This is a genomic window from Burkholderia cepacia (assembly GCF_029962485.1).
In the GTDB taxonomy this organism is placed as follows: Bacteria; Pseudomonadota; Gammaproteobacteria; order Burkholderiales; family Burkholderiaceae; genus Burkholderia.
Window position 1 is genome coordinate 2,838,768 of the sequence record NZ_CP073637.1, and the last position, 56,537, is coordinate 2,895,304.

Here is a 56,537-nt window from a genome sequence, read left to right on the forward strand (position 1 = left end):
TACGGTCACGTGATCGACTTCCTCGATTTCCATCTCGGCGCCTGGCACTTCCCGGCGTTCAACCTCGCCGATTCCGCAATCACGGTCGGCGCGGTGCTACTGATCTACGACGAGCTGCGTCGCGTGCGCGGCTCGCGCTAAGCGCGCATACTCGGCGTCGACGGCCGGCTTCGCGCCGGCCGTTCCGTTTGACCCTTGGAGGCCTGAGTTGGCACACGCAGAACTCGCAGGAAAACACCTCGTTCTCGGCCTGACGGGCGGCATCGCCTGCTACAAGATCGCCGAGCTCACGCGGTTGCTCGTGAAGGCCGGCGCGACCGTGCAGGTCGCGATGACCGAAGCGGCCACCCAGTTCATCACGCCCGTGACGATGCAGGCGCTGTCGGGCCGGCCCGTCTATACGAGCCAGTGGGACGCGCGCATCGACAACAACATGGCGCACATCGACCTGTCGCGCGAAGCCGACGCGATCGTGATCGCGCCCGCGTCGACGGACTTCCTCGCGAAGCTCGCGCACGGGTTCGCGGACGATCTGCTGTCGACGCTGTGCGTCGCACGCGACTGTCCGCTGCTCGTCGTCCCCGCAATGAACCGCCAGATGTGGCAGAACCCGGCCACGCAGCGCAACGCCGCGCAACTGCGCGCGGACGGCGTGTCGGTGCTCGGCCCGGATTCGGGCGCGCAGGCATGCGGCGAAGTCGGCGACGGCCGCATGCTCGAGCCCGAGGCGATCTATGAAGCGATCGTCGCGCACTTCGCGCCGAAGGTGCTCGCGCACCGGCGCGTGCTGATCACGGCCGGGCCGACGTTCGAACCGCTCGACCCCGTGCGTGGCCTCACGAACCGCTCGAGCGGCAAAATGGGCTTCGCGCTCGCGCGCGCCGCGCAACAGGCCGGCGCCGACGTGCATCTCGTCGCGGGGCCGGTCGCGCTCGATACGCCGTGGGGTGTCTATCGCCAGGACGTGCAGACCGCGCAGCAAATGTACGACGCGGTGATGCATGCGGTCGCCGATGCCGACATCTTCATCGCGGTGGCCGCGGTGGCAGACTGGCGCGTCGATCAGCCGGCCGAGCACAAGATGAAGAAGACGGCCGACCGCAAGGTGCCGACGCTCGCGTTCGTCGAGAACCCGGACATCCTCGCGTCGGTCGCGGCGCTGCCCGATCCGCCGTTCTGCGTCGGCTTCGCGGCCGAAAGCGGCGACCTCGACGTGCACGGCGACGAGAAGCGCAAGCGCAAGAACGTGCCGCTGCTGGTCGGCAACCTCGGCCCGCTGACGTTCGGCCGCGACGACAATGAAGTCGTGCTGTTCGAAGCGGCCGGCCTCACGCGCCTGCCGCGCGCACCGAAGGACGAACTCGCGCATGCGCTCGTCGCGGAAATCGCGAAGCGCCTGCCCGACAATCGCCTGATCTGATCACCCGCGCGGCGGCGCGTGTCGCCGCGCCCTTCCCGACCGATTCCACGACCGCATGAAACTCGACCTGAAGATTCTCGACGCGCGCATGCGCGACTACCTGCCCGCCTACGCGACCACCGGCAGCGCGGGCCTCGACTTGCGCGCGTGCCTCGACGCGCCGGTCACGCTGCAACCGGGCGAAACGACGCTCGTGCCGACCGGCCTCGCGATCCACCTCGCCGATCCCGGCTATGCGGCGCTGATCCTGCCGCGCTCGGGCCTCGGCCACAAGCACGGCATCGTGCTCGGCAATCTCGTCGGCCTGATCGACTCCGACTACCAGGGCCAGCTGATGGTCTCGACGTGGAACCGCGGCCAGACCGAGTTCGTGCTGAACCCGTTCGAACGGCTCGCTCAGCTCGTGATCGTGCCGGTCGTGCAGGCGCAGTTCAACATCGTCGACGATTTCGCCGAGAGCGATCGCGGCGAAGGCGGCTTCGGCAGCACCGGCCGCCACTGAGCGGCACTGCATGAAAAAGGGGCCTCGCGGCCCCTTTTTCTTTTTCCGTCTGACGTCATTCGCCAACCGGCTGCGCGATCCGCGCGGGCACCGGTTCGCGTCGCCGCGCCTGCGCGACGCTCGCGTAGATCACCAGCGCGACCAGCACACCGAGCAGTACGGCCGACGACCCGACCGTGCCGAGCGCGAGGCCGCCCTTCGCGACCGGCTTCGTCAGCAGGTCGCCGACCGTCGCGCCGAACGGACGCGTGAGCACGAACGCGGCCCAGAACAACAGCACGCCGGAGATCCGCGTGAAGTAGTGCGCGAGCACGATCACCGCCAGCAGCCCGCCGATCAGCAGCGCGCCGCCGCCGAAGCCGAGCCCCGAGCTGTCCGCGAGGAAGTCGCCGAGTGCGGTGCCGAGCGTGTTCGAGAACAGGATCGCGATCCAGTACAGCAGCTCGACCTTGCGCGTGCGGATCAGGTCGACCGACAGCGATTCGCCGCTCAGGCGCCAGACCGCGAAGATCGCCAGCAGGATCGCGACGAGGATCGACGAGCCGGCTGCGTAGCCGAGGCCGAGCGTGCGGTCCATGAAGTCGGACATCGTCGTGCCGGCCGTACTCGTCGCGACGATCACGGCCCAGTAAATCGCCGGGCGGTAGCGTGTCGTCCTGAGCTGTGCGCCCAGCGTCACGAGAAAGAAACCGAACAGCAGGATCGAGCTCACCGCGTAGCCGACGTTCAGCGTCATCGACAGCAGGTCGCCGCCGGTTTCGCCGAGCGTCGTCGCGCAGATCTTCATGATCCAGAACGCGAGCGTAATTTCGGGAAGTTTGTTCATTCGAACCCCATTTGCAGGAAGCGGCGAGCCGGCGCGTGCCGACCCGCCTTGCGGACAGGATCGAATGTAGTCGCCGCCGGCTTAACGGAACCTTAGCGAGCGTGAAGAACGGTGCGGGGGACTCCGGCGCGGTCAGCGTGCGTGTTCGTGCCGGTAATGCAGTGCGTATGCAAGCGTCAGCAAGACGACGAACACGACGCCGACCACCATCGTCATCCGGAATTCGCGCGTGAACGCGGTCGTGAACAGGATCGCCGCGACGAGCGCTGCGCCGAGCAGGCTGCCGAACGGGTGCCCCCACATCCGGAACGCGAGCGCCGGGCCGCGGTACCGAGACCGGAAGCGCAGATGCGTGACGAAGATCATCAACCACGTGAACAGCGCGCCGAACATCGCGATCGCCATCATCACGGTGAACGCGGTGTCGGGCGCCAGCGCGACCAGCACCGCCGCGACCGCGACGCCGCTGGTCGAAATCCACAGCGCCGCGCGCGGCACGCCGTTCGTGCCGAGCCGGCCGAACACCGCGGGCGCGAGCCGTGCACGCGACAGGCTGAACATCATCCGCGTCGTCACGTAGAGCTGGCTGTTCATCGCCGACAGCGCCGCGATCAGCAACACGAAATTGATCACGCCCGCCGCGTACGGCACGTGCGTCGCGGCCATCACCTTCACGAACGGGCTTTCGTCGGTGCCGGCCGCGGTCCACGGCACGATCGCGAGCATCAGCGACAGTGTCAGCAGGTAGAACAGCACGAGCCGGAACACGGTCGAGCGGAACGCCCGCGTGACCGCGTGCTGCGGATCGCGCGCCTCGCCGGCCGCGATCGCGACGGCTTCGATGCTCATGTAGCTGAAGATCGCGACGATCACCGCGACCCAGGTGCCCCACGGCCCCTTGGGCATGAAGCCGCCGTGCGCGGTGTAGTTCGCAAAGCCGATGCCCGACGCGGCTGGCGCGGACCAGACCAGATACGCGCCGAGCACGATGAACACGACGATCGCCGCGATCTTCAGCAGCGAAAACGCATATTCGACCGTGCCGTACAGCGTGACGCTGGCCAGGTTCACGGCGATCAGCAGCGCGGAGAAGCCGATCACCCAGTACCAACCGGGCACGGCCGGGAACCAGTACTTCATGAACACGGCGATCGCGCTGATCTCGGTACCGATCGCGAACACGACCGCGAACCAGTACGCATAGCGCACCAGGAAGCCCGCGAGCGGGCCGACGTAGTGCTCGGCATACGCGCCGAACGAGCCGGCCGTCGGATGCGCGACGGTCATTTCCGCGAGCGCGCCCATCAACAGCAGCGCGATCAGCGCGCCGATCGCATAGGAAACGAGCACGCTCGGGCCCGCGAGCCCGATCGCGAACCCGCTGCCGAGGAACAGCCCCGTGCCGATCGCGCCGCCGATCGCGATCATCGCCATCTGCCCCGACGTCAGCGCATGGCGCAACCCTTGTTCGCGCGCGACGATATCGTCGAACGACCGTTGTTGTTGTGTCACTGCGTTACCACTCCCCTGCACCACCATTGCGCCGCCGGCGCCGGATAAAACGAAACGGCGCGGAAAACTTCCCGCGCCGTTCGCATGAACAACGAATTATCGCTTACTCGACTTCGACCGTCTCTTCGTTCGGCTTGTGCGGCGGATTCGCCAGTTTGTCGAACGACAACAGCACCTTGTCGTTTTCGTCGACGTCGACCGTCACGTGACCGCCATTGACGAGCTTGCCGAACAACAGTTCGTCGGCCAGCGCGCGCCGGATCGTGTCCTGGATCAGCCGCTGCATCGGCCGCGCGCCCATCAGCGGGTCGAAGCCGTGCTTCGCGAGATGCTTGCGCAACGCGTCGGTGAAGAGCGCGTCGACCTTCTTCTCGTGCAGCTGTTCCTCGAGCTGGATCAGGAACTTGTCGACCACGCGCATGATGATTTCCTCATCGAGCGAGCGGAAGCTGATGATCGAATCCAGGCGGTTGCGGAACTCCGGCGTGAACAGGCGCTTGATGTCGGTCATCTCGTCGCCCGTCTCGCGGCGCGTCGTGAAGCCGATCGTCGCCTTCTGCATCGACTCGGCCCCCGCGTTCGTCGTCATGATGATGATGACGTTGCGGAAATCCGCCTTGCGGCCGTTGTTGTCCGTCAGCGTGCCGTGGTCCATCACCTGCAGCAGCACGTTGTAGATGTCCGGATGCGCCTTCTCGATTTCGTCGAGCAGCAGCACGCAATGCGGCTTCTTCGTGACGGCTTCGGTCAGCAGCCCGCCCTGGTCGAACCCGACGTAGCCCGGCGGCGCGCCGATCAGCCTGCTCACCGCATGACGCTCCATGTATTCCGACATGTCGAAGCGGATCAGCTCGATGCCGAGCGTGAACGCGAGCTGGCGCGCCACTTCGGTCTTGCCGACGCCCGTCGGGCCGGAGAACAGGAACGCGCCGATCGGCTTGTCCATCTTGCCGAGGCCCGCGCGCGCCATCTTGATCGAGGCCGCCAGTGCGTCGATCGCCGGATCCTGGCCGAACACGACGCTCTTCAGGTCGCGGTCGAGCGTCTGCAGCTTGCTGCGATCGTCCTGCGACACGCTCTGCGGCGGCACGCGCGCGATCTTCGAGATGATTTCCTCGATCTCGCTCTTGCCGATCGTCTTCTTCTGCTTCGACTTCGGCAGGATGCGCTGGGCGGCACCCGCCTCGTCGATCACGTCGATCGCCTTGTCCGGCAGGTGACGGTCGGTGATGAAGCGCGCCGACAGTTCGGCCGCGGCCGACAGCGCGCCCGACGAATACTTGACGCCGTGATGCTCCTCGAAGCGCGACTTCAGCCCGCGCAGGATCGCGACCGTCTGCTCGACGGTCGGCTCGCTCACGTCGACCTTCTGGAAGCGCCGCGACAGCGCCGCATCCTTCTCGAAGATGCCGCGGTACTCGGTGAACGTGGTCGCGCCGATGCACTTGAGCGTGCCCGACGACAGCGCCGGCTTCAACAGGTTCGACGCATCGAGCGTGCCGCCCGACGCGGCGCCCGCGCCGATCAGCGTGTGGATTTCGTCGATGAACAGGATCGCGTGCGGGCGCTCCTTGAGTTCCTTCAGCACCGTCTTCAGACGCTGCTCGAAATCGCCGCGATACTTGGTGCCCGCGAGCAGCGCGCCCATGTCGAGCGAATAGACCTGCGCGTTCGCGAGGATGTCCGGCACTTCGCCGCGCGTGATGCGATACGCGAGCCCTTCCGCGATCGCGGTCTTGCCCACGCCAGCCTCGCCGACGAGCAGCGGGTTGTTCTTGCGGCGACGGCACAGCACCTGCACGACGCGCTCGACCTCGGGCTCGCGCCCGATCAGCGGATCGATGCGGCCGTCCTTCGCCATCTGGTTCAGGTTCTGCGTGAACTGCGCGAGCGGCGTTTCCTTCTGCGCGTTCGCGTCTTCGCTTTCCGCATTCGCGTCGGTCGACTTCGCGGCTTCGCCGTTGTTCGTCTTCGCGATGCCGTGCGAAATGAAGTTCACCACGTCGAGGCGCGTGACGCCCTGCTGCTGCAGGTAGTACACGGCATGCGAATCCTTCTCGCCGAAGATCGCGACCAGCACGTTCGCGCCGGTCACTTCCTTCTTGCCGTTCGACGTCGACTGGACGTGCATGATCGCGCGCTGGATCACGCGCTGGAAACCGAGCGTCGGCTGGGTATCGACATCGTCGGTACCCGGAACGGTAGGTGTGTTGTCGTGGATGAAATTGCGCAGGTTCTGACGCAAGTCCTCGATGTTTGCCGCGCACGCGCGCAACACCTCGGCTGCCGTCGGATTATCCAGCAGGGCCAGCAGCAGATGCTCGACCGTAATGAACTCATGGCGCGCCTGGCGTGCTTCCATGAACGCCATGTGCAGGCTGACTTCCAATTCCTGGGCAATCATGCTTCCTCCATCACGCACTGCAGCGGATGCCCGGCCTGCCGCGCATGGGTAACGACTTGCTCAACCTTGGTCGACGCGATGTCCCGCGTATAGACCCCACAAACTCCTCGCCCTTCGCGATGGACCTTCAGCATGATCTGAGTGGCCGTCTCGCGATCCTTCTTGAAATACTCCTGGACCACCATCACGACGAATTCCATCGGCGTGAAGTCGTCGTTCAGCAGCACCACCTTGTACATCGAAGGCGGCTTGAGCTTCTGCTGCTTGCGTTCCAGGACGGTACTGTCCTGCTTGTCCGGGATAATCGCCATACACCCATTCTAAACAACTCGGACAGGCCCGCAATCCTGCCATAACCCGACCGACCGGCCGGCGCCCTCCCCGGTATCCCGGAACACGCGATCGTCCTCGTGCCATACGAAAGCCGGCTGCGGTGCCGGCTTTCACGCGTGGCGCGGAACACGAACCGTCAGGGGGCAACTGCACCGGAACGTCGTGTCCGCATCCAGTATCCCACAAGCCGGGACGACTCGAACGCGTGTCACTCGAGCCTGGTATATGAGCCGATTATGCGGCTTTTCAAGACCCCGCGCTTGGCGGCATGCTGCAAAGCAAAGCCGGAGAAACCCTGAAAATGGGTTCTTTACAACGACCCTCTAAACGTCTAAAAATTCCACTTGACACTCCAATAAAGAGCGCCAACAATCAAGCTGGCACTTTTTTCAATTCGCCAGTTGGCGAAATGAAAGAGGCCGAGGTGAGCTTGTGAGGGGGGAACGACTGCATTTTGCAGTCGTTTAGCTTTTCGAGCGTGCTCGTGGTAAGTAGCAGCGACTGTGTGACAGGGGAAGTAGGAAAATGGCAACTGGTATCGTTAAGTGGTTCAACGACGCGAAGGGCTTCGGTTTCATCACTCCCGACGAGGGCGGTGAGGATCTGTTTGCGCACTTCTCGGCTATCACCATGAATGGCTTCAAGACGCTGAAGGAAGGCCAGAAGGTGAGCTTTGACGTCGTTCAAGGACCGAAGGGCAAGCAAGCGTCGAACATCCAGGCCGCATAAAGGCATCGGATATCGGACGAAGAAACCCGGCGCATTGCGCCGGGTTTCTTTTTTTTGAGGCCGGCCAATCGATAATCGATTGGCCGGCCTTTTCGTTCAATCCCGATAATTGAACACACATTGTCTTGTCACACATGCAGATCGGATATCGGCTCTGCGCGTGAAACATATTCACCACGTCGTTACACGACCTTCAGCGTGCCCATCATGCCGAGATCCTCGTGTTCGAGAATGTGGCAATGAAACATGCGCTCTCCGGGCATGTCTTGCGTGACGAGAATCGACACCGTTTCACCGCTGCGCACGTTCACGGTATCGCGCCATGCGCGGAACGGTTCGGTCGTGCGCGAGCCGCCCGACGCGCGCTCGATCACCTGGAACTGCGTGCCGTGCAGGTGAAACGGGTGATCCATGTCGGTGGTATTGCGAATCTCCCAGCGTTCGACGTCGCCGCGGCGGCTCGTCAACGTCGCGCGGTGCGCCGCGTAGGTTTCGCCGTTGATCATGAAACGCATGCCGGCCGGACGGCCGTGCGCCGCGCCCTTCATCATCGCGTCCATGTCCATTTCCTCGCCGAACGCGACCGTCTTGTGCGCGACCGGCTCGCCCAGCGGCGGCACCGAGCGCAACGTGGCCGGCAACGCACGCGCGGCGGCGGGCGCAAACGCGACATCGGCCAGCGCCAGCGCCGGATCGGGCGGCAGGCTGCCGTGACCGTCGTCGTGCGACATCGCCATCTTGCGGCGGTCGTACTCGGCCGCCTGCAGCACCGCGCGCGACGCACGGTCGCCGGCGCGCACCAGCAGTTCCGCGCGCTCGCCCGGCGCGATCAGCAGCGACGTCACGCGGCGCGGCGCATCGAACAGCCCGCCATCGGTGCCCGCATGCTCGAACGCACGGCCGTCGTCGAACGCGACGCGCAGGTAGCGCGCGCTGCACGCGTTCCACACGCGCCAGCGCTCGTCGCCCGTGACGTCGATGCGTGGCCGGCGCGCGCCGTTGACCAGCACGAACTGGCCTTCGCGGCCATTCATCCAGTCCATCATGTCGTTCGGCGCAATCGTGCCGTCGCGCGCAAGCTTCAGGTCCGACACGAACAGGTTGCGCTCGGGCCAGCCGGCGAGCGGATCGTCCGCGGCACGCACGATGAACGGGCCGGCCAGCCCGCGAAACACCTGCTCGGCCGTCATCATGTGCGGATGCGGGTGGTACCAGTAGGTGCCGGCGCTGCCCTTCGGCAGCGTAAACCGATACACGCGCGTTGCGCCGGGCGCGACGGGATCGGACGGATTGCCGTCCTGGTCGGGCGGCACGGGCAGGCCGTGCCAGTGGATCGTCGACGGCTGCGGCAGCTTGTTCACGAACTTGATCTCGACCGTGTCGCCCTCGCGCACGTCGATCAGCGGGCCGACGACGGGGCCTTGCGCGCCCGCGCCGAACTGCCAGAACGTGGTCGGCCGCGCCCCGCGCAGCATCGGGCGCGCAACGGGCTGCGCGACCAGCGTGGCCCGGAACGTACCGGGTTCGCGGCTTTCGTTCGCGAGTGTGCGCAACGCCGCGAGCGGCGCGCCGGCCGGCAGCGCGTCGGCGGCCGCGAGCGGGGCCGATGCGGGCTTGCCGTGCTGCGCGTGCCCCGACATGCCGGACATTCCTGACATACCCGACATGCCGGGCATGTCGTCCATCGAATCCATGCCGGCCATACCCGCATGACCGGCCTGTTGCGCCCACGCGGTGCGCGCAAACAGCGACGCGGCCGCGACCCCGATGGCGTGCGACAGGAAGGTTCTCCGTATCATCAATCGATCCTCGTTATCCATGCAGCGTCGCGCGACTGCCGCGACGCGTGCGCCGGCCGGCCGGACCGCCGGTGCGCGACGCGAAACCTGATGCCCGCGTCATCATAACCGCAGGCCCCTATCGAAAAGCGCCGCCACCGATCGGGCGGCGATACGCCGCAGCCCGCCTTTGCACCGCCGTTCTTCGGCCATCTCGCCCCGCCCCGGACCACGCCCGCCGCCGCATCCGGGCGCTCGTTTGGCGCCAGCTGTTCGCCACTACGCTGGCGCGCGCCGCCCCTTCTTCCGCCAAACCACCGATTTTTCACGATGTGGAACAAGTCTCTGCGTTGTAAAAATTCGTGGTGCAGGGCACAAATTTCCCGTTTCGCGATGCCAAAAAACGTTCCGCAATACAAAACGTTGAAAATAATTACTTGTTTTTAAAAGAGAATTTTTGTTTCGAGAAGCCGTTCTACATGCACCATCCGACCGGGCCGCGGACGTAGACTTTGTCCCATGCACTGACGCTTCGCCACGACGTTCGATACGGAACCCGGCGCAAGCAGCCAGTCGGGCCACAGCCGGCCGAGCCGGCAGGCGGCACACCAGAATCGCTTGTGATCAGAAAGGGAGAACGGAAATGAAGGGATTTCGCTTTGGTTCAGCGCTCGGGTCGTTCTACATCCTGCCGGGTAACGGCGGCTGGGAAGCGACGTTCGGCAACGCCCTGCTCGGCGCATTCTCGTGCCCCGAAGTGGCGGCCGACCACATCTCCCGCGGCGACTGCGAACAACTGTCCGAACTGGACACGGCTACGCTCGAAGTGCCGCACGAAATCGCCGAATGGGAAATCGTTCACGTCTGAATGACAAGCCTGCAACGAAAAACGCCCCGGGCGACCGGGGCGTTTTTATTGGGTGTCGGACGGCGAACGGCTAATCGCGCCGTGTCGACACACGCATTGGCTCGCGCGATGGCGCGGCCCGCGTCAGGCGACTGCGTCGACGATGCCGTTCAGCGTCGCGCTCGGGCGCATCGCCTGGCTCGTCAGCTCGACGTTCGGACGGTAGTAGCCGCCGATCGCCTGCGCCTTGCCCTGCGCGGCCCCCAGTTCTTCCAGGATGCGCGCTTCGTTGTCGGACAGCGCCTTCGCCACACCTTCGAACTGCGCCTTCAGCGCGGCGTCCTCGGTCTGCTCGGCCAGCGCCTGCGCCCAGTACAGGCACAGGTAGAAGTGGCTGCCGCGGTTGTCGAGGCCACCGACCTTGCGCGCCGGCGACTTGTTCTCGTCCAGGAACTTGCCGGTCGCCTGGTCGAGCGTCTTGGCGAGCACAACCGCTTTCGGGTTCTGGTACGCGTTGCCGAGGTGTTCGAGCGACGCCGCCAGTGCGAGGAATTCGCCGAGCGAATCCCAGCGCAGGAAACCTTCCTCGACGAACTGCTGCACGTGCTTCGGCGCCGAGCCGCCCGCGCCCGTTTCGAACATCCCGCCGCCGGCCATCAGCGGCACGATCGACAGCATCTTCGCGCTGGTGCCGAGTTCCATGATCGGGAACAGGTCGGTCAGGTAGTCGCGCAGCACGTTGCCGGTGACCGAGATCGTGTCCTTGCCCGCGCGGATGCGCTCGAGCGAGAAACGCGTCGCTTCGACCGGCGTCATCACGCGGATGTCGAGACCGTTCGTGTCGTGATCCTTCAGGTAGCGTTCGACCTTCGCGATGATCTGCGCATCGTGTGCACGCGCCGGATCGAGCCAGAACACGGCCGGTGCGCCGGTCGCGCGCGCGCGGTTCACCGCGAGCTTGACCCAGTCCTGCACCGGTGCGTCCTTCGTCTGGCACATGCGCCAGATGTCGCCCGCTTCCACGGCATGCTCGAGCAGCACGTTGCCGGCTTCGTCGGTGACGCGCACGACGCCGTCCGCCGGGATCTGGAAAGTCTTGTCGTGCGAACCGTATTCTTCGGCCGCCTGCGCCATCAGGCCGACGTTCGGCACGCTGCCCATCGTGACCGGATCGAATGCGCCGTGTTGCTTGCAGTCCTCGATCACGGCCTGGTAGACGCCTGCGTAGCAACGGTCCGGAATCACGGCCTTCGCGTCGTACAGCGCGCCGTCCGGGCCCCACATGCCGCCCGAATCGCGGATCATCGCCGGCATCGACGCGTCGACGATCACGTCGCTCGGCACGTGCAGGTTCGTGATGCCCTTGTCCGAGTTGACCATCGCGAGACGCGGGCGCACCGCGTATTCGGCCTTGATGTCGGCTTCGATCGCTTCGCGCGTGTCGGCCGGCAGGTCCTTCAGGCGCGCGTACAGGTCGCCGATCCCGTTGTTCGGGTTGAAGCCGGCCTGCGCCAGCACGTCCGCGTGCTTCGCGAGCGCGTCGCGGTAGAACACCGACACGAAGTGACCGAACAGGATCGGGTCCGAGACCTTCATCATGGTCGCCTTCAGGTGCACCGAGAACAGCACGTCCTGCGCCTTCGCGTCGGCGATCTGCGCTTCGATGAAGCTGCGCAGCGCATTGCGGCTCATCACCGAGGAATCGATGACTTCACCGGCCTTCACGGCCGTCTTTTCCTTCAGCACCTTCTTCGCGCCGTCGGCCGTCGTGAGTTCGATCTTCACGCTGCCGGCATCGGCGATCAGCGCCGACTTCTCGCTGCCGTAGAAGTCGCCTTCGCTCATGTGCGCGACGTGTGCCTTCGACGTGGCCTTCCACGCGCCCATCTTGTGCGGATGCTTGCGTGCGTAATTCTTGACCGACAGCGGCGCGCGGCGGTCGGAGTTGCCTTCGCGCAGCACCGGGTTCACCGCGCTGCCCTTGATCTTGTCGTAGCGTGCCTTGACCGCCTTCTCTTCGTCCGTCGACGGATCTTCCGGGTAGGCCGGCAGCTTGAAACCCTGCGCCTGCAGTTCGGCGATCGCGGCCTTCAGCTGCGGCACCGATGCGCTGATGTTCGGCAGCTTGATGATGTTCGCTTCCGGCTTCAGCGTGAGCTGGCCCAGCTCGGCCAGATCGTCGGAACCCTTCTGCTCCGGCGGCAGGACGTCTGCAAATGCCGCGATGATGCGCCCGGCGAGCGAGATGTCGCGCGTTTCGACGGCGACGCCGGACGAGCGCGTGAAGGCCTTGACGATCGGCAGCAGCGAATAGGTCGCGAGCGCGGGCGCTTCGTCGGTGAGGGTGTAGATGATCTTGGGCGAAGTGGACATGGTCGATGCGTTGCTACGTGAAAATTTTGGACTGAGGAGCGCCGGCGGTAACCGGCGGGGAGCGACCGGGTCGGTCGCGAAAGGGGCACGCCGGCTCAGCCGGGCGGTGGTGTTGCGAGGGCCGTCATGTTCTACCTTGCAGGGCCTCCGGGCCGCATCGCGGCGCCGCGGCCCGCATGCCGGACCGCCCTGCCAACAAACCTGCCATCCACGAAACGCTCCGGCGCCGGCAGTCAGCGCCGGGGCGGCCGGCAACCTGCCGGCCCACCCCGGAAGGGGTCTTACATGTTCTCGATCAGCACTTCGCCGAAGCCGGAGCACGACACCTGCGTCGCGCCTTCCATCAGGCGCGCGAAGTCGTACGTGACGCGCTTCTGCAGGATCGACTTCTCCATCGAGGCGATGATCGTGTCGGCCGCTTCCGTCCAGCCGAGGTGGCGCAGCATCATTTCCGCCGACAGGATCTCGGAACCGGGGTTCACGTAATCCTTGCCTGCGTACTTCGGTGCCGTGCCGTGCGTCGCCTCGAACATCGCGACCGAATCCGACAGGTTCGCGCCCGGTGCGATCCCGATGCCGCCGACCTGCGCGGCCAGTGCGTCGGAGATGTAGTCGCCGTTCAGGTTCAGCGTCGCAATCACGTCGTATTCGGCCGGGCGCAGCAGGATCTGCTGCAGGAATGCGTCGGCGATCGAATCCTTGATCACGATCTCATTGCCCGTCTTCGGGTTCTTCACGCGCATCCACGGGCCGCCGTCGATCAGCTCGCCGCCGAATTCCTTCTGCGCGAGCGCGTAGCCGGCGTCACGGAACAGGCCCTCCGTGAACTTCATGATGTTGCCCTTGTGCACCAGCGTGACCGACTTGCGATCGTTGTCGATCGCGTACTGGATCGCCTTGCGCACGAGACGCTCGGTGCCTTCGGTCGACACGGGCTTGACGCCGATCCCCGAGGTTTCCGGGAAACGGATCTTCTTCACGCCCATCTCGTCCTGCAGGAACTTGATGACCTTCTTCGCCTGCTCGGAACCCGCGGCCCATTCGATGCCCGCGTAGATGTCTTCCGAGTTCTCGCGGAAGATCACCATGTCGATCTTCTGCGGCTCGCGCACCGGCGACGGCACGCCCTTGAAGTACTGGACCGGACGCAGGCAGACGTACAGGTCGAGTTCCTGGCGCAGCGCGACGTTCAGCGAACGGATGCCGCCGCCGACCGGGGTCGTGAGCGGCCCCTTGATCGACACCACGTATTCCTTCAGCACCTGCAGCGTTTCTTCCGGGAGCCATACGTCCGGACCGTACACCTTCGTCGCCTTCTCGCCCGCGAAGATCTCCATCCAGTGGATCTTGCGCTTGCCCTTGTAGGCATGCGCGACCGCCGCGTCGACGACCTTGATCATGACCGGCGTGATATCGAAGCCCGTACCGTCGCCTTCAATATAGGGAATGATCGGCTGATCGGAAACGTTGAGCGAGAAGTCCTTGTTGACGGTGATCTTGTCACCGCCTTCCGGAACCTTGATGTGCTGATACGGCATGATCGACTCCAGTGACGTGGCTGAGCAGGTGATGCTGGTCGAAACTGCGCGCGCGGCGGGGGCGCGGCATGGCCACCCCGTGACGGCAACAGCGAGCCGCTATTCTAGCGCCCCAACCGGGCACTTCGGCATGAACCGCGGCACTGCGTATCAAGACCTCACTTATGTCTTATATAAGACAGAGGACTTGCCGTTCCGTATTATGCATTAAGATTCCGCCATTTGCCATAGACCGCCCGCCCCCGCCTCCCGCGGCAGGCCGGGCGGGCGCCCCGCCATGAACCTGATTGCCCTCAACAAGCCGTTCGGCACGATTTGCCAGTTTTCCGCGCACGAGACGCGCCCGTCGCTCGGCGACTGGGTAAAAACGCCCGGCGTCTATGCGGCCGGCCGGCTGGACGCGGACAGCGAAGGCTTGCTGCTGCTCACCGATGACGGCGCGCTGCAGGCGCGCATCGCGGAGCCGCGCCACAAGCTCGTGAAGCGCTATTGGGCGCAGGTCGAGGGCGCGCCCGGCCCGGCCGACCTGAAGGCGCTCGCGCGCGGCGTCGACCTGGGCGACTACGTGACGCGACCGTGCCGCGCCGAGTTCATCGAACCACCCGACACGCTGTGGCCGCGCAATCCGCCGATCCGCTACCGCGCCGCGATCCCGACCACGTGGATCGAACTCGCGATCACCGAAGGCAAGAATCGGCAGGTGCGCCGGATGACGGCCGCCGTCGGCTTCCCGACGTTGCGCCTGGTGCGCGTCGGCGTCGGTGCGCTGGATATATTTGCACTCGGCATTGCGCCGGGCGAAACAATCGCACTGCCGCCGCGCGCGCCATGGGACGGTTTCGCGCCCGTCGGATGACGAATACGGGATACGCGAATTTTTCATCATCTTTTTCGTCAACCGGCTGCGAAGATCGCGCGTTAAACCACGCAGATGCCAACCTTAGCTATCCGGCATTGGCAGCCGAACCCGTATTTGCGTCACGAAAGCGACGTTTTTCTCGAATACGATTCGGCGCCCGCAGCGCAATGAGAAATTTCTCGAAGCGTCTGTCAACCGAAAGGTGGATGGCACCGTTAGACGACATGACTCCTATTGCCGGGTCATTTGGTTAATTAACTAAAGCTGAGGAACACAACATGAACAAACTGATCGCCGCTCTGGTCGCTGGCCTCTTCGCAACGGCTGCTTTCGCACAAGCTTCGGCTCCGGAAGCTGCTCCGGCAGCAGCAGAAGCTGCTTCGGCACCGGCTAAGCACGCTGCCAAGAAGCACCACGCTGCCAAGAAGCACCACAAGGCATCGAAGAAGGCTGCAGCAAGCGACGCAGCAGCACCGGCAGCTGCTTCGAACTAAGTAAGCAAGCTGTAATAACGCAGTCAAGAACACGCAGTCTTGCCGTTCTTACGGCGTTGAAAGGCAGATCACCGCAAGGCGATCTGCCTTTTTCTTTTTTGTGCCCGCCGGCGCGCATCGCGTACCATGCGGGTCTCGTTTTCCAGACAGGAGCCATGCTGTGCAATTCTCCCTGCGCTCGTCGCTCGGCCGCCTAGCGCGCGCCGCCGTCTTTCCCGCCGCGCTCGCCGTCCTCGCGTTCGGCATGCAGGCCGCCAGCGCGCAGATGCCGCCCGGCGCCAAGCAGCCGAGCGAGTTCCCGCGCGTGAAGCTGCGCGCCGGCATGTACGTGATCGACGCGGCCGTCGCCGCGAACGACGCCGACCGCGAACAGGGGCTGATGTACCGCTCGCAGCTCGCGCCGAACGAAGGCATGCTGTTCGTCTTCAACGAAAACGCCGTGCACTGCTTCTGGATGAAGAACACGCTGATCCCGCTGTCGATCGCGTTCATCCGCGCCGACGGCACGATCACCGACATCGACGAGATGCGGGCGGAGACGACCGACAACCACTGCCCGCGCAACAACGGCGTCTACGCGCTCGAAATGAGCAAGGGCTGGTTCGCGGCCAAGGGCATCAAGCCCGGCATGAAGCTCGACGGCCTGCCGAAGGCCCAGTAACGGCCCTCTCCGCGGCGTCGCACCGCGCATCGACCGAAGCCGGCCGCCCGTTGCGCGCCGGCTTTTTTTTCGCCTGCCGGCGGCGCTGCCCGGCTTGATTCCGCCGGCGCTGGCCGCATCTGCAAAAGCCACGCGCAAGCGCTATGCTTTAAGTCTCGCTTGTTCCAGCCCGGGCCGGCCCAGCCGTCCCGCTTACGATCCGAACCTAAGGAGGTTCACGTGCCCCGCAAAACCCCCATCGAGCGCTATCGCAATATCGGGATCAGCGCTCACATCGATGCCGGCAAGACCACGACGACCGAGCGCATCCTGTTTTACACCGGCGTGAGCCACAAGATCGGTGAAGTGCACGACGGCGCGGCCACGATGGACTGGATGGAGCAGGAGCAGGAACGCGGCATCACGATCACGTCGGCGGCGACCACGGCCTTCTGGAAAGGCATGGCCGGCAACTATCCGGAACACCGCATCAACATCATCGACACGCCCGGGCACGTCGACTTCACGATCGAAGTCGAGCGCTCGATGCGCGTGCTCGACGGCGCGTGCATGGTCTACGACTCGGTCGGCGGCGTGCAGCCGCAGTCCGAAACCGTGTGGCGCCAGGCGAACAAGTACAAGGTGCCGCGCATCGCGTTCGTCAACAAGATGGACCGCGTCGGCGCCGACTTCTTCCGCGTGCAGAAGCAGATCGGCGAGCGCCTGAAGGGCGTCGCCGTGCCGATCCAGATTCCGATCGGCGCGGAAGATCATTTCCAGGGCGTCGTCGATCTCGTGAAGATGAAGGCCATCGTGTGGGACGACGAAAGCCAGGGCGTGAAATTCACGTACGAGGAGATCCCCGCGAACCTCGTCGAGCTCGCGCGCGAATGGCGCGAGAAGATGGTCGAGGCTGCGGCCGAAGCGAGCGAGGAACTGCTCGAGAAGTACCTGCACGACCATGAATCGCTGACCGAGGACGAGATCAAGGCCGCGTTGCGCAAACGTACGGTCGCGAACGAGATCGTGCCGATGCTGTGCGGCAGCGCGTTCAAGAACAAGGGCGTGCAGGCGATGCTCGACGCGGTGATCGACTACCTGCCGTCGCCCGTCGACGTGCCCGCGATTCTCGGCCACGACTTCCACGACCCGGAAAAGCCGGCGGAACGTCATCCGAGCGACGACGAGCCGTTCTCGTCGCTCGCGTTCAAGATCATGACCGACCCGTTCGTCGGCCAGCTGATCTTCTTCCGCGTGTATTCGGGTGTCGTCGAATCGGGCGACACGGTGCTCAACGCGACGAAGGACAAGAAGGAACGGCTCGGCCGGATCCTGCAGATGCACGCGAACGAGCGCAAGGAAATCAAGGAAGTGCGCGCGGGCGACATCGCGGCGGCCGTCGGCCTGAAGGAAGCGACCACCGGCGACACGCTGTGCGATCCGGCGAAGCCGATCATCCTCGAGAAGATGGAATTCCCGGAGCCGGTGATCTCGCAGGCCGTCGAGCCGAAGACGAAGGCCGACCAGGAAAAGATGGGCCTCGCGCTGAACCGCCTCGCGCAGGAAGACCCGTCGTTCCGCGTGCAGACCGACGAAGAGTCCGGCCAGACGATCATTTCGGGGATGGGCGAGCTTCACCTCGAAATCCTGGTCGACCGGATGAAGCGCGAATTCGGCGTCGAAGCGACGGTCGGCAAGCCGCAGGTCGCGTATCGCGAGACGGTGCGCACGACGGCGGCCGACGTCGATGGCAAGTTCGTCAAGCAGTCGGGCGGCCGCGGCCAGTACGGCCATGCGGTGATCACGCTGGAGCCGAACCCGGGCAAGGGCTACGAATTCCTCGACGAGATCAAGGGCGGCGTGATTCCTCGCGAATTCATCCCGGCCGTCGACAAGGGCATCACCGAAACGCTGAAGAGCGGCGTGCTCGCGGGCTACCCGGTCGTCGACGTGAAGGTGCACCTGACGTTCGGCTCGTACCACGACGTCGACTCGAACGAAAACGCGTTCCGGATGGCCGGCTCGATGGCCTTCAAGGAAGCGATGCGCCGTGCGAAGCCCGTGCTGCTCGAACCGATGATGGCCGTCGAGGTCGAGACGCCCGAGGAATTCATGGGCAACGTGATGGGCGACCTGTCGAGCCGTCGCGGCATCGTGCAGGGGATGGAAGACATCGCCGGCGGCGGCGGCAAGCTCGTGCGCGCCGAAGTGCCGCTCGCGGAGATGTTCGGTTATTCGACGTCGCTGCGTTCGGCGACGCAGGGCCGCGCGACCTACACGATGGAGTTCAAGCAGTACGCGGAAACGCCGGCCAACGTGTCGGAAGGCGTGATCAGCGCGAAGACGAAGTAAGCGCCGGGCGTTCACGCCCCGTCGCCTGCACGCAAGCCCGTCCGGTTCCGGACGGGCTTTTTTTCATCCGGCGCGCGCTGCGTTCGCGGTTTTTTGATCGGCACGCCAGGCATTTTTTTCGCATGCCACAATGGATCGCGATTCGTCAGATGGAACCCGCCCGATGCCGCCCACCCCTGCCCTGCGCCGCCTGCTGATGCTCTACGCCGGCCTGATCGCCGCGAACGTCGCCGTGTGGCTGTGGGCGCTCGTGGTGCTGCGCGACCATCCGCTGCTGCTCGGCACCGCGGCGATCGCGTACGGGCTCGGGCTGCGTCACGCGGTCGACGCCGATCACATCGCCGCGATCGACGTCGCGACGCGCAAGCTGATGCAGGACGGCCAGCGTCCGGTGAGCGTCGGCCTGTTCTTCTCGCTCGGCCATTCGACGATCGTGATCGCGGCGACGCTCGGCATCGCGCTGACGGCGTTCGCACTGCGCGACCGGTTCGATGCGTTCCGCGAGATCGGCGGCACGATCGGCACGGCGGTATCGGCCACTTTCCTGCTCGTGCTCGCGTGCGTGAACCTGATGATCCTGCGCGACGTATGGCGGCGTTATCGCCGCGTCCCCGAGCACGCACACGCGCATGACGACGCGCACGTGCATCGCCCTGCCGGGCTCGTTTCACGACTGCTGCGCCCGCTGTTCCGGTTCGTATCGAAGAGCTGGCACATGTATCCGGTCGGCGTGCTGTTCGGGCTAGGTTTCGATACTGCAACCGAAATCGGCCTGCTCGCGATCGCCGCCGCGCAAGCGAGCCAGGGATTGCCGGTCTACACGGTCATGCTGTTTCCCGCGCTGTTCACCGCCGGCATGACGCTGATCGACTCGACCGACAATGTGCTGATGATTCATGCATACGGCTGGGCGATGGACGACCCGCAGCGCAAGCTGCTCTACAACGCGAGCATCACGTTCGTGTCGGCGGCCGTTGCACTGGCGATCGGCGGAATCGAGGCGGCCGGCCTGCTGGCCGACAAGCTGTCGCTGACAGGCCCCGTGCGCGACGCGCTCGATGCGCTCGGCGATCGCTTCGGCTCGATCGGCTACGGCATCGTCGCGCTGTTCCTCGTCTGCTGGATCGCGTCGATCCTGTTCCACCGCTGGCAGCGCGCCGCCGACGCGCCGGCGCGCTGAGCCACGCGCGAACACTCAGACGTTTCATTCCGGAAACAATATTCCCCCCCAAGACGTTGCATGCGCCCGTCGCGTACCCGCGCGCACGTTGTGCGACAGGCACAAGCGGCCGATGGCACGAATCTCGCAGATAGGGATTCGCACGGCGGGCCCGCGTGCCGATCCGCGTTCGCGGCTGGCGTCATGCGCCGGCCCGAAGGCAATCGGCCGCCGACAGGACAACGAATCTTTTCTGGCCCCCTGCACCACACGTAGATAGCCGCGCGGCAACGAGGCATCGCGCGCATGGGGAGGCCATGATGCATAAGACGAAACAACCGTCCCGCCCGGCGGGACGGCGCCCTCGTGCAACCTTGCTGGCCGCAGCCGCGTTTGCGTGCTGCTGCTCGTATGCCGTCGCACAAACCACCACGCCTGACTCCGAGCCCGACGCGAACACCAGCGCGGACACCATCATGATGGTGGTCGCAGACGCTTCGTCATGCGCAGCCAATCCGGCTGCGTGCGCGGTGCACGTCTATGCTGGTCGGGGTATCGGCGGTAACGGTGCCGGCCCGAGCGGCAGTGGCGGCGGCAGTCCCGGACCGGGTAACGGTAGTGGTAGCGGCAACGGTAGCGGTAGCGGTGGAAATAACGGCAACGGTGCCGTCGGACCTGCCGGTACCGGTGGAACGACAGGTGGAACGTCCAGCGGGACGAGCGGCACGGGCCGCGGAGGCAACTCGTCCGGTAACGGTGGTAACGGTGGTTCAAGTGGCGGTACTTCGGGTGGTGGTACTTCGGGTGGCGGCACTTCGGGTGGCGGCACTTCGGGTGGCGGTACTTCGGGTGGCGGTACTTCGGGCGGTGGCACTTCAGGCGGCGGCACTTCAGGTGGCGGCACTTCGGGTGGCGGCACTTCGGGTGGCGGCACTTCGGGTGGCGGTACTTCGGGTGGCGGTACTTCGGGTGGCGGTACTTCGGGTGGCGGCACTTCAGGTGGTGGTACTTCAGGTGGCGGCACTTCGGGCGGCGGCACTTCAGGTGGCGGCACTTCGGGTGGCGGCACTTCGGGCGGCGGTACTTCAGGTGGCGGCACTTCAGGTGGCGGCACTTCGGGTGGCGGCACTTCGGGTGGCGGTACTTCAGGTGGCGGCACCTCAGGTGGCGGCACTTCGGGTAGCGGAGGCCATGGCGGACACGGAGGTGGCGGCGACGGTGACGGCGGTGGCCACGGCCACGGCCACGGCGGCGGCCACGGCGATGGTGACGGTGATGGCGGAGGTCACGGCAACGGTGGTGGCCATGGCGATGGTGACGGCGGCGGTCACGGCAATGGTGGTGGCCACGGCGATGGTGACGGCGGCGGTCACGGCAATGGTGGTGGCCACGGCGATGGTGACGGCGGTGGTCACGGCAATGGTGGCGGCCATGGCGATGGTGACGGCGGCGGTCACGGCAATGGTGGTGGCCATGGCGATGGTGACGGCGGTGGTCACGGCAACGGTGGTGGCCATGGCAATGGTGACGGCGGCGGTCACGGCAACGGCGGTGGCCATGGCGACGGTGACGGCGGCGGTCACGGCAATGGTGGTGGCCACGGCGATGGTGACGGCGGCGGTCACGGCAATGGTGACGGCGGTGGTCACGGCAACGGCGGCGGCCATGGCAATGGTGGTGGCCATGGCAACGGTGACGGCGGTGGCCATGGCAATGGTGGCGGCCATGGCAACGGTGACGGCGGTGGCCATGGCAATGGTGGCGGCCATGGCGACGGTGACGGCGGTGGTCACGGCAATGGCGGCGGCCATGGCAACGGTGGTCACGGCAATGGCGGTGGCAACGGCAATGGCAACGGCAGTGGTGGCGCTGGCAATGGTGGTGCCAATGGCGTTGGCAACGGCCGTGGTAACGGCAACGGCGGCTCAGGCAACGGTGGTGGCAACGGCAATGGCGCCGGCGGCAACGGTGGTCAAGGCAACGGCAACGGCGGCTCGGGCAACGGCGGCAGCAACGGCAACGGTGGCCAAGGCAACGGCAACGGTGGCCACGGCAATGGCGGCGGCAACGGCAATGGCAACGGCAGTGGCGGCGACGGCAATGGCGGTGCCAACGGTGTCGGCAATGGCCACGGTACCGGCAACGGCAATGGCGGCGGTCACGGCAACGGCGGATCGTCCGGCGGCAACCACTGACCGGAAGCGTTGCCCGGCCGGTTGCCGTCAGAGCATCTCGAGCGCGCGCTTGCTGCGTGGCGGACGGAAATACGCGTCAAGCTGCGCGCGCTCGTCATCGCTCAATTCGAAATCGAGCGCGGCGCGATTGTCGCGCACGTGCTCGATCCTCGATGCCTTCGGGATCGCGAATACACCTGGCTGCGCCAGCACCCATGCCAGTGCGACGCGCATCACCGACACGCCGCGCAGCCGTGCGATCTCGTCGAGCGGCGAGCGCTTCGGCAACCGCCCGTGGTCGACCGGGCTGTACGCCATTGCCGGCATCCGGTGATCGGCGAGCCATGGCAGCAGGTCGAATTCCGGTCCGCGCCTCGCGATGTTGTAGAGGATTTGGTTGGTCGCGCAGGCACCGCCGCCCGCCTCGTCGACGAGCTCTTCCATATCGGCCGTATCGAAGTTGCTCACACCCCAGCGACGGATCTTGCCCGCGCGCTGCAGCGCCTCGAAACCTTCGACCGTCTCCTCGAGCGGCACCGAGCCGCGCCAGTGCAGCAGGTACAGGTCGAGGCGATCGGTGCGCAAGCGCTTGAGGCTCGCGTCGCACGCGGCGACGACGCCGCGCCGGCTCGCATGGTGCGGATAGACCTTGCTGACGAGGAACACGTCATCGCGCAGGCCCGCGAGTGCTTCGCCGACCAGTTCCTCGGTCGCGCCGTCGCCGTACATCTCGGCCGTATCGACCAGCGTCATCCCGAGTTCGATGCCTTCGCGCAGCGCGGCGATCTCGTCCGCCCGGCGGGCCGGCCGCTCGCCCATTTCCCAGGTGCCCTGTCCGAGCTTCGGAATCGTCTCGCCGTCCGGCAGGACGACCGTGGCGATCGTGTCTGTCATGCGTTCCTCGTTGCGGATTCGTGGCCGCGCGCCGCGGCCGAAGCATGGAATACGACGCGTCAGTGTAGTCAATCGGCGCGCCGACGGCCTATTGCACGGCAAAAACCGGCTATAACGGCGCCGCATGATGACTTAGAATGGCCGCAACCTGATCGATACCCATTCCATGAAGTCACCCACGGACGACCGGTGGCAGGACCTGCGCCCCGACCCCGACAACGACACGCCGTTGTACCTGCAGCTCACCCGCAAGCTCGGCGACGCGATCCACGACAACCGCTGGACGGCCGGCGAGGCGCTGCCTTCGGAGCGCGTGCTGTCCGAAGCGCTCGGCGTATCGCGCATCACCGCGCGCAAGGCGATCGCGCTGCTCGTCGAGCAGGGCTTGATCCGCCGCACGCAGGGCGCGGGCAATTTCATCCAGCCGCGCTACGAGGATCCGCTGTCGCGCCTGTCGAGCTTCAGCGAAATGCTCGAGCGCCGCGGCTTCAAGCCGAGTTCGCAATGGCTCGCGCGCGAAATTCAGCCGGCGAACCGGGACGAAGTGATCCAGCTCGGGCTATCTCCGGCCGCATCCGTTACACGCCTGAAACGCCTGCGTCTCGCCGACGGCATCGTGATGGCCGTCGAGAATTCGACGTTCCCCGCGACGCTGATTCCCGATCCGCAGGCAATCGGCGGGTCGCTGTACAGCTATCTCGAAGCGCGCGGCACGCCGATCGTGCGCGCGCTGCAGCATTTCCGCGCGGTCAACGCGACCGACGAGATCGCCGAGCAGATGGGCATCGCGCCGCACGATGCGCTGCTGCTGATCACGCGGATCGGCTATACGTCGGACCAGCGCGCGATCGAACTGACCGACACCTACTGCCGCAACGACTACTACGACTTCGTCGTCGAGCTGCGCAAGTAACGCCGGCCGCGCGGCCGGCGCTTACAGCCAGTACGCGTCATCGGTGCCGGGCAGCACGGGCGGCCGCGCGAACGCCGGCGGCGTAACCGACAACCGCTCGGCCGGCCGCACGGTATCGAGCATGCCGAACGGCGACGCGATGCGATCGATCCGGTCGCGCACGTCGGCGGCAGCGAGATCGGGCACACCCAGGCCGCCCGGCACGTTGCCGAACGACTGCAGCCAGCGCCCCGTCTGCGCCAGCGACATCCGCACGTGCCAGCTTCCCCCTTCGCGCGCCCGCCGCGCGAGCGCGATCATCGCGCCGAACGCCGCGAGATACCCCGTCGCATGATCGAGCGCCTGGCACGGCAGATGGCGCGGCGCGTCCGCGTGCGCGGCGTGCTGCTCCTGCCACGCGATCCCGCTCGCCGACTGCACGAGACTGTCGAAGCCGCGCCGCTTCGCCCACGGCCCAGCCTGTCCGTACGCCGAGATCGACACGTACACGATGCCGGGCCGCCGCTCCGCCAGCGCCTGCGGCGCGAAACCGCGAGCCGCGAGCGCGCCGGGCCGGTACGCCTGCAGGAACACGTCCGCGTCGCGCACCAGCGTGTGCAGCGTGTCGACGCCCGCCCTATCGCGCAGGTCGATCCACGTCGAGCGCTTGCCGCGCCCGTTGTCGATCACGAGCGGCGCGATGTTCGGCAGGTGCGGCCCGTTGACGAGCAGCGTCTGCGCACCGTGCGACGCCAGCGTGCGGCCCGCGACCGGCCCCGCGATGATGCGCGTGAGATCGAGCACGCGCACGCCCGCGAGCGGCTGCCCGGATTCGCCGCGGCCGATCGGCTCGACCGGCGCGTCGCCGATCCGCTCGATCTCGAACAGCGGCAGCGCTGCAATCGCGTACGCCTGCTCGTGCGCCGCCCATTCGTCAGGGGTTCTGATCAATGCCGCGCACAGGCCGGCCTCGGCCAGCGCGGTATCGAGCGCCGTGCCGTCCCATGTGCGGATCGCGGCAGCGACGTCGGCCCGCTGCGCGCCGCAACCGAGCACGTCGAGGATCCCGCGCAGGTGATGCGGGAAGTTCGCATGCAGCTGGATCCAGCGTGCATCACCCGTCTCGAAGAAGCCCGTCACCGGATGACGCAACTCCGGCGGCGGGCCGTCGTCCACACGCAGGTAGCGTTCGCTGCGGAACGCGACCAGCGCATCGCGCACCGACACGTCGACGGATTGCGCTGCGCCCGTGCGCAGCCGGTGGCATTCGGCCGCCGCGAGCCCGGCAGCCGCGATCGTCGCTGCCGCGAGCGTGCCGACATGAAACGTCGACGGCAGCGTCGGGTCCTGCCCCGTCACGGTCGCGCGGGCCAGCGCGCCGCGATCGCCGCGCGCGAGTTGCCACAGATGCGTCAATGCGAGTTCGGGCGTCATGGTGAGCGGGGCGCGATGGAGGACACGAAATCGAGTCTAGAATTCGCGCCCGCTGCAATCAATCCGGATCGCGAGAATCCATGTGCGGGCGCGCTTCATGCGGCACGACCGGTGCGATCGGCACGACATTCGCGGGCATCCGCCCTGTTCGGGCAAGCGCCCTCGTGCGCACATGCGCCCCGCGCACACTACGTCGGCAGCGACGCGGCCGCATGGCGCCGGCCATCGCGCCACGCGACGAGCGGCCGCCACCACGCGCGCGCAACATGCACCGCCGGGGCCGCGTGCGGCCCGAACGCGAACGTGGCGCCGCGCGGCCCCGCGCTGACCCACACGCGCACGCCGGGCTCGAACGTCAGCGAATCGCCGGCGCCCAGCCAGTAGTCGTCGAGCCTGCCCTCGACCGTCACCCACACGTCACCGTCCGCCACCTGCAGTGCGGTGCGATCGACGATCCGCCACCGTCCGGCCGGCTCGTCGCCGTCGATCACGTAAAGTCGCAGTTCGCGCATGGCAGCCTCCTGGTCGCACGGATTCGATGGCACCAGTATTTCGGACAGTGGCGGCATGCGGACAGATACGGCTGCAGACACTTCTGACTGAACTGTACTGGTCGGGCGACGAGGACGGCCTCCAACCGCCGGAATTCGCGTCACACCATGCGCCGAACCTGCACGGCCCATCGGCTTTCCCTACAATGTCGGCTGTCCCGCGCCACCGCCCCGCCCTCATGTTCCAGCGTCCGCCTGCCGCCGCCCCCGGCGAAAAGAATCTCACCGTGATGCTCTGGCTCGTTGCGACGGGCTTCTTCATGCAGACGCTCGATTCGACGATCGTCAACACGGCGCTGCCGTCGATGGCCGCGAGCCTCGGCGAATCGCCGCTGCGCATGCAGTCGGTCGTGATCGCTTACTCGCTGACGATGGCGGTGATGATCCCCGTGTCAGGCTGGCTCGCCGACACCTTCGGCACGCGGCGCGTGTTCTTCAGCGCGATCCTGGTGTTCTCGCTCGGCTCGCTGCTGTGCGCGAATGCGCATACGCTCACCCAGCTCGTCGCGTTCCGCGTCGTGCAGGGCGTCGGCGGCGCGATGCTGCTGCCGGTCGGGCGGCTCGCGGTGCTGCGCACCTTTCCGGCCGAACGCTACCTGTCCGCGCTGTCGTTCGTCGCGATTCCCGGCCTGATCGGCCCGCTGATCGGGCCAACGCTCGGCGGCTGGCTCGTGAAGATCGCGTCGTGGCACTGGATCTTCCTGATCAACGTGCCGGTCGGCGTCGCGGGCTGCATCGCGACCTTCTACTCGATGCCCGATTCGCGCAACCCGGCCGTCGGCCGCTTCGACCTGAAGGGCTATCTGCTGCTGACGATCGGCATGATCGCGATCTCGTTGTCGCTCGACGGGCTCGCCGATCTCGGCATGCAGCACGCGGCCGTGCTCGTGCTGCTCATCCTGAGCCTCGCGTGCTTCGTCGCATACGGGCTGTACGCGGTGCGCGCGCCGCAACCGATCTTCTCGCTCGAACTGTTTAGAATCCACACGTTCAGCGTCGGGCTGCTCGGCAACCTGTTCGCGCGGATCGGCAGCGGCGCGATGCCGTACCTGATCCCGCTGCTGCTGCAGGTTAGCCTCGGCTACTCGGCGTTCGAGGCCGGGCTGATGATGCTGCCGGTCGCCGCGGCCGGGATGTTCTCGAAGCGCATCATCACGCGGCTGATCACGCAGCACGGCTACCGCAAGGTGCTGCTCGCGAACACGATCATGGTCGGCGTGATGATGGCGAGCTTCGCGCTGATGCACGACTCGGTGCCGGTGTGGGTGAAGGTCGTGCATCTCGCGCTGTTCGGCGGCTTCAACTCGATGCAGTTCACCGCGATGAACACGCTGACGCTGAAGGATCTCGGCACGGGCGGCGCGAGCAGCGGCAACAGCCTGTTCTCGCTCGTGCAGATGCTGTCGATGAGCCTCGGCGTCACGGTCGCGGGCGCGCTGCTCGCGACGTTTACGGGCATGCTGCGCACCGTGACGCCGAGCAATACGCTGCCGGCGTTCCACGCGACCTTCATCTGCGTCGGGATCATCACGGCCGCGTCGGCGTGGATCTTCGCGCAGCTCGCGCCCGAGATCCGCAGCACCGCGCGCAAGACCGACCCGTCCGAGCGCACGTGACGCGCGGCGCGCGCCGTTTCGGGGGCCGCGCCGCCGCCGACGCACCATTACGGTGCAGATCGCCCCGGCGACGCGCGCATCGAGGCGCCCTTTCCCGGCCGCGACGGGCGGCCGCACGCGGCGCGATGCCGTGCATGCTTCTTGCTCGCCTATTCTCTAGGTAAACTGGCAGTCTTCCATCGGCCGACATCATGAGCATGATCGAAATCGATCCCCCCGGCTTTCAGCCGCCCCGCCCCGTCGCCGGCGACGACGGGAACCGGCGCACCGTGCTGTACGGCGGCTACACCGTGTTCAGCGTGTTCCAGCCCGTTTTCTCGGTGTCGCACCGCCGCGCGATCGGCTATCACGCGTCGCTGCGCGCACACGACGAGGAAAGCCGCCAGGTGGCGTCGCACGAGGTGTTCACGCAGGCGGCGCGCCGCGGCGATCTGCTCGAGCTCGGCCGGCTCGCCGAATCGTTGCATCTCGGTAACTTCCACGCGTTCGACAGTCACGACGAATGGCTCTTCCTGAGCCTGCATCCGGCCGCGCTGATGGACACCATCTACGGCGACGCGCTGCTCGCGAACCTGAAGGCGCTCGGGCTGCCGCCGCACCGCGTGGTGCTCGAGGTGCCCGAGCAGGCCGGCGGCGAGACACCGCGCTACGCGGCGATCGTCGACGGGCTGCGCAAGGCCGGCTTCCTGATCGCGCTGGTCGGGTTCGGCGCGAAGCATTCGAACATCGACCGCGTGTGGCATCTGCATCCGGACATCGTCACGCTCGACCGCGGCATCCTCGCGCAGGCGAGCGAGCACTCGCACCTCGAACGCGTGCTGCCGGGGCTCGTGTCGCTGCTGCACGAATCCGGCCAGCTCGTGCTGATGGGCGGCCTGTCGACCGAACGCGACGCGCTGATCGCGCTCGAATGCGACGTCGATTTCGTGCAGGGCCAGTATTTCGCGGGGCCGAGCGTCGATCCCGTGCAGCCGCAGGCCGCGGCGGGTTGCATGGATACGCTGTCGGCCGCGCTGCGGCTGCGCGTCGCGCAGCGCGAACGCACGCAGGCGGAACGGCTCGCGCCGTACGTCACCGCGCTCGAGGAAGCGAGCCAGAAGCTCGTCGCCGGCGAATCGCTCACCGACGCGGCGGCCGCCGTGCTCGGATTGCCCGAGACCGCGCGCTGCTTCCTGCTCGATGCATCGGGCCGCCAGATCGGCGACAACGTGCTCGCGCGCGGCAGCGTGTCGCAACGCGCGAAGCGCTTCCGGCCGCTGCTGCATTCCGAAGGGGCCAGTTGGGAACGTCGCCCGTACTTCATCGACGCCATGCGCGCGCCGGGCCGCGTGCACCTGACGCCGCCCTACCTGTCGATCAACGAAGCGCACCTGTGCGTGACGGCGTCGATCGCCGCACCGGCCGCGACCGGCATGCAGGTGCTCTGCGTCGACATCAATTGGGAAGCGGCGCTCAACCAGTAAGCGCGACCGCGCGCCGCCGTCACGCGGCGCCGGCCGCCTTGCGCACGATCAACCGGTGTACACGCTTTCCGGACGAGGCGCTGACGACCTCGTGCTCGTCGAGCACGTACACGCCGGCGCCGAGCGCCGCATGCATCCGCGCCGAATCCAGTGCCGTATAGAGGCGACCGCGCTCGTCGCGCAACGTGCCGCTTCCGGCCACCCGCCAGCTCAGATACAACGTACCGCCCGGCATCAGCAGATCGGCCAGCCGCGCGGCGGCGGCCGCCGCATCGGCCTGTTCGAGATGCATGACGACCGTTTCGCACAGCACGTTGCGAAACGCGCCGGAGGGCACGCCCGCCAGCGCCGGCAGCGCGGCGAGTTCGAAGCTCAGGTCCGGATGGTGCTGCCGCGCCTCGGCGAGCAGCGCGGCGCTCGCATCGTAGCCACGCACGTCGAAGCCGCGCGACGCAAGCCAGGCCGTATCGCGACCCGCACCGCAACCGACGTCCGCGGTCGGCCCCGGCGAGAAATGCTGTTCAAGCAGCGCGTACATGTCGTCGGGGGCGGCCTGGTCGAGCCAGTCCCGCGCGTATTGCGCGGCATGGGCGTCGTACGCATCGAGCGTCGGGCGATCCACCATGGTGAGTACTCCGCATAGGCGTCGTATGACGCACCCCGCATCTTAGCCGTTGCGCCCGGCCGGTGGTGCCGCGCACGCGGCCCGCACCGGCGATCGTCCCAAGCCGGGCTACGCGGCCCGCACGTCGCCCGCGCGTGACGCCTGCGCGGTCAGCTCGGCCCACAGCGCATCGCCGCGCCACGCCGGACGCATGGCCGCCCCTTCGGCGTCGTGGACGAGCGCGCACAGTCGCGCGTTGACAGGCGCCGGTGCGCCGAAACGCGCGGCCAGGCGCACGATCTCACCGTTGATCCACTCGACTTCCGTTGCGCGGCGCGCCGCAAGATCGTCGGACATCGACGAGCGCGCCAGCGGGTCGATCGCGAGCATCCGGCCGCCGAGCACACGGAAAGCCGCATCGGGCAGATCGAGCACGGCAGGGATCCAGCCGGCCGGCAACGGCGTCAGCCGCGCCGGGCGAATCGCGGCCCGCGCCAGCCAGTGCAGCGCCTCCCGCTGGGCCAGCGCGACGCAGCGGCGGTACGCGCGTTGCGCGAGTTCGTCGCGCAGCGGCAAGTTCGCGAGCGCGTTGACCGCGTTGTTCAGGTTGAGCAACAGCTTCGCCCACTGCACGGCCGGCATGTCGCGATGCAGCGCGAGCGGCAGCCCGGCGCGCGCGAATGCGCCGGCGAACGGCTGCAGCGCGGGCGACGCGTCTGCCGCGAGCGCGCCGGCCGAGCCCTGGTGAAAGGCGCCGGGACCGCGCTCGATCACGTTGAACGGCACCATGCCGGCCAGCACGGTCGCTTGCGGCAGCGCGTCGCGCAGCACGTCGGCATTGTGCAGGCCGTTCTGGAAGCTGATCACGAGCGTGCCGGGCCGCAGCACGCCGGCCAGCTGCGCGGCCGTGTCCCGCGTCGCGGCCGACTTCACCGCGACGAGCACGAGCCGCGCGTCGGCCGCGGCGGCCGGAGCGGTCGCGAACGCGACATCGGCCGGCGCGAGCGTCGCGCGATAGCCGCGCTGATCGGTCAGCGTGAGCCCGTGCAGGTGAATCGCATCGCCGATCCGCGCACGGCCGACGAGCGTCACGTGCGCGCCGCCCGCCGCAAGCCGGCCGCCGAGATAGCAGCCGACGGCGCCTGCGCCGAACACGCAGACCGGCGCGTCAGACATGCGAGTGCGCGCCGCCGTGCACGGGGCCGGCACGCCGCTCGACTTCGCGGCGCACGTCACCACGCAGCCCCGCGAAGAACGCGACTTCGGCGACGACGAACAGCGGCCCGACCATCAGCCCGATCAGATCGTCGACGAACGCGGGCTTGCGCCCTTCGAACCAGTGCCCGACGAACTGCACGATCCAGCCGACGACGAACGCGCCGATGCCGGTCGCGAGCCATTGCGCCGTCGGCAGCAACGCGAGCGACTGCGCGGCCCACAGGCCGAGCGCGAACAGCACGGTCATCACGAGCCCGAACCGCAGGTCGAGGCGCAGGTAGAACACGACGAACGCGACCGCCAGCAGCAGCGCCGGCGACAGCGCGATGCCGGCCAGCATCCCCAGCGCCGGCCGCGACAGCAGCACCTCGACCGCGAACACGATCATTGGGATGCCGACCAGGTGCGTCGCGATGTTGCGCGCGTCGCGGTGGTAGGCCGCATACTGCGAGAGATGGTCTTCGAGCGTCTTCATCGCGTCTCCTGGTCGGTTATTGAGCGCTATGATGCGCGTCACGCCCGAGAACCTCTGTCAGCTACCCGACATCGCGTATCCATGCCTGCACCGCTCGCCCCGTACCTGCCGCAGATCGAAGCGAACCCGTGGTTCGCCGCGCTGCCGCCCGCGTTGCGCGCGGACCTGGTCGCCGGTGCGGTGCTGCGCCGCCTGCCGGCCGGCCACGCGCTGTTCCGGCGCGGCGACCCGCCGTGCGGGCTGTATGCGGTCCTGGCCGGTTCACTCACGATAGGTGCGGTCGACCCGCAGGGCAAGGAAGCGCTGCTGACGGTGGCCGAGCCCGTCACGTGGTTCGGCGAAATCGCGCTGTTCGACGGCCAGCCGCGCACGCACGACGCCATCGCGCTCGACGACGCGCTGCTGCTGCACGTCCCGCAGGCCGCGCTGCTCGCGATCCTCGACGCGACGCCGCAATACTGGCGGCAGTTCGCGCTGCTGATGGCGCAGAAGCTGCGCCTGAGCTTCCTGACCGTCGAGTCGATGAGCGTGATGCCGGCCGCGCAACGACTCGCCGCACGCCTGCTGATGATCGCCGACGGCTATGGCGGCATCAGCGCCGGGCGCACACGCGTGCGGCTGTCGCAGGAAACGCTCGCGTCGATGCTGTCGATCACGCGGCAGACCACCAACCAGTTGCTGAAGGCGCTGCAGGCCGACGGCGTCGTGCGGCTGCACGTCGGCGAAATCGAGCTCGTCGATATCGACGCGCTGCGCCGCGCGAGCGGGCTGGGGGACGGCACGCGCTGAGCGTCGCGCACCGCGCTGTCATACGTTGCCCTGCGGCGGCCGCGTTGCGCTATCGTGGCGGCTCGTCCGTTCTCCCCTCGCCCCGCCTTGAATCCATCGACCGACGCCGCCCCGTCCCGCCATCCGTGGCCCGTCTTCGTCGCGTTCCTGCGGCTCGGACTCACGTCGTTCGGCGGCCCGGTCGCGCACCTCGGCTACTTCCGCGCGGAATTCGTCACGCGGCGCGGCTGGCTCACCGAACGCACGTATGCGGATCTCGTCGGGCTGTGCCAGTTCCTGCCGGGGCCTGCGAGCAGCCAGGTCGGGATGGCGATCGGCCTCGCGCGCGCCGGCTATGCGGGCATGTTCGCCGCGTGGCTCGGCTTCACGCTGCCGTCGGCGCTGTTGATGATGCTGTTCGCGCTCGGCGTTCACGCGACGGGCGCGCCGATCGAAGCCGGCGCGCTGCACGGGCTGCGCATCGTGTCGGTCGCGGTGATCGCGCAGGCCGTCTGGGGCATGGCGCGCACGCTGTGCCCCGATGCGCGCCGCGTCACGCTGATGGCCGCGGCCGCGTGCGTCGCATTGCTCGCGCCAGCCGCGTGGACGCAGATCGCGGTGATCGTCGCGGCCGGTGCGACCGGCCTCGCACTGCTGCCGCAACCGGCACGCGACGCGCACGAACCGTTGCCGTTGCACGTATCGCATCGTGCGGGCCTGCTGTGGCTCGCGCTGTTCGCGGCGCTGCTCGTCTCGTTGCCGTTCGCGGCCCGCGCGCTCCACTCCGATACGCTCGCCGTCGTCGATGCGTTCTTCCGCACCGGCGCGCTCGTGTTCGGCGGCGGGCACGTAGTGCTGCCGCTGCTGCAGGCGGCCGTGGTCGCGCCCGGCTGGGTCGGCGATGCGACGTTCCTCGCCGGGTACGGTGTCGCGCAGGCCGTGCCGGGGCCGCTGTTCACGTTTTCGGCGTTCCTCGGCGCGTCGCTGCGCGATGCGCCGAACGGCTGGCTCGGCGGCACGATCGCACTGGTCGCGATCTTCGCGCCGTCGTTCCTGCTCATTGCCGGCACCGCACCGTTCTGGGAGCGCCTGCGCCGCAGCACGCGCATGCAGGCCGCGCTCGCGGGCGTGAACGCAGCCGTCGTCGGACTGCTGCTCGCCGCGCTCTACCATCCGGTCTGGACCGACACGATCCTCGCGCCGCGCGATCTGGCCGCCGCGCTCGTCGCCTACGTCGCGCTGGTGTTCTGGCGCGTGCCGCCCTGGGCCGTCGTGATCGCGAGCGCGGCACTCGGCTGGGCGCTCGGCCTGGCCGCCTGATCCGGCAAGCGCGCCGCTTTCCCGCGCGACAAAAACAAAAAAGCCCTCGTTTCGAGGGCTTTTTGCTGGGTGCCGCGCGCCATAGCGGCGCGCAGGCGCCGGACTTACGCGAAGTTCTTCGCTGCGAAGTCCCAGTTCACGATGTTCCAGAACGCTTCGACGAACTTCGGACGTGCGTTACGGTAGTCGATGTAGTACGCGTGTTCCCACACGTCGATCGTCAGCAGTGCCTTGTCGGCGGTCGTCAGCGGCGTGGCTGCGTTGCTCGTCGACACGATGTCGAGCGAACCGTCAGCCTTCTTCACGAGCCATGCCCAGCCCGAACCGAACGTGCCGACTGCGGCCTTCGTGAACGCTTCCTTGAATGCGTCGTACGAACCCCACTTCGCGTTGATCGCGTCGCCCAGCGCGCCCGTCGGTGCGCCGCCGCCGTTCGGCGACAGGCTGTTCCAGAAGAACGTGTGGTTCCAGATCTGCGCGGCGTTGTTGAAGATGCCGCCCGACGACTTCTTCACGATCTCTTCCAGCGACAGGTTTTCGAATTCCGTGCCCGGGATCAGATTGTTCAGGTTCGTCACATAAGCCTGATGGTGCTTGCCGTAGTGGTACTGGATCGTCTCGAGCGAGATGGTCGGCGCGAGTGCGTCTTCAGCGTACGGGAGCGGCGGGAGCGTATGAGCCATGGCGATTCCTTCGTTGAGTATGTAGGGAGGCTGTGTTGGATGCTGCCGAGCGTCCGATTGTAGGCGAGACCGAATAACCCCGCAAACTCACGGGCCATTTATCCGCAGTATGCGGAAAAGCGATGTTCGCGCATCGTCCTGCCGGACGAACCCGACGATGCGCGGCCTCCGTTCCCGCGCGCGATGCGTCCGTTGCGGCAACCTTCGGTCCGCTTGCAACGGTTACGTCAGATCGTATCGGTCAGTCTCGGCTGCACGTCGGCGAGCGACACGTCGGCCGAGCCTTCGGCCAGATGCACGGTCAGGCGCCGCTGCGGCTTCAGCGCGCTCGGCGCACGCACCGCGCGGCCCGTCTGCGCATCGATCAGCGCCGCATAGCCGCGCTCGAGCGTGCGCTGCGGGCTCAGCACCTCGAGCCGTGCCGCACAGGCTGACACACGCGCCGTGTCGCGTTCGTGACGGCGCTGCAACGCAACCGTGAGACGTTGCGACAGCCCCGCGAGCGCCTGGCGTGCCTGCGACGGATCGGGCCGCGCGCGCTGCCAGCGCAGTTGCACGAGCGCGAAACGCGCACGCGCATCGCGCACCGGCCGTGACGCCGCCGACGCAAGCCGCACCGCGAGCTGCTCGACGTGCGTACGCTGCCGCTGCAGCCGCTCGGCCGGGCTCACGAGCCGGCGCGAAAGCCAGTCGAGCTGCTGCGCGCGCTGTTCGAGCCGGCGCGCCATGCCGCGCGCGAGCGCACGCTGGCGGTCGTCGACCTCGCGCAGCAGCAGCGCGCGCTGGGGGCTCGCGAGCTCGGCCGCGCCGGTGGGCGTAGGCGCGCGCAGGTCGGCCGCGAAGTCCGCGATCGTGAAATCGGTTTCGTGCCCGACGCCGCTGACGACCGGCAATTCGCTCGCCGCGATCGCACGCGCCAGCGCTTCGTCGTTGAACGACCACAGATCCTCGATCGAGCCGCCGCCGCGGCAGACGAGCAGCACGTCGACCTCACGGCGCGCATTCGCGGCCTCGACGGCCGCGACGAGCTTCTCGGCGGAACCGGCGCCCTGCACCGGCGCCGGATAGACGATCACCGGAATGTGCGGCGCGCGGCGTGCGAGCGTGGTCAGCACGTCGCGCAGCGCGGCGGCCTGCAGCGACGTGACGATGCCGATCGCACGCGGGTGGGCCGGCAGCGGCCGCTTGCGTTCGGGGGCGAACAGGCCCTCGCCTTCGAGCTGCGCCTTCAGCCGCAGGAACGCTTCGTACAGGCGCCCCTGCCCGGTACGCCGCACGGCCTCGACGTTGAGCTGCACTTCGCCGCGCGGCTCGTACATCGTGACGACCGCTCGCACCTCGATCCGGTCGCCTTCGCGCGGCGTGAATTCCGCGTACTGCGCCCGGCCGCGGAACATCACGCAGCGCATCTGCGCCTGCTGGTCCTTGATCGAGAAATACCAGTGGCCGCTCGCGGCACGCGTGAAATTCGACACTTCGCCCGAAATCCACAACAGCGGAAACGAGCGCTCGAGCATCGTCGAAATCGCGCGATTGAGCGCCGAAACGGGAATCACTTCGTCGCCGCCGCGCGTCGCGCCGGGTGCGGAAAAAGAGGAGTCGGAAAGCATGGGCGGTCGGATGAATGCTGGCGGCGACACGATAGTCCGACACGCGCTCGACGTCCAGCGCCGGCCGCATTCGCCGTGGCGCGCGAAAGGTGTCCACACTTTGGCAATCTTCCGCCTAAAACGCATTAAAACCGCTGAAAAAACCAGACGATTCACGATAACGCATTGATTTTTATAGATTTTTAAACCTTTCGAAATGATTCTCATCCGATTCGAAGCCCACCCGGCGGGCGTTTGAGGTGATCGAGCGGGGAGTTTTTCACAGAGTTATCCACAGGCCGTCACGATCCGGCCCCGCAGCCTGCGTCGGCCGGTCGCGCTTGCCGCGCCGGCGTGCGGCGCGCTAGAGTGCCGCCTTCCGCAGATCCCGCGGCATGTGCCGCCCAACGGAGAATCCGCCTTGACGAATCCGTCCCACGCCGCGGCGCACGACGCGCCGCGCCCGGCCCGATGAGCGCGCCCGGCGGCCCGCTCGCGCGGCTCGAAGCGCACCTGACACGCGAATGGCAGCGGCGCGGCGCGCTCGCCTGGGCGCTCACGCCGTTCGCCTGCGTGTTCGGCCTGTGCGCAGCGCTGCGACGTACCGCCTACACGCAGGGGTGGAAACAGCCGGTCGACGTCGGCGTACCGGTCGTCGTGGTCGGCAACGTGACTGTCGGCGGCACCGGCAAGACGCCCACCGTGATCGCACTCGTCGACGCATTGCGCGCGGCCGGCTTCACGCCTGGCGTCGTGTCGCGCGGCTACGGCGCGAACGTGAAGGCGCCGACCGCCGTCACGCCCGCGTCGCGCGCTGGCGTCGGCGGCGACGAACCGCTGCTGATCGCCCGCCGCACCGGCGCGCCCGTGTGGGTGTGCCCCGATCGCGTCGCGGCCGCGCAGGCGCTGCGCGCCGCGCATCCGGACGTCGACGTGATCGTCAGCGACGACGGCCTGCAGCACTACCGCCTCGCGCGCACGGTCGAACTCGTCGTGTTCGACCACCGGCTTGGCGGCAACGGCTTCCTGCTGCCGGCCGGGCCGCTGCGCGAGCCGCTGTCGCGGCACCGCGACGCGACGCTCGTCAACGATCCGTACAGCGGCGCGCTGCCGCCCTGGCCCGACACCTATGCGCTCGCGCTGAAGCCGGGCGCCGCGTGGCACCTCGACCAGCCCGCGCTGCGCCGTCCGCTGTCGCAGTTCGCTCACGAGCGCGTGCTCGCCGCGGCCGGCATCGGCGCGCCGGAACGCTTCTTCGCGACGCTGCGCGCGGCCGGTCTCGCGCCGGCGACGCGCGCGCTGCCCGACCACTACGCGTTCGCCGACAATCCGTTCGTCGACGATGCCGTCGACGCAATCCTGATCACCGAGAAGGATGCAGTAAAATTGGGCGCTTCCTGGCGCGACGCTCGACTGTGGGTGGTCCCCGTCGAAGCCGCGCTCGACCCTCGCCTCATTGCCCTCGTTGTGGAGAAACTCCGTGGACGCTCGCCTGCTTGAAATCATTGTGTGCCCTATCTGCAAAGGCCCGCTCCACTACGACCGCGCCGCGCAGGAGCTGATCTGCAACGCGGACAAGCTCGCCTACCCGATCCGCGACGGCATCCCCGTGATGCTCGTCGACGAAGCGCGCCAGACCGTCGAAGGCACGCCGGTCGATCCGGCCGGCCGCTAAGCCGCCCGACAGCGCCCCGGCCTCGGCCGGGGTACCGAACCCTGCCGGCCGACCGGCTCCGGACGCGCCGCCCGCCCCGCTCTCCTCACCGCTCATCCCCGATGACTCACCCGCAACCCTTCATCGCCGTCATTCCCGCCCGGCTCGCGTCGACGCGCCTTCCGAACAAGCCGCTCGCCGATCTCGGCGGCAAGCCGATGGTCGTGCGCGTCGCCGAGCGCGCACGCGAAGCAGGCGCGCAGCAGGTGCTCGTCGCCTCCGACGCGCAGAGCGTGCTCGACGCGGCGCGCGACCACGGCTTCGAAGCGGTGCTCACGCGTGCCGACCATCCGTCCGGCACCGACCGGCTCGCGGAAGTCGCGGCGGCCTTCGGGTGGAGCGACGACACCGTCGTCGTCAACGTGCAGGGCGACGAGCCGCTGATCGACCCCGTGCTCGTGCGCGACGTGGCGTCGCACCTCGCCGCGCATCCGGCCTGCGCGATCGCGACCGCCGCCCACCCGATCCACGACGCGGCCGACGTGTTCAACCCGAACGTCGTGAAGGTCGCGCTCGACGCGCAGAGCGTCGCGCTGTACTTCTCGCGCGCGCCGATTCCGTGGAGCCGCGACGCGTACCAGCCGCACTGGCCGGACGTCGCGACCATGCCGGCACCGGCTTTCCCGGTCTACCGGCACATCGGGCTCTATGCGTATCGCGCGCGTTTCCTGCGCACCTATCCGTCGCTCGCGCAGGCGCCGATCGAGCAGGCCGAGCAGCTCGAACAGCTGCGCGCGCTGTGGCACGGTGAGCGCATCGCAGTGCTGATCACCGAGTCCGCGCCCGAAGCCGGAATCGACACGCCGGCCGATCTCACGCGCGTGCAGGCCCTTTTTCAGCCGGGTTCAAAATAACCCGTGGCATAATCAGGCGATTGTGCGAGCCGTCCGCGACCAACGCGTCCTCGCTTGACCCCGCCCGCGGCCCTGCCGGCAGCCGCGCGTCGCCCAACTCGACGCGCCGCATCAGACCAGCCCGCCGCGCGCCAGGCAAGCCCCGCGCCCGCTGTCGCCGACGCCTTTGAGGCTCGCCACACGAATCTACATACTTGGAGATATCACCATGCGTTTGATCCTGTTGGGCGCGCCCGGCGCGGGAAAGGGCACCCAGGCAAACTTCATCAAGGAAAAGTTCGGCATCCCGCAAATCTCGACCGGCGACATGCTGCGCGCGGCCGTGAAGGCCGGCACGCCGCTCGGCGTCGAGGCGAAGGGCTACATGGACGCCGGCAAGCTCGTGCCGGACGCGCTGATCATCGGCCTCGTCAAGGAGCGCCTGAAGGAATCCGACTGCGCGAATGGCTATCTGTTCGACGGTTTCCCGCGCACGATCGCGCAGGCTGACGCGATGAAGGAAGCCGGCGTCGCGATCGACTACGTGCTCGAAATCGACGTCCCGTTCTCGGAAATCATCGAGCGCATGAGCGGCCGCCGCACGCACCCGGCATCGGGCCGCACGTACCACGTCAAGTTCAACCCGCCGAAGGTCGAGGGCCACGACGACGTGACGGGCGAACCGCTGATCCAGCGCGACGACGACAAGGAAGAAACCGTCAAGAAGCGTCTCGAAGTGTACGAAGCGCAGACCAAGCCGCTGATCACGTACTACGGCGACTGGGCGCAGCGCGGCGAGGAAAACGGCCTGAAGGCACCGCAGTATCGCAAGATCTCGGGCCTCGGCGCCGTCGAGGAAATCCGCGAGCGCGCGTTTGACGCGCTGAAGTAAGCAGCGCGTCGCGCACCCGCAAGAGCCGCCCTTCCCGGGCGGCTTTTTTTTGCCCGGCCTGGATTCGCACGACCGTGCGTTTATCTCCTTCGCGTAACGACGCCCCGTACAATCGCTCGAATGCGTGTCGCGTCCACTCGCGGCGCGCTGGCCTTTCAGTCGATGGATCCGCATCGGACAGAACAACCGCTTTGCATGGGATCGCCCTAAGCGCTAAAGCGCCAAGGGCGGTCGACGCTTTGCATGGGACCTCCCTAAGCGCTAAAGCGCCAAGGGCGGTCGACAGGAGACAGGCATGGAAATTCGCGGCAACGTGTTTCTGATCACGGGCGGCGCATCGGGCCTCGGCGCCGGCACCGCACGGATGCTTGCCCAGGCCGGCGGCACGGTCGTGCTCGCCGACCTGAACGAAGCGGCAGGCACTGCGCTCGCGACCGAACTGGGCGGCGTATTCGTGCGCTGCGACGTGTCGAGCGAAACCGACGCACAGGCGGCCGTCGACGCGGCCACGCACGCGGGCACGCTGCGCGGCCTCGTGAACTGCGCGGGCATCGCGCCGGCCGCGAAAACCGTCGGCAAGGACGGCGCACACCCGCTCGACGTGTTCGCGAAGACGATCAACGTGAACCTGGTGGGCACATTCAACATGATCCGGCTCGCAGCGGCCGCGATGGCCGCGACCGCGCCGACCGCGGAAGGCGAGCGCGGCGTGATCGTCAGCACCGCGTCGGTCGCCGCCTTCGACGGACAGATCGGCCAGGCCGCCTATGCGGCATCGAAGGCCGGTGTCGCGGGCATGACGCTGCCGATCGCGCGCGACCTGTCGCGCAGCGGCATCCGCGTGATGACGATCGCGCCGGGCCTGTTCGAGACCCCGATGCTGCTCGGCATGCCGCAGGATGTGCAGGACGCGCTCGGCGCGATGGTGCCGTTCCCGCCGCGGCTCGGCAAACCGGCCGAATACGCGATGCTGGTGCGCCAGATCGTCGAGAATCCGATGCTCAATGGCGAAGTGATCCGCCTCGACGGCGCGATCCGGATGCAGCCGAAGTAAACGACCATGAAAAACGCCCGCGATGCGGGCGTTTTTTCTTGCTCCGGAAACGGCGCGATGGCGGCTCAGTCCTCGCCGTCGCGCTGCATCCGCTGCCGCAATTCGGTGACCTGCGATTCGACGACGGTCGCGTCGTCCGCCTCGGGCCGCTCGCCGAGATACTGCTCGAGATCCTCGAGCGCGGGACGCAGGTAGTCGAGCCGCGCATACGCAAAACCGCGGTCGCGCACCTCGTCGAGCTGCTCGGGCAACAGGATCACGAGCCGCTGCTGCACCGCGAGCAGCCGCTGCCAGCGTTCCGTCTGCAGATAGATCGTCTTCAGGTTGCGCAGCATCCGCGCGATGATCTCGCGGCTCGTCGCCGGTTGCAGCAGTGCGCGCAATGCACTGTCGACCGCACCGGCCGCGCGCGCGACGTACGGCTCGAGCATCTCGACCATCTCGGCTTCGGACAGCGAATGACCGTTGGTCGGATCGATGATCAGGTCGCCGTCCGGCAGCGTGACGCGCAGCAGGAAATGGCCGGGGAACGACACGCCGCGGGCCGGCACGCCGATCTGCTCGGCGAGCTCCAGGTACAGCACCGACAGCGAGATCGGGATCCCGCGCCGCCGCTTCAGCACGGCGTTCAGGTGGCTGTTATCGGGGTCGTAGTAATCGTTGTGATTGCACGAGAAGCCGAGTTCGCGGAAGAAGAAGTCGTTCAGCGCGGCAACGCGGCCCTTCAGGTCCGCATCGTCGGCGAAGCGCCGGCGCAGCCGCGCCGCCAGCATGTCGAGTTCGGCCAGCGTACCCTGCAGGTCGAGGTCGGGATACGCGTCCTGCGCCAGCGACAGCGCGGTTTCCGTGACGGGCAGACTGTCGTCGTCCGCCACGAGCGTGCTGAAGTAGTCGAGGACGCGGGTCATTGCGGTCGTCACTTGGCGCGCCTTCTGAAGTATGCGTATTTGAAGCCCATCACCCACAACATACCGAAATATAGTGCAGCGAACAGCACGAGGCACGCCGCCATCAGCGCGATGCGGTCGAGCGGCTGCGTGCGCATCCCCGTCCAGTCGAAACTGATCGCGCACCAGTGCATCAGGCCCGCGAGCACGAGTGTCGCGCCGACGAGCTGCACGAAGAAGCGCAGCCAGCCCGGCGACGGCTGGTAGATGCCGCGCTTGCGCAGCCCGAGGAACAGCAGCAGCGAATTCAGGCACGCGCCCACGCCAATGCTCAGCGTCAGGCCCGCGTGGCCGATCAGCGGCACGAACACGTAGTTCGAGATCTGCGTGACGATCAGCACGCCGATCGCGATCTTCACGGGCGTCTTGATGTCCTGCTTCGCATAGAAGCCCGGCGCGAGGATCTTGATCAGGATGATGCCGACGAGGCCGATCCCATAGGTCGCGAGCGCGCGCGCGACCATCGTGACGGTATGCGCGTCGAACTTGCCGTAGTTGAACAGCGTCGCGGTGAGCGGCGTCGCGAAGAAGAACAGCGCGAGCGCGCTCGGCGCCGCGAGCAGGAACGTGACGCGCAGCCCCCAGTCGAGCAGCGCCGAATACTCATGCGAATCGGCGTCGACGTGCGCCTTCGACAGGCTCGGCAGCAGGATCGTGCCGAGCGCGACGCCGAGCAGCGCCGTCGGGAATTCCATCAGGCGGTCGGCGTAGTTGATCCACGACACGGCGCCCTGCCCGAGCCGGGACGCGATGTTGGTGTTGATGATCAGCGACAGCTGCGCGACCGACACCGCGAACGTCGCGGGCACCATCTTCGCGAGCACGCGCTTCACGCCCGGGTGGCGCAGTGCGCGCAGCGGGTTCAGGCCGATCAGCGGCACCATGTCGATCTTCTTCAGCCCCGGCATCTGCACGAGGAACTGCAGTACGCCGCCGACGATGACGGCCCACGCGAGCGCGTAGACCGGCACCTTCAGGTGCGGCGCGACGAACACGGCTGCGGCAATGAACGCGACGTTGAGCAACACCGGCGCGAACGCGGGCAGCGAGAAGCTCTTGTATGTGTTGAGCACGCCGGACGCCAGCGTCGTCAGCGAGATGAACACGATGTACGGGAACATGATCTGCGTCATCGTGACCGCGAGCGGGAACGCCTGGCCATCGGAGTGCAGGCCGGACGCGACCGCGAACACGACCCACGACGCGCCGGCGATCCCGAGGACCGACAGCACGGCAAGCGCCCACGCGAGCACGGTGGACATCGCGTCGACGAGCGCCTTCGTCGCATCGTGCCCCTGCTGGTTCTTGAACTCGGCGAGGATCGGCACGAACGCCTGCGAGAACGCGCCTTCGGCGGACAGGCGGCGCAGCAGGTTCGGAATGCGGAAAGCGACGTAGAACGCGTCGGTATATTGACTGGCACCGAACGCACGGGCGATCAGCGTCTCGCGGGCCAGTCCGGTCACGCGCGACAGCAGCGTGAAGCCGCTGACCGTCAGCAGGGCTCTGAATAGATTCATGGGGCGCTTATTATACGGACGTTGCGCGACCCGGCCAGCGGCCGATGCCGAAAAGCGCGCACGCCGCCGGCGCCCCGTCCGGCGAATGTCACTTCGAACTTGCCACACGCTTGATTTTGTTGCTATAATCTCCGGTTTCTGGGCTCGTACATGCACGGCAACTGCCGTTTTCATGTCCTAGCCTCGGTTAAAATCACCGTTTTTTTATGCGCCCCTGGGCAATCGTTCTCAGGGGACGGATCGAAAAGCAGCGCTTGGCCGTCAGGCTCCAAGCTCTGGAAACAGGACAGGATAAGGAACCGTCATGGCTAACTCCGCACAAGCACGCAAGCGCGCCCGCCAGGCCGCGAAGGCAAACTCGCACAACTCGGCGCTGCGCTCGAAATTCCGTACCGCGATCAAGTCGGTTCGCAAGGCTGTTGACGCCGGCGACCAAGCAAAGGCTGCCGAGCTGTTCAAGGCTGCCGTGAAGACGATCGACACGATCGCCGACAAGAAGATCGTTCACAAGAACAAGGCCGCTCGCAGCAAGAGCCGCCTGGCCGCAGCCGTCAAGGGCCTGCAGGCAGCAGCGTAAATCCGGTGCGCCCGCTCGCGCGGGCGTTCCTGTTTCCTGCGATCGCAAAAAAGCCCGCCTAGGCGGGCTTTTTTGTCGTCTGCCGCCTGCGCATCATGCGGGGCGGCGGCACTTGCCGGGGCGGGCGCTGCTCGCGCCCTCGCCCGTCGGCATCACTTCTTCGCGTTGTAATCCGGCAGTTCGCACGCCTCGGTGACGACGAGGTTGTTGTCCTTCGCGAAATTCAGCACGAAATCGAAAGCCATCGGTTCGATGTCGCGCAGCCGCGAATCGAGGATCACGCATTTCAGGTCGCCGAGCATCGTCGGACGCACGTACAGCGAATACTTGAGGCGCGCATTCGGCCCGCTCGCCCCCGGCCCGAAGCAGGCCATCACACCGGCCAGACGTTCCGACCAGTCGCTCGGGCGAAACTTTTTCCCGTCTTTCGTGATGCCCTGGATGAAGAATTCGGTCGGAGGGGTTTCAGCCATGTGGTTACCCAAGTGACGGCCCGGCGATGTCCAGGCAACGGCGCCTGGAAACGCGAACACAAAGCTGGAATGGACGGCGGCACAAGCATCCCGGCATCCCGAAAACGGGACGTCGATGCGCGCCGCCGGTGGACTGCACCGGATTTGTGCAGCGCACGGCTTGTGTCCGGCAGAGCGCGAAAAGCCTTGCCTGCCGGGCTGGAGAAAACTTTCGGATTATACCGCAGCGCGCCATCGCGCGTCGTCCCGACGGCCGCCTTCCCGCGCCGTCCGCTGCCTGTCGCGATCGTGCCCCGCTTCGCTCCGCGGCTCGTCAAAGCACAGAAAATCCTTTATGCTGCTTTGAGTTATCCACACCCGACGGCGGCGCCGTCCGGCCTCGCTGCCGGGTGAAACCCGCCGTATTTCGCTTCATGACCGCCAAAACCATTCGTCACTACCTGCAGTTCAAGGATTTCTCGCTGGAAGACTACGAGTACGTGCTCGAACGCACGGGTATCCTGAAGCGCAAGTTCAAGAACTACGAGACCTATCACCCGCTGCACGACCGCACGCTCGCGATGATCTTCGAGAAGAGCTCGACGCGTACGCGCCTGTCGTTCGAGGCCGGGATCTTCCAGCTCGGCGGCCACGCCGTCTTCATGAGCACGCGCGACACGCAGCTCGGCCGCGGCGAACCCGTCGAGGATTCCGCGCAGGTCATCTCGCGGATGGTCGACATCATCATGATCCGCACGTTCGAGCAGGAGGTCATCACGCGCTTCGCGGAAAACTCCCGCGTGCCGGTGATCAACGGCCTGACGAACGACTACCACCCGTGCCAGGTGCTCGCCGACATCTTCACGTACTACGAGCACCGCGGCCCGATCGCCGGCAAGACCGTCGCATGGGTCGGCGACGCGAACAACATGCTCTACACGTGGATCGAAGCCGCGCAGATCCTCGGCTTCAAGCTGCGCCTGTCCACGCCGCCCGGCTATGCGCTCGACATGAAGCTCGTGGCGCCCGGCAGCGCGCCGTTCTACGAGGTGTTCGACGATCCGAACGAAGCGTGCAAGGGCGCCGATCTCGTCACCACCGACGTGTGGACGAGCATGGGCTTCGAAGCCGAGAACGAAGCGCGCAAGCAGGCGTTTGCCGACTGGTGCGTCGACGAGGAAATGATGGGCCATGCGAACCCGGATGCGCTCTTCATGCACTGCCTGCCCGCGCACCGCGGCGAGGAAGTGACGGCCGGCGTGATCGATGGCCCGCAGAGCGTCGTCTGGGACGAGGCGGAAAACCGCCTGCACGTGCAGAAGGCACTGATGGAGTTCCTGCTGCTCGGCCGCCTCAAGCACTGAGGCTCCGGAACGCACACGCGTAAAAAAAGCGCCGATCGACGATCGGCGCTTTTTGTTTGGGCGCGCGGAAAGCGGCGCGGAACCCGCGTTACAGGCAGACCGGCTCAGCTTCCAGCTCGACCCCGAATTGCGCACGCACGTCGGCCTGGATCGCCTGCGCCAGCGCGAGCACGTCGGCGCCCGTCGCACCGCCACGATTGACGAGCACGAGCGCCTGGCGGTCGTGCACGGCCGCCGCACCGAGTGCCCGGCCCTTCCAGCCGCAGCGGTCGATCAGCCAGCCGGCCGCCAGCTTCACGTGCCCGTCCGGCTGCGGATACGACACGACCTCGGGTGCGCGGGCGCGCAGCGCCGCGAACTGCGCGGCATCGATCACCGGATTCTTGAAGAAACTGCCCGCGTTGCCGAGCACGAGCGGATCGGGCAGCTTCGCGCGGCGGATCGCGACGACCGCGTCGAACACGTCGCTCGGCGTCGTCGCATCGGTCGCGATGCCGCGCGCGTCGAGCTCGCGCGTGACGTCCGCGTAGCCGAGCCGCGGCGCCCATTGCTTCGGCAGCCGGAACGTCACCGACACGATCGCGAACCGGCCGCGCCCTTCCCGCTTGAAGAAGCTGTCGCGGTAGCCGAACGCGCAGCGCGCGGCGTCGAAGCGCTCGCTGCGCCCCGTCGCCAGCTCGACCGCGACCAGCGAGTCGAAATACGCCTTCATTTCGAGGCCGTACGCGCCGATGTTCTGGATCGGCGCGGCGCCCACGGTGCCGGGAATCAGTGCGAGGTTCTCGAGGCCCGGCATCCCGTGCTCGAGCGTCCACGCGACGAATGCGTGCCAGTTCTCGCCGCCACCTGCCTCGACGTACCACGCGTCGTCGTCCTCGCGCACGACACGGCGGCCGCTGATCTCGTCGAACAGCACAACGCCGTCGAAATCGCGCGTGAACACGACGTTGCTGCCGCCGCCGAGCACGAACTGCGGCAGGTTCGCGACACGCGGGTCGCGGTGCAGCGCCTCGAACTGCGACGCATGCGTGATGCGCGCGGCAAGGCGCGCGGTCGCGGCGATGCCGAACGTGTTGTGCGCGGCGAGCGGATGATCGGGGAGCAGCGACAGGGCGGAATCGTCAGAGGGCATCGGCATTCGCGGTCACGTCCGCCCGGGCGGCGCATGGCCGGCCTTGGGCAAACGGAGGGGCATCGGTAAAATGGCAAACAGTCCGCAATTATAGCGAGTGCCCGCGCGCGAGCCGGGTGCCCGCATCTCAAGGGAGAAAACCATGCCATCGTTCGACGTCGTTTCCGAAGCGAACATGATCCAAGTGAAGAACGCCATCGAGCAGTCGAACAAGGAAATTTCGACGCGCTTCGACTTCAAGGGCTCCGACGCGCGCGTCGAGCAGAAGGAACGCGAGCTGACGCTGTTCGCCGACGACGATTTCAAGCTCGGCCAGGTCAAGGACGTGCTGATCGGCAAGCTGGCCAAGCGCAACGTCGACGTGCGCTTCCTCGACTACGGCAAGGTCGAGAAGATCGGCGGCGACAAGGTCAAGCAGATCGTCACCGTGAAGAAGGGCGTGACCGGCGATCTCGCGAAAAAGATCGTGCGGCTCGTGAAGGACAGCAAGATCAAGGTGCAGGCGAGCATCCAGGGCGATGCGGTGCGCATCTCGGGCACCAAGCGCGACGACCTGCAGAGCACGATCGCGATGCTGCGCAAGGACGTGACCGACACGCCGCTCGACTTCAACAACTTCCGCGACTGATCGCCAGCCGATCCGTCACGTCATCCCGCCGGGCCCCGCACACGCGGCGCGCCCGGCGCGCGGCAGGCGCCGCGCTTTCTCAGGCTTTCCCGCCGTCCTGCGCGCCGCCGTCCGCGGCCGCCTTCTTCTTGTCGCCGATCCGGCTCTCCTGCCCCGCCAACAGCTTCGAAATGTTGCCGCGGTGACGCCACACGAGCAGCACGCTCATCGCAAGCACGGCCCACGCGACCGGGTTGTGGCCCGTGCCGAACAGGAACACGTCGAACACCGGCGCGAATACGGCCGCCACCAGCGCCGCGAGCGACGAGTAACGGAAGAAGAACGCGACGATCAGCCAGGTCAGCGCGGTCGCGAGCCCGAGCACCGGGTGCACGGCGAGCAGCACGCCGGCCGCGGTCGCGACGCCCTTGCCGCCCTGGAAGCGGAAGAACACCGGATAGAGGTGGCCGAGAAACACGGCGATCGCGACCCACGCGACGGCGACGTCGGGCAGGCCCAGGCGTCGTGCGAGCCAGACGGCAACCCAACCCTTGAACGCGTCGCCGACGAGCGTCAGGATCGCGGCCTTCTTGTTGCCGCTGCGCAGCACATTGGTCGCGCCGGGATTCTTCGACCCGTACGAACGCGGGTCGGCCAGGCCCATCGCGGAACTGACGACGACGGCGAACGACACCGAACCGATCAGGTAGGCAACGAGGGCGGCGAGCAGGATCTGCATGCGGAGGACTCTTCTTTCAACGTATCGGTAAAGGGACGGCCGTGCACGGCGAGCCGGCAGGCCGAAACGGCGCCCATTCTACCGAACGGGCGCGGGGTGCCACGAAGGTGAAACCCTCAGTCGACACTCGCGCACTGCACCGGCTGCGCGCCGAGCAGCGACACGAGTACCGCCGGCGCGAGGCTGACGAGGTAGCCGCGACGGCCGCCGTTCAGGTAGATCGTCGGCAATTCGAGGATCGTCGCCTCGACGTAGACAGGCATCGTCTTGCGCGTGCCGAACGGCGACGTGCCGCCGACGAGATAGCCCGAATGGCGGTTCGCGACCTCGGGCTTGCACGGCTCGACGCGCTTCGCGCCGATCTGCCGCGCGAGGTTCTTCGTCGACACGGTGCGGTCGCCGTGCATCAGCACGATCAGCGGCTTCGCGTGCTCGTCTTCCATTACGAGCGTCTTCACGACGCAGTGCTCGTCCGCGCCGAGCTGGCGCGCCGATTCGCCGGTGCCGCCGTGCTCGACGTAGTCGTACGGATGCTCGCCGAACGTCACGCCATGGCGGCGCAACAGCTGGGTCGCGGGGGTTTCGGACACGTGTCTGGATTTGCTCATGGCGGCATTTTAATGGCGAACGACCGGCGGGCGGGCGGCCGTGTGCGCGGGCCGGAGTTATACTCGCGGCCCGTTTTCCGCCGGACGGCCGCCCGCGCCGCCGCCACGATTCCGCCCGTCATCATTGCGGACATCGCGAAGTGCTATTGCCCGATTGGCCGATTGTGGCGCGTGCGCCGTCGTGGCACGATCGTTCGCAAACATCGTCAAGCCGCCCCCTTTTCTGGAGACGCCATGCCCTCGTCCATCCGTTCATCCGAGCCGCTCGACGTCGACGCCCTGCTCGCCGCGTTGCCGCGCCGTATCGCCGACGTGCCCGCGCGCTGGGCCGCGCAGGCGCCCGCGCATCCGGCGCTGATCGAAGATGCGCGCCGCCTGTCGTACGGCGAGCTGGCGCAGGCCGTCGATGCGGCGGCCGCGCGGCTCGCGAGCCTCGGCGTACAGGGCGGCGACCGCGTGATGATCGTCGCGGAAAACTGCGTCGCGCAGATCGTGCTGCTGTTCGCGGTCGCCCGTCTCGACGCGTGGGCGCTCGTGTCGAACGCACGGCTGTCGGCCGGCGAACTCGATGCGATTACCGCGCACGCGCGCCCGAAGCTGGTCGCATTCGCGACGGACGCATCGCCCGACGCACGGGCACATGCCGCGCGGCTCGGCGCGACGCCCGCCAGCGCGCTGCCGGTCGAGATCGGCGCGTGGTCGTATCGCGTCGACGCGAGCGCGCCCGCCGAACCGGTCGCGGCCGACGGCGCCGCGCAATGTGCGGCGCTGATCTACACGACCGGCACGACAGGTACGCCGAAAGGCGTGATGCTGTCGCACCGCAACCTGCTGTTCATCGCCGCAACGTCGAGCACGCTGCGCCGTGTGTCGCCCGACGACGTCGTCTACACGGTGCTGCCCGTGTCGCACGTGTACGGGCTCGCGTCGGTCTGCCTCGGCAGCCTGTACGCCGGCGCGACGCTGCGGCTCGCGCCGCGCTTCTCGCCGGAAGCCGTGCGAGTCGCGCTCGCCGACGAAGGCGTGACGATCTTCCAGGGCGTGCCCGCGATGCACGCGAAGCTGCTCGAACACCTGCACACGCACGGCCACGCATGGCACGCGCCGCGCCTGCGCTTCGCGTATTCGGGCGGCTCGCCGCTCGACGCGAACCTGAAGGCGCGCGTCGAGCGCCAGTACGGCGTGCCGTTGCACAACGGTTACGGGATGACCGAAAGCAGCCCGACGATCACGCAGACGCCGCTCGACGCGCCGCGTGACGACAGTTCGGTCGGCGTGCCGATTCCGGGCGTCGAGATACGGATCGTCGCGCCGGACGGCACCGACGTGCCATCGGGCGAAGTCGGCGAGATCCGCGTGCGCGGGCCGAACGTGATGCTCGGCTACTACCGCAACGCGGACGCGACGCGCGCGGCCGTGTCGCCGGACGGCTGGCTGAGCACCGGCGATCTCGCGCGACAGGAGGCCGATGGCGCGGTGACGATCGCGGGCCGCAGCAAGGAGCTGATCATCCGGTCGGGCTTCAACGTGTATCCGGTCGAAGTCGAGCAGGTGCTGAACGCGCATCCGGACGTCGTGCAGGCGGCCGTGATCGGGCGCGCGGTCGAAGGCAACGAGGAAGTGCTCGCGTTCGTCGAGCTGGCGCCCGGTGCGACGGCGGACGAAGCCGCACTGCACGCGTGGTGCGCGGAACGGCTCACGCCTTACAAGCGCCCTGCGCACATCCGCGTGCTCGACGCGCTGCCGGCCGCATCGACCGGCAAGGTGCTGAAGCACAAGCTGCATGACCTGGTCTGACACCGGCCGGCGCGCACGGCGGCACGCACCGGGCGGGCTAGCCGCGCGGATGGTGCTGCGCGTGCAGCGTCTTCAGCCGCTCGCGCGCGACATGCGTGTAGATCTGCGTAGTCGAGATGTCGCTGTGGCCGAGCAGCATCTGCACGACGCGCAGGTCGGCGCCGTGGTTCAGCAGGTGCGTCGCGAACGCATGCCGCAGCGTGTGCGGCGACAGGTGCGCGCGCACGTCGGCCTGCTGCGCGTGACGCTTGATGATGTTCCAGAACTGCTGGCGCGTCATCCCGTCGCCGCGCGCGGTCACGAACAGCGCATCGGCCGCGCGCGCACCGAGCAGCGCCGGCCGCGCGTCGCGCAGGTAGCGCTCGATCCAGCCGTGCGCGACTTCGCCGAACGGCACGAGCCGCTCCTTCGAACCCTTGCCCATCACGCGCACGACGCCTTCGTTCAGGCCGACCTCGACCGTCTTCAGCGTCACGAGCTCGCTCACGCGCAGCCCGCTCGCATACATCAGTTCGAGCATCGTGCGATCACGCAGTCCGAGTGGCGTACCGACGTCGGGCGCGCCGAGCAGCGCCTCGACCTGCGCCTCGGACAACGTCGACGGAAACCGCGCCGCCTGTTTCGCGGACGTGATCCGCAGCGTCGGGTCGGCGCTCACGCGATGCTCGCGCACGGCCCAGCCGTAGTAGCGACGGAACACCGACAGCCGCCGGTTCGACGACGTCGCCTTGCCGTCGCTGCGCGCGGCGATGTAGCCCGTCACCATCGCCTCGTCGGCCACATCGAGCGGCGCGTCGTGCGTCTCGGCCAGCCATTGGGAAAACAGCACCAGATCGCGCCGGTATGCGTCGAGCGTGTTGCGCGCGAGCCCGTGCTCCAGCCACAGCGCATCGCAGAACACGTCGATCGACGCGCGGCTCGCGAGCAGCGCGGGCGAGGCCGCGGCGGCATCGCCGTCGGCTTCGGGGGTCATCAATGGTTCACTCATCAGTACGGCACGCCTTCGTGCGCCAGCAGCCAGCGCTTCACTTTCTGGTAATAGCCGTTGTCGTCGTGGTTCGCGAAGCCGCCGAGGCCGCCCGCCGCAACGACGCGATGGCATGGAATCACGAGCGGGAAATAGTTCGCGCCGCATGCCTGCCCAACCGCGCGCGGCGCACTGCCGATTCGCTTCGCGACCTGGCCGTAGGTCAGCACGGTGCCGGGCGGGATATCGCTGATCACGTCCCACACGCGGTGCTGGAACGCGCTGCCGACTTCGGCGAGCGGCAGGTCGAAGCGCGCCGACGCGCGCTCGAAATAACGTTCGATCTGCTTGACCGCGCGCTTCGCGAGCGGCGAATCCGGATCGACCGACTTCACCGATTCGGGCAGATAGACGATCTCGCGCACCACCGCGGCGTCCGTGCGGACGCCGACCTTGCCGAACGGCGCGTCGATGACTGCGTTGAACATTGTCTTCTCCTGACCGATGTATGCGTGCTCACTGCCGCGCGCCGACGACACTTTACGCCGCCTTCACGCGGCACGCAGCGCCCATTCGACATGCTCGCGCACGACCGGCGACGGATCGTCGGCCCGCGCGCGCAACGCGGCGACGATCGCGTCGCGCGCCGGCGGCGCGAGCCGGTCTGAATCCGCGCGCAGCGCATTGCCAAGCCCGACCGCGAGATTGCGCAGCCAGCTTTCATAGCCGATGCGCCGGATCGCGCTGCCCTGCATCCGCGTATCGAACATGTCGGCGTCCCACGCAAACAGCTCGACGAGCGTCGCGCGGTCGAGGCCATGCCGCACGTCGAAATCGGCGACGGGGGCGGCCTGTGCGAACTTGTTCCACGGGCACACGAGCTGGCAGTCGTCGCAGCCGTACACGCGATTGCCGATCATCGGCCGCAATGCTTCGGGGATGCTGCCTTTCAGTTCGATCGTGAGGTACGAGATGCAGCGGCGCGCGTCGACGCGGTACGGCTCGACGATCGCGCCGGTCGGGCACGCGTCGATGCAGCGCGTGCAACTGCCGCAGTGCGCGCCCGGCGTCTCGGGTGCGGTATCGGGCGACGTGTGCGCGTCGGTCGGCAGCGGCAGGTCGACATAGATCTCGCCGAGGAAGAACAGCGAGCCGGCATCGCGCTGCAACAGCAGCGTGTGCTTGCCGCGCCAGCCGACACCGGCCTTCTGCGCGAGCTCGACCTCGAGCACCGGCGCCGAATCGGTGAACACACGGTAGCCGAACGCGCCGATCTCGCGCTCGATGCGCTCCGCGAGCGTCTGCAGCCGGTTGCGCAGCACCTTGTGATAGTCGCGGCCGCGTGCATAGATCGACACGACGGCCGCCTGCGGATCGTCGAGCCGCGCCCGTTCGCGCGCGCGCCAGTCGTGCGGTGCGAGCGCGCCGGGCTCGCCGCCGGGCGCGTCGCCAGCGACCGTCTGGGCCGGCAAATAGGCGAGCCGCACGGAAATCACACGTCGCGTACCGGCCACAAGTTCGGCCGGGCGCGCGCGTTTCATCCCATGTTTCGCCATATAATCCATTTCGCCGTGGTATCCGGCTTCCAGCCAGGCGGCGAGGCCTGCTTCGGCATCCGAGAGATCGGTATCGCTGATGCCGATCGCCCCGAAACCCAATTCGCGCCCCCACGCCCTGATGCGAGCGGCGAGCGCGGTCAACGCCGCATCATCGAGCGCGCACGGCGTCGCGCCTTCGGCCTGAGTCGAAGGTCTGTCGGATGCGGCGAGTTCCGGTAATCGGTTCATCGCACTATTTTACGAGAATGCCAGCCACGTCCAGCCAATCGCCTCATGCCGCCATGCTGCCCGCCCCGTCCGCGGAGCGCGTGATCGCGCTCGCCGACGAAGCGGCGACCGAGGCCTTCGGCACCCGCTTCGCGCACGCGCTCGACGCGGCGCGCATCGAACTCACCCGTGCGCATGCGTTCGACGGGCTGCAGATCCAGCTGGTCGGCGATCTCGGTGCGGGCAAGACGTCCCTCGTGCGCGCGATCCTGCGCGGCCTCGGCCACCAGGGCCGCGTGCGCAGCCCGACCTATACGCTCGTCGAGCCGTACGCGCTCGAACGCAGCGATGGGGAACTCGAGGTCTATCACTTCGATCTGTATCGATTCAACGATCCGGCCGAATGGTCCGATGCAGGCTTTCGCGAATATTTCAATTCCAGCGCGATCTGCCTCGTCGAATGGCCGCAACAGGCGGGCGCCCTGCTCGGCGTGCCCGATCTGGTTTTCTCGCTCGACGTGGATGGCGACGGCCGCGCCCTCACCGTCCGGGCGTATAGCGCTTCAGGAAAGGCATGTCTCGAAAGATGTTGATCAAACCGTTCCGCTCGATCGAATCGGCGGCCACCGCGACGCACAACTGGCGGCGCCGCCAGATCCTGTGCGCGGGTGCGTCGACGCTGGTGCTCGGTCTCGTCGCGCCGCGGCTCGCACACGCGTCGTCGGTGCTCGGCGTGCGCGTGTGGCCCGCGCGCGATTACACGCGCGTCACGATCGAATCCGACCAGCCACTGCAGAATAGCCAACAACTGCTGCAGGGTCCCGACCGTCTCGTCGTCGACCTGACCGGCCTCGATCTCGACCAGGCGCTGCGCGACCTCGTGTCGAAGATCGCGCCGAACGACCCGCAGATCCAGTCGGTGCGCGTCGGCCAGTATCAGCCGCACGTCGTGCGGATGGTGTTCGACCTGAAAGGCTCGGTGAAGCCGCAGGTGTTCACGCTGCCGCCGGTCGGCACCTACAAGTACCGGCTCGTGTTCGACCTGTATCCGGCCGTCGCGCCCGATCCGCTGTCCGACCTGATCGCGCAGACGGAACGCAAGGAGCAGGCGCTCAACGATACGGCGCGCGCGCAGCAGATGCAGCCGCCGACCACGCTGGCCGGCCCGGGCACGCCCCCGGTGCCGCCGGCCGGCGGCGACAACAGCGACGCGTTCTTCCAGCGCTTCGCGCAGAACACGCCGGCCACGCCGCACACGCCGCCGGCTGCCGGCACGCCTTCGACGCCCGCGAAGCCGGCCGTCAAGCCGCCGCCCGTCATCGCGCGCCGCGACGACAGCGACGACGACGGCGACACCTACAAGTTCACCGCGCCGAAATCCGGCAAGGGCGGCACGGTACGCCTGCTGACGGTCGCGATCGATCCGGGCCACGGCGGCGAGGATCCGGGCGCGATCGGCGGCGGCGGCACGTACGAGAAGCACATCGCGCTCGACATCGCGAAGAAGCTGCGCGCAAAGATCGACGGCGCGCCGAACATGCGCGCGATGATGACGCGCGACGCGGACTTCTTCGTGCCGCTGAACGTACGCGTGCAGAAGGCGCGCCGCGTGGGCGCGGATCTCTTCGTGTCGATCCACGCGGACGCGTTCACGACGCCGTCCGCGCGCGGCTCGTCCGTGTTCGCGCTGTCGGATCACGGCGCGACGAGCGCCGCGGCGCGCTGGATGGCGAACAAGGAGAATTCGTCGGACCTGATCGGCGGCATCAACATCAAGACGGCGGACGCGGCCGTGAACCGCGCGCTGTTCGACATGTCGACGACCGCGCAGATCCGCGATTCGCTGCGCTACGGCAATTACGTGCTGAAGGAAGTCGGCGGCATCAACAAGCTGCACAAGGGCTCGGTCGAGCAGGCCGGGTTCGCGGTGCTGAAGGCGCCCGACATTCCGTCGATCCTCGTCGAGACCGCGTTCATCAGCAACCCGGAAGAAGAGAGCCGGCTGAACGACGACAGCTATCGCGACCAGATGGCCGACGCGATCTTCCGCGGCATCAAGCGCTACTTCGCCGCAAATCCGCCGCTCGCGAAGAACCGGATGGCCTGACGGCCAGCCCTGCCCCGCCGCCGGCACGCACCGCGTGCCGGCGCGTCACGATGCCGCGAAGCGGCTCAGCACTTTCCCGCCGAACACGTTCACCGCGAGCCCGCCCATCACGAGCGCGGTGCCGATCAGCTGCGTTTGCGTCAGGTGTTCGTCGAGCAGCAGCGCCGACGACGCGAGCCCGACGACCGGCACCAGCAGCGAGAACTGCGCGACCTGCGCGGCCGGGTAGCGCGACAGCAGGCGGCTCCACAGCCCGTAGCCGAGCAGCGTCGCGACGAACGCGAGATAGACGACCGCGAAGATCGACGCGCCGTTGAGCCCGGCGAGCGCGGTCGCGATCCGCTGCGGCCCTTCGAACCACAGCGACAGCAGGAAGAACGGCACGGGCGGCACGAGGCTCGCCCACACGACGAGCGACACGAGGTTCGCTTTCCCGACCTTCTTCGTGACGATATTGCCGAACGCCCACATCGCGGCCGAGCAGATCGTCAGCAGGAAGCCCGCGAGCGTCATCGCGCGACCGCCCTGTGCCGCGATCACGACGAGGCCGCCCGCGGCGATCGCGAGCCCGATCAGGTTCTGCACGCGCAGCCGCTCGCCAAGGAACAGCATCGCGAACACGAGCGTGAAGAATGCTTGCGACTGCAGCACGAGCGACGCGAGCCCGGCCGGCATGCCGACGTACATCCCGGTGAACAGGAACACGAACTGGCCGAGCTGGATCGTCGCGCCGTACAGCACCAGCAGGCGCCACGGAATCTGCGGCCGGCGCACGAAGAACACCGCGGGCACGGCTGCGAGCGTGAAGCGCAGCGCGCCGAGCAGCATCGGCGGCATCCCGTGCAGGCCGACCTTGATCACGACGAAGTTCACGCCCCACGCCAGGATCACGACCAGCGCGAGCAGCAAGTCCTTCGGGGCCATCATCGGTGTCTCCTCGATTCGAATCGTTTTTGCAAAGCCCCCCACCCTGTCGCTTCGCGCCAGCCCCCCGAGAGGGTCAGGAAAACTTGGGGCGGCCCGGCGCTTTCCTGAGAAGCGCGTCAGTCTACCGGGTTTCGCCGTGTGCCCCGATACCCGCGCGGCGCGCATGGAATCGACGGCGGGCGGCCAGTACAATGACCGGCATCCCCCGCCGCCCCACAGGAGCCGCCATGACCGACTCGATCAAAGCCCTGCTGAAGCCGCACGTGCGCGACATCGGCAACCTGCAGGTGCGCCGCACGCTGCCCGCACTCGCCGCGCGCCTCGTCGGCCCGTTCATCTTCTTCGATCACATGGGTCCCGCCATGCTGCCGGCCGGCACGGGGCTCGACGTGCGCCCGCATCCGCACATCGGGCTCGCGACCGTCACCTATCTGTTCGACGGCGCGATCCTGCACCGCGACAGCCTCGGCTCGCTGCAGGCAATCGTGCCAGGCGACGTGAACTGGATGACGGCCGGCCGCGGGATCGTCCACTCCGAACGCACGCCCGACGCGCAGCGCGCCAACGGTCACACCGTGCACGGGATCCAGACCTGGGTCGCGCTGCCGCAAGCGCACGAGACGATCGAGCCGTCGTTCGAGCACCATCCGGCCGACACGCTGCCGAAGCGCGACGAAGACGGCGTATCGCTGACGGTGATCGCCGGCGACGCGTTCGGGCTGCGCTCACCCGTCACGACATTCTCGCGCACGCTGTATGTCGCGGCCGAATTCGCGGCCGGTGGCCGTCTCGAACTTGACGCATCGCACGAGGAGCGCGCGGTCTACGTGGTCGACGGCGAGCTCGCGATCGACGGCACGCCGGTGCCGGCCGAACGGATGGCCGTGCTCGCGCCGGGCGCAACGGTCACGCTGACGAGCGGCAGCGGCGCGCGCGCGATGCTGCTCGGCGGCGACAAGATCGACGGCGAACGCTTCATCGAATGGAATTTCGTCGCCAGCAGCCGCGAGGCGATCGAGCGCGCGAAAGCGGCGTGGACGCGCCAGGAAATGGGCAAGGTGCCGGGCGAGACCGAGTGGATTCCGCT

Annotated in this window: 53 protein-coding genes (2 of these 53 cut by a window edge); 28 read left to right on the forward strand and 25 right to left on the reverse strand. The window is 67.4% G+C overall.

The window, feature by feature from the left end; all coding sequences use genetic code 11:
- The 3 genes from lspA to dut all read left to right on the forward strand — a co-directional run.
- Positions 1-141, forward strand: partial view of a signal peptidase II gene (lspA, locus tag KEC55_RS13260; protein ID WP_282505813.1) — the final stretch only. The gene continues 360 nt to the left of window position 1, outside the view; only the last 141 of its 501 coding nucleotides appear in the window; its start codon lies beyond the left edge, outside the window; the stop codon is at positions 139-141.
- A gap of 67 nt (positions 142-208) precedes the next feature.
- Positions 209-1,420, forward strand: a complete 1,212-nt coding sequence (coaBC, locus tag KEC55_RS13265; RefSeq protein WP_282505814.1) for a bifunctional phosphopantothenoylcysteine decarboxylase/phosphopantothenate--cysteine ligase CoaBC — start codon at positions 209-211, stop codon at positions 1,418-1,420.
- 55 nt (positions 1,421-1,475) lie between these two features.
- Positions 1,476-1,922 (forward strand): dUTP diphosphatase, encoded by a 447-nt coding sequence (gene dut, locus KEC55_RS13270; RefSeq protein WP_021160741.1) that lies wholly within the window; start codon positions 1,476-1,478, stop codon positions 1,920-1,922.
- Between the two features lie 55 nt (positions 1,923-1,977).
- Here dut and KEC55_RS13275 read toward each other — a convergent pair whose 3' ends face one another.
- The 4 genes from KEC55_RS13275 to clpS form a co-directional block, all read right to left on the reverse strand.
- On the reverse strand, positions 1,978-2,748 hold the full coding sequence (locus tag KEC55_RS13275) for a COG4705 family protein (RefSeq protein WP_176050692.1): 771 nt from the start codon (positions 2,746-2,748) through the stop codon (positions 1,978-1,980).
- A 132-nt stretch (positions 2,749-2,880) separates the two neighbouring features.
- Positions 2,881-4,260 (reverse strand): amino acid permease, encoded by a 1,380-nt coding sequence (locus KEC55_RS13280; protein WP_282505815.1) that lies wholly within the window; start codon positions 4,258-4,260, stop codon positions 2,881-2,883.
- A 103-nt stretch (positions 4,261-4,363) separates the two neighbouring features.
- On the reverse strand, positions 4,364-6,664 hold the full coding sequence (clpA, locus tag KEC55_RS13285) for an ATP-dependent Clp protease ATP-binding subunit ClpA (protein ID WP_175846211.1): 2,301 nt from the start codon (positions 6,662-6,664) through the stop codon (positions 4,364-4,366).
- Positions 6,661-6,975 (reverse strand): ATP-dependent Clp protease adapter ClpS, encoded by a 315-nt coding sequence (gene clpS / locus KEC55_RS13290; protein ID WP_006398529.1) that lies wholly within the window; start codon positions 6,973-6,975, stop codon positions 6,661-6,663. The genes clpA and clpS overlap by 4 nt, the downstream gene beginning before the upstream one ends.
- 547 nt (positions 6,976-7,522) lie before the next feature.
- Here clpS and KEC55_RS13295 point away from each other — a divergent pair.
- On the forward strand, positions 7,523-7,726 hold the full coding sequence (locus KEC55_RS13295) for a cold-shock protein (protein ID WP_006478030.1): 204 nt from the start codon (positions 7,523-7,525) through the stop codon (positions 7,724-7,726).
- Positions 7,727-7,908: 182 nt separating this feature from the next.
- On the opposite strand, the gene KEC55_RS13300 is transcribed toward KEC55_RS13295, so the two are convergent.
- A complete protein-coding gene (locus KEC55_RS13300; protein WP_282505816.1) occupies positions 7,909-9,525 on the reverse strand; it encodes a multicopper oxidase family protein in 1,617 nt (538 codons plus the stop codon).
- Between the two features lie 622 nt (positions 9,526-10,147).
- On the opposite strand from KEC55_RS13300, the gene KEC55_RS13305 reads away from it, so the two are divergent.
- Positions 10,148-10,372 (forward strand): hypothetical protein, encoded by a 225-nt coding sequence (locus tag KEC55_RS13305; protein WP_006490888.1) that lies wholly within the window; start codon positions 10,148-10,150, stop codon positions 10,370-10,372.
- 123 nt (positions 10,373-10,495) lie between these two features.
- On the opposite strand, the gene KEC55_RS13310 is transcribed toward KEC55_RS13305, so the two are convergent.
- Complete coding sequence (locus KEC55_RS13310) at positions 10,496-12,724, reverse strand: NADP-dependent isocitrate dehydrogenase (protein WP_282505817.1); 2,229 nt, start codon at positions 12,722-12,724, stop codon at positions 10,496-10,498.
- A 281-nt stretch (positions 12,725-13,005) separates the two neighbouring features.
- Positions 13,006-14,262 carry an NADP-dependent isocitrate dehydrogenase gene (icd, locus tag KEC55_RS13315; protein WP_059233397.1) on the reverse strand — a complete coding sequence of 419 codons (1,257 nt, stop codon included), beginning with the start codon at positions 14,260-14,262 and terminating at the stop codon, positions 13,006-13,008.
- A 277-nt stretch (positions 14,263-14,539) separates the two neighbouring features.
- Here icd and KEC55_RS13320 point away from each other — a divergent pair, with 277 nt between their 5' ends.
- The 6 genes from KEC55_RS13320 (at position 14,540) to KEC55_RS13345 (ending at position 21,961) form a co-directional block, all read left to right on the forward strand.
- The gene (locus KEC55_RS13320; protein WP_175223016.1) at positions 14,540-15,118 is read left to right on the forward strand and encodes a pseudouridine synthase; all 579 of its coding nucleotides are present in this window, start codon (positions 14,540-14,542) and stop codon (positions 15,116-15,118) included.
- 281 nt (positions 15,119-15,399) lie between these two features.
- Entirely contained in the window at positions 15,400-15,615 is a 216-nt protein-coding gene (locus KEC55_RS13325) for a hypothetical protein (RefSeq protein ID WP_011352970.1), read from the forward strand.
- 160 nt (positions 15,616-15,775) lie between these two features.
- A complete protein-coding gene (locus KEC55_RS13330) occupies positions 15,776-16,276 on the forward strand; it encodes a DUF192 domain-containing protein (protein WP_176050698.1) in 501 nt (166 codons plus the stop codon).
- 219 nt (positions 16,277-16,495) lie between these two features.
- Positions 16,496-18,607: an elongation factor G gene (fusA, locus tag KEC55_RS13335; protein ID WP_282505818.1), complete on the forward strand. Its 2,112-nt coding sequence runs from the start codon at positions 16,496-16,498 to the stop codon at positions 18,605-18,607.
- 163 nt (positions 18,608-18,770) lie between these two features.
- Positions 18,771-19,787 (forward strand): HoxN/HupN/NixA family nickel/cobalt transporter, encoded by a 1,017-nt coding sequence (locus tag KEC55_RS13340; protein WP_282505819.1) that lies wholly within the window; start codon positions 18,771-18,773, stop codon positions 19,785-19,787.
- 299 nt (positions 19,788-20,086) lie between these two features.
- Positions 20,087-21,961, forward strand: a complete 1,875-nt coding sequence (locus tag KEC55_RS13345) for a hypothetical protein (protein WP_282507526.1) — start codon at positions 20,087-20,089, stop codon at positions 21,959-21,961.
- A gap of 27 nt (positions 21,962-21,988) precedes the next feature.
- On the opposite strand, the gene KEC55_RS13350 is transcribed toward KEC55_RS13345, so the two are convergent.
- On the reverse strand, positions 21,989-22,834 hold the full coding sequence (locus KEC55_RS13350; RefSeq protein ID WP_282505820.1) for an aldo/keto reductase: 846 nt from the start codon (positions 22,832-22,834) through the stop codon (positions 21,989-21,991).
- A gap of 166 nt (positions 22,835-23,000) precedes the next feature.
- Between KEC55_RS13350 and KEC55_RS13355 the strand changes: the two genes are divergently transcribed.
- On the forward strand, positions 23,001-23,747 hold the full coding sequence (locus tag KEC55_RS13355) for a GntR family transcriptional regulator (protein ID WP_282505821.1): 747 nt from the start codon (positions 23,001-23,003) through the stop codon (positions 23,745-23,747).
- A 21-nt stretch (positions 23,748-23,768) separates the two neighbouring features.
- On the opposite strand, the gene KEC55_RS13360 is transcribed toward KEC55_RS13355, so the two are convergent.
- Positions 23,769-25,160: a CoA transferase gene (locus tag KEC55_RS13360; RefSeq protein WP_282505822.1), complete on the reverse strand. Its 1,392-nt coding sequence runs from the start codon at positions 25,158-25,160 to the stop codon at positions 23,769-23,771.
- Between the two features lie 188 nt (positions 25,161-25,348).
- The gene (locus tag KEC55_RS13365) at positions 25,349-25,672 is read right to left on the reverse strand and encodes a DUF2917 domain-containing protein (protein ID WP_282505823.1); all 324 of its coding nucleotides are present in this window, start codon (positions 25,670-25,672) and stop codon (positions 25,349-25,351) included.
- Positions 25,673-25,890: 218 nt separating this feature from the next.
- Between KEC55_RS13365 and mdtD the strand changes: the two genes are divergently transcribed.
- Entirely contained in the window at positions 25,891-27,327 is a 1,437-nt protein-coding gene (mdtD, locus tag KEC55_RS13370; protein ID WP_282505824.1) for a multidrug transporter subunit MdtD, read from the forward strand.
- Between the two features lie 191 nt (positions 27,328-27,518).
- Positions 27,519-28,790, forward strand: a complete 1,272-nt coding sequence (locus KEC55_RS13375; RefSeq protein WP_282505825.1) for an EAL domain-containing protein — start codon at positions 27,519-27,521, stop codon at positions 28,788-28,790.
- Between the two features lie 19 nt (positions 28,791-28,809).
- Here the strand turns inward: KEC55_RS13375 and KEC55_RS13380 are convergent, their stop codons facing one another.
- From KEC55_RS13380 to KEC55_RS13390, 3 genes are all read right to left on the reverse strand, one after another.
- Positions 28,810-29,415, reverse strand: coding sequence for a class I SAM-dependent methyltransferase (locus tag KEC55_RS13380; RefSeq protein WP_282505826.1), 606 nt, complete (start codon positions 29,413-29,415; stop codon positions 28,810-28,812).
- 108 nt (positions 29,416-29,523) lie between these two features.
- On the reverse strand, positions 29,524-30,570 hold the full coding sequence (locus tag KEC55_RS13385) for a 2-dehydropantoate 2-reductase (protein ID WP_282505827.1): 1,047 nt from the start codon (positions 30,568-30,570) through the stop codon (positions 29,524-29,526).
- Complete coding sequence (locus tag KEC55_RS13390) at positions 30,563-31,087, reverse strand: DUF962 domain-containing protein (RefSeq protein WP_282505828.1); 525 nt, start codon at positions 31,085-31,087, stop codon at positions 30,563-30,565. The genes KEC55_RS13385 and KEC55_RS13390 overlap by 8 nt, the downstream gene beginning before the upstream one ends.
- Positions 31,088-31,168: 81 nt before the next feature.
- On the opposite strand from KEC55_RS13390, the gene KEC55_RS13395 reads away from it, so the two are divergent.
- Together KEC55_RS13395 and chrA are read left to right on the forward strand one after the other, a co-directional pair.
- A complete protein-coding gene (locus tag KEC55_RS13395; protein WP_176050711.1) occupies positions 31,169-31,876 on the forward strand; it encodes a Crp/Fnr family transcriptional regulator in 708 nt (235 codons plus the stop codon).
- A gap of 87 nt (positions 31,877-31,963) precedes the next feature.
- The gene (gene chrA, locus KEC55_RS13400) at positions 31,964-33,175 is read left to right on the forward strand and encodes a chromate efflux transporter (protein ID WP_282505829.1); all 1,212 of its coding nucleotides are present in this window, start codon (positions 31,964-31,966) and stop codon (positions 33,173-33,175) included.
- A 104-nt stretch (positions 33,176-33,279) separates the two neighbouring features.
- Here the strand turns inward: chrA and sodB are convergent, their stop codons facing one another.
- A complete protein-coding gene (gene sodB / locus KEC55_RS13405) occupies positions 33,280-33,858 on the reverse strand; it encodes a superoxide dismutase [Fe] (protein ID WP_011352986.1) in 579 nt (192 codons plus the stop codon).
- Between the two features lie 227 nt (positions 33,859-34,085).
- On the reverse strand, positions 34,086-35,468 hold the full coding sequence (gene xseA / locus KEC55_RS13410) for an exodeoxyribonuclease VII large subunit (protein WP_282505830.1): 1,383 nt from the start codon (positions 35,466-35,468) through the stop codon (positions 34,086-34,088).
- Positions 35,469-35,918: 450 nt separating this feature from the next.
- On the opposite strand from xseA, the gene lpxK reads away from it, so the two are divergent.
- The 5 genes from lpxK (at position 35,919) to KEC55_RS13435 (ending at position 39,940) form a co-directional block, all read left to right on the forward strand.
- On the forward strand, positions 35,919-36,947 hold the full coding sequence (gene lpxK / locus KEC55_RS13415; protein WP_282505831.1) for a tetraacyldisaccharide 4'-kinase: 1,029 nt from the start codon (positions 35,919-35,921) through the stop codon (positions 36,945-36,947).
- Positions 36,928-37,122 carry a Trm112 family protein gene (locus KEC55_RS13420; RefSeq protein ID WP_006482216.1) on the forward strand — a complete coding sequence of 65 codons (195 nt, stop codon included), beginning with the start codon at positions 36,928-36,930 and terminating at the stop codon, positions 37,120-37,122. The genes lpxK and KEC55_RS13420 overlap by 20 nt, the downstream gene beginning before the upstream one ends.
- 101 nt (positions 37,123-37,223) lie before the next feature.
- Positions 37,224-38,015, forward strand: coding sequence for a 3-deoxy-manno-octulosonate cytidylyltransferase (gene kdsB / locus KEC55_RS13425; RefSeq protein WP_282505832.1), 792 nt, complete (start codon positions 37,224-37,226; stop codon positions 38,013-38,015).
- A 208-nt stretch (positions 38,016-38,223) separates the two neighbouring features.
- Entirely contained in the window at positions 38,224-38,886 is a 663-nt protein-coding gene (adk, locus tag KEC55_RS13430; RefSeq protein ID WP_059233378.1) for an adenylate kinase, read from the forward strand.
- 295 nt (positions 38,887-39,181) lie between these two features.
- Positions 39,182-39,940, forward strand: a complete 759-nt coding sequence (locus tag KEC55_RS13435) for an SDR family NAD(P)-dependent oxidoreductase (protein ID WP_282505833.1) — start codon at positions 39,182-39,184, stop codon at positions 39,938-39,940.
- Between the two features lie 65 nt (positions 39,941-40,005).
- Here KEC55_RS13435 and KEC55_RS13440 read toward each other — a convergent pair whose 3' ends face one another.
- Both KEC55_RS13440 and murJ read right to left on the reverse strand, forming a co-directional pair.
- Complete coding sequence (locus tag KEC55_RS13440; RefSeq protein ID WP_282505834.1) at positions 40,006-40,848, reverse strand: SirB1 family protein; 843 nt, start codon at positions 40,846-40,848, stop codon at positions 40,006-40,008.
- Positions 40,849-40,856: 8 nt separating this feature from the next.
- On the reverse strand, positions 40,857-42,407 hold the full coding sequence (gene murJ, locus KEC55_RS13445) for a murein biosynthesis integral membrane protein MurJ (protein ID WP_282505835.1): 1,551 nt from the start codon (positions 42,405-42,407) through the stop codon (positions 40,857-40,859).
- 304 nt (positions 42,408-42,711) lie between these two features.
- On the opposite strand from murJ, the gene rpsT reads away from it, so the two are divergent.
- Positions 42,712-42,984, forward strand: coding sequence for a 30S ribosomal protein S20 (rpsT, locus tag KEC55_RS13450; protein ID WP_059233374.1), 273 nt, complete (start codon positions 42,712-42,714; stop codon positions 42,982-42,984).
- A gap of 152 nt (positions 42,985-43,136) precedes the next feature.
- Here the strand turns inward: rpsT and KEC55_RS13455 are convergent, their stop codons facing one another.
- A complete protein-coding gene (locus KEC55_RS13455) occupies positions 43,137-43,457 on the reverse strand; it encodes a DUF3579 domain-containing protein (protein ID WP_006482210.1) in 321 nt (106 codons plus the stop codon).
- A 413-nt stretch (positions 43,458-43,870) separates the two neighbouring features.
- Here KEC55_RS13455 and argF point away from each other — a divergent pair, with 413 nt between their 5' ends.
- Positions 43,871-44,800 (forward strand): ornithine carbamoyltransferase, encoded by a 930-nt coding sequence (gene argF, locus KEC55_RS13460; RefSeq protein WP_282505836.1) that lies wholly within the window; start codon positions 43,871-43,873, stop codon positions 44,798-44,800.
- 88 nt (positions 44,801-44,888) lie between these two features.
- Here the strand turns inward: argF and murB are convergent, their stop codons facing one another.
- Positions 44,889-45,938: a UDP-N-acetylmuramate dehydrogenase gene (gene murB, locus KEC55_RS13465; RefSeq protein ID WP_282505837.1), complete on the reverse strand. Its 1,050-nt coding sequence runs from the start codon at positions 45,936-45,938 to the stop codon at positions 44,889-44,891.
- A 136-nt stretch (positions 45,939-46,074) separates the two neighbouring features.
- On the opposite strand from murB, the gene KEC55_RS13470 reads away from it, so the two are divergent.
- Positions 46,075-46,560 carry a YajQ family cyclic di-GMP-binding protein gene (locus KEC55_RS13470; RefSeq protein ID WP_282505838.1) on the forward strand — a complete coding sequence of 162 codons (486 nt, stop codon included), beginning with the start codon at positions 46,075-46,077 and terminating at the stop codon, positions 46,558-46,560.
- Between the two features lie 79 nt (positions 46,561-46,639).
- On the opposite strand, the gene plsY is transcribed toward KEC55_RS13470, so the two are convergent.
- Positions 46,640-47,278: a glycerol-3-phosphate 1-O-acyltransferase PlsY gene (gene plsY / locus KEC55_RS13475; RefSeq protein WP_282505839.1), complete on the reverse strand. Its 639-nt coding sequence runs from the start codon at positions 47,276-47,278 to the stop codon at positions 46,640-46,642.
- Between the two features lie 116 nt (positions 47,279-47,394).
- The gene (gene ybaK / locus KEC55_RS13480; RefSeq protein ID WP_124456378.1) at positions 47,395-47,886 is read right to left on the reverse strand and encodes a Cys-tRNA(Pro) deacylase; all 492 of its coding nucleotides are present in this window, start codon (positions 47,884-47,886) and stop codon (positions 47,395-47,397) included.
- 234 nt (positions 47,887-48,120) lie between these two features.
- Here ybaK and KEC55_RS13485 point away from each other — a divergent pair, with 234 nt between their 5' ends.
- Entirely contained in the window at positions 48,121-49,683 is a 1,563-nt protein-coding gene (locus tag KEC55_RS13485) for a class I adenylate-forming enzyme family protein (RefSeq protein ID WP_282505840.1), read from the forward strand.
- Between the two features lie 37 nt (positions 49,684-49,720).
- On the opposite strand, the gene xerD is transcribed toward KEC55_RS13485, so the two are convergent.
- The 3 genes from xerD to queG form a co-directional block, all read right to left on the reverse strand.
- The gene (gene xerD / locus KEC55_RS13490; RefSeq protein WP_282505841.1) at positions 49,721-50,671 is read right to left on the reverse strand and encodes a site-specific tyrosine recombinase XerD; all 951 of its coding nucleotides are present in this window, start codon (positions 50,669-50,671) and stop codon (positions 49,721-49,723) included.
- Complete coding sequence (locus KEC55_RS13495) at positions 50,671-51,138, reverse strand: methylated-DNA--[protein]-cysteine S-methyltransferase (protein WP_176051655.1); 468 nt, start codon at positions 51,136-51,138, stop codon at positions 50,671-50,673. The genes xerD and KEC55_RS13495 overlap by 1 nt, the downstream gene beginning before the upstream one ends.
- 63 nt (positions 51,139-51,201) lie before the next feature.
- Positions 51,202-52,437: a tRNA epoxyqueuosine(34) reductase QueG gene (queG, locus tag KEC55_RS13500; RefSeq protein ID WP_282505842.1), complete on the reverse strand. Its 1,236-nt coding sequence runs from the start codon at positions 52,435-52,437 to the stop codon at positions 51,202-51,204.
- Positions 52,438-52,454: 17 nt separating this feature from the next.
- On the opposite strand from queG, the gene tsaE reads away from it, so the two are divergent.
- Together tsaE and KEC55_RS13510 are read left to right on the forward strand one after the other, a co-directional pair.
- A complete protein-coding gene (tsaE, locus tag KEC55_RS13505) occupies positions 52,455-53,009 on the forward strand; it encodes a tRNA (adenosine(37)-N6)-threonylcarbamoyltransferase complex ATPase subunit type 1 TsaE (protein ID WP_176051653.1) in 555 nt (184 codons plus the stop codon).
- Complete coding sequence (locus KEC55_RS13510; RefSeq protein WP_282505843.1) at positions 52,991-54,523, forward strand: N-acetylmuramoyl-L-alanine amidase; 1,533 nt, start codon at positions 52,991-52,993, stop codon at positions 54,521-54,523. The genes tsaE and KEC55_RS13510 overlap by 19 nt, the downstream gene beginning before the upstream one ends.
- 45 nt (positions 54,524-54,568) lie before the next feature.
- On the opposite strand, the gene KEC55_RS13515 is transcribed toward KEC55_RS13510, so the two are convergent.
- On the reverse strand, positions 54,569-55,447 hold the full coding sequence (locus KEC55_RS13515) for an EamA family transporter (protein ID WP_282507527.1): 879 nt from the start codon (positions 55,445-55,447) through the stop codon (positions 54,569-54,571).
- Between the two features lie 230 nt (positions 55,448-55,677).
- Here KEC55_RS13515 and KEC55_RS13520 point away from each other — a divergent pair, with 230 nt between their 5' ends.
- Positions 55,678-56,537, forward strand: partial view of a pirin family protein gene (locus KEC55_RS13520; protein ID WP_282505844.1) — the 5' portion only. It continues 22 nt past the right edge of the window; the window shows 860 of its 882 coding nt (coding positions 1-860); it begins with the start codon at positions 55,678-55,680; its stop codon lies off the right edge, out of view.

Excerpts from the sequence above, each read along its gene's own strand:
- dut (WP_021160741.1), top strand. The coding sequence starts at position 1,476 with ATGAAACTCGACCTGAAGATTCTCGACGCGCGCATGCGCGACTACCTG.
- KEC55_RS13275 (WP_176050692.1), bottom strand. The coding sequence starts at position 2,748 with ATGAACAAACTTCCCGAAATTACGCTCGCGTTCTGGATCATGAAGATC.
- clpA (WP_175846211.1), bottom strand. The coding sequence starts at position 6,664 with ATGATTGCCCAGGAATTGGAAGTCAGCCTGCACATGGCGTTCATGGAA.
- clpS (WP_006398529.1), bottom strand. The coding sequence starts at position 6,975 with ATGGCGATTATCCCGGACAAGCAGGACAGTACCGTCCTGGAACGCAAG.
- KEC55_RS13295 (WP_006478030.1), top strand. The coding sequence starts at position 7,523 with ATGGCAACTGGTATCGTTAAGTGGTTCAACGACGCGAAGGGCTTCGGT.
- KEC55_RS13300 (WP_282505816.1), bottom strand. The coding sequence starts at position 9,525 with ATGATACGGAGAACCTTCCTGTCGCACGCCATCGGGGTCGCGGCCGCG.
- KEC55_RS13305 (WP_006490888.1), top strand. The coding sequence starts at position 10,148 with ATGAAGGGATTTCGCTTTGGTTCAGCGCTCGGGTCGTTCTACATCCTG.
- KEC55_RS13310 (WP_282505817.1), bottom strand. The coding sequence starts at position 12,724 with ATGTCCACTTCGCCCAAGATCATCTACACCCTCACCGACGAAGCGCCC.
- icd (WP_059233397.1), bottom strand. The coding sequence starts at position 14,262 with ATGCCGTATCAGCACATCAAGGTTCCGGAAGGCGGTGACAAGATCACC.
- KEC55_RS13320 (WP_175223016.1), top strand. The coding sequence starts at position 14,540 with ATGAACCTGATTGCCCTCAACAAGCCGTTCGGCACGATTTGCCAGTTT.
- KEC55_RS13325 (WP_011352970.1), top strand. The coding sequence starts at position 15,400 with ATGAACAAACTGATCGCCGCTCTGGTCGCTGGCCTCTTCGCAACGGCT.
- KEC55_RS13340 (WP_282505819.1), top strand. The coding sequence starts at position 18,771 with ATGCCGCCCACCCCTGCCCTGCGCCGCCTGCTGATGCTCTACGCCGGC.
- KEC55_RS13345 (WP_282507526.1), top strand. The coding sequence starts at position 20,087 with ATGCATAAGACGAAACAACCGTCCCGCCCGGCGGGACGGCGCCCTCGT.
- KEC55_RS13350 (WP_282505820.1), bottom strand. The coding sequence starts at position 22,834 with ATGACAGACACGATCGCCACGGTCGTCCTGCCGGACGGCGAGACGATT.
- KEC55_RS13355 (WP_282505821.1), top strand. The coding sequence starts at position 23,001 with ATGAAGTCACCCACGGACGACCGGTGGCAGGACCTGCGCCCCGACCCC.
- KEC55_RS13360 (WP_282505822.1), bottom strand. The coding sequence starts at position 25,160 with ATGACGCCCGAACTCGCATTGACGCATCTGTGGCAACTCGCGCGCGGC.
- KEC55_RS13365 (WP_282505823.1), bottom strand. The coding sequence starts at position 25,672 with ATGCGCGAACTGCGACTTTACGTGATCGACGGCGACGAGCCGGCCGGA.
- mdtD (WP_282505824.1), top strand. The coding sequence starts at position 25,891 with ATGTTCCAGCGTCCGCCTGCCGCCGCCCCCGGCGAAAAGAATCTCACC.
- KEC55_RS13375 (WP_282505825.1), top strand. The coding sequence starts at position 27,519 with ATGAGCATGATCGAAATCGATCCCCCCGGCTTTCAGCCGCCCCGCCCC.
- KEC55_RS13380 (WP_282505826.1), bottom strand. The coding sequence starts at position 29,415 with ATGGTGGATCGCCCGACGCTCGATGCGTACGACGCCCATGCCGCGCAA.
- KEC55_RS13385 (WP_282505827.1), bottom strand. The coding sequence starts at position 30,570 with ATGTCTGACGCGCCGGTCTGCGTGTTCGGCGCAGGCGCCGTCGGCTGC.
- KEC55_RS13390 (WP_282505828.1), bottom strand. The coding sequence starts at position 31,087 with ATGAAGACGCTCGAAGACCATCTCTCGCAGTATGCGGCCTACCACCGC.
- KEC55_RS13395 (WP_176050711.1), top strand. The coding sequence starts at position 31,169 with ATGCCTGCACCGCTCGCCCCGTACCTGCCGCAGATCGAAGCGAACCCG.
- sodB (WP_011352986.1), bottom strand. The coding sequence starts at position 33,858 with ATGGCTCATACGCTCCCGCCGCTCCCGTACGCTGAAGACGCACTCGCG.
- xseA (WP_282505830.1), bottom strand. The coding sequence starts at position 35,468 with ATGCTTTCCGACTCCTCTTTTTCCGCACCCGGCGCGACGCGCGGCGGC.
- lpxK (WP_282505831.1), top strand. The coding sequence starts at position 35,919 with ATGAGCGCGCCCGGCGGCCCGCTCGCGCGGCTCGAAGCGCACCTGACA.
- kdsB (WP_282505832.1), top strand. The coding sequence starts at position 37,224 with ATGACTCACCCGCAACCCTTCATCGCCGTCATTCCCGCCCGGCTCGCG.
- adk (WP_059233378.1), top strand. The coding sequence starts at position 38,224 with ATGCGTTTGATCCTGTTGGGCGCGCCCGGCGCGGGAAAGGGCACCCAG.
- KEC55_RS13435 (WP_282505833.1), top strand. The coding sequence starts at position 39,182 with ATGGAAATTCGCGGCAACGTGTTTCTGATCACGGGCGGCGCATCGGGC.
- KEC55_RS13440 (WP_282505834.1), bottom strand. The coding sequence starts at position 40,848 with ATGACCCGCGTCCTCGACTACTTCAGCACGCTCGTGGCGGACGACGAC.
- murJ (WP_282505835.1), bottom strand. The coding sequence starts at position 42,407 with ATGAATCTATTCAGAGCCCTGCTGACGGTCAGCGGCTTCACGCTGCTG.
- rpsT (WP_059233374.1), top strand. The coding sequence starts at position 42,712 with ATGGCTAACTCCGCACAAGCACGCAAGCGCGCCCGCCAGGCCGCGAAG.
- KEC55_RS13455 (WP_006482210.1), bottom strand. The coding sequence starts at position 43,457 with ATGGCTGAAACCCCTCCGACCGAATTCTTCATCCAGGGCATCACGAAA.
- argF (WP_282505836.1), top strand. The coding sequence starts at position 43,871 with ATGACCGCCAAAACCATTCGTCACTACCTGCAGTTCAAGGATTTCTCG.
- murB (WP_282505837.1), bottom strand. The coding sequence starts at position 45,938 with ATGCCGATGCCCTCTGACGATTCCGCCCTGTCGCTGCTCCCCGATCAT.
- KEC55_RS13470 (WP_282505838.1), top strand. The coding sequence starts at position 46,075 with ATGCCATCGTTCGACGTCGTTTCCGAAGCGAACATGATCCAAGTGAAG.
- plsY (WP_282505839.1), bottom strand. The coding sequence starts at position 47,278 with ATGCAGATCCTGCTCGCCGCCCTCGTTGCCTACCTGATCGGTTCGGTG.
- ybaK (WP_124456378.1), bottom strand. The coding sequence starts at position 47,886 with ATGAGCAAATCCAGACACGTGTCCGAAACCCCCGCGACCCAGCTGTTG.
- KEC55_RS13485 (WP_282505840.1), top strand. The coding sequence starts at position 48,121 with ATGCCCTCGTCCATCCGTTCATCCGAGCCGCTCGACGTCGACGCCCTG.
- xerD (WP_282505841.1), bottom strand. The coding sequence starts at position 50,671 with ATGAGTGAACCATTGATGACCCCCGAAGCCGACGGCGATGCCGCCGCG.
- KEC55_RS13495 (WP_176051655.1), bottom strand. The coding sequence starts at position 51,138 with ATGTTCAACGCAGTCATCGACGCGCCGTTCGGCAAGGTCGGCGTCCGC.
- queG (WP_282505842.1), bottom strand. The coding sequence starts at position 52,437 with ATGAACCGATTACCGGAACTCGCCGCATCCGACAGACCTTCGACTCAG.
- tsaE (WP_176051653.1), top strand. The coding sequence starts at position 52,455 with ATGCCAGCCACGTCCAGCCAATCGCCTCATGCCGCCATGCTGCCCGCC.
- KEC55_RS13510 (WP_282505843.1), top strand. The coding sequence starts at position 52,991 with ATGTCTCGAAAGATGTTGATCAAACCGTTCCGCTCGATCGAATCGGCG.
- KEC55_RS13515 (WP_282507527.1), bottom strand. The coding sequence starts at position 55,447 with ATGGCCCCGAAGGACTTGCTGCTCGCGCTGGTCGTGATCCTGGCGTGG.